A 57,671-nucleotide genomic window follows, 5' to 3' on the forward strand; every position below is an offset into this window, starting at 1 on the left:
GTGCACGGGGTGGGTGCAAAACATCAGAAGTGTGGTGAATCGACCATAGCTTTCGCGAGCAAGCCCGCTCCCACAGGGGATTTGTGATCAACACAGATCCCCTGTGGGAGCGGGCTTGCTCGCGAAGAGGCCCGCAAGAACGCTACAAGATTAAAGCCGACCGTATTCCTGCGCCGTACGATCAACCGCTCTCAGGGTTTTGCCAACCAGTTCATCAACCTCTTCCCGACTGGCAATCAACGCCGGCGCCATGATCATCCGCCCCAATGTCGAGCGAATAATCACCCCCTCTTCAAAGCCAATCGTGCGGCAACGCCAGGCAATGTCGTTCTCATTGGCAAAGCGCTTGCGACTGGTTTTATCCTCAGCCAATTGCAGCGCCGCCACCATGCCGACACCCTGAATATCGCCCACCAACGGGTGATTGCCGAATACCTCGCGCAAGCACTGTTGTAGGTACGGCCCGATGTCATCCTTGACCCGCGCCACCACCCCTTCATCACGCAATGCCGTGAGGTTGGCGATGGCCACTGCGGCCGCCACCGGGTGCCCGGAGTAGGTCAAGCCGTGGGCAAACACCCCGCCCTGCTCCACCAGCACCTGAGCCATTTTCTTCGACAGAATCAGACCGCCCATGGGGATGTAACCCGAGGTCAAACCCTTGGCGATCGACAGCGTGTCCGGTTCGAACCCGAAGTGCTCGTGGGCGAACCATTCGCCGGTGCGACCGAAGCCGCCGATCACTTCGTCAGCGCACAACAGCACGTCGTACTTGCGGCAGATCCGCTGAATTTCCGGCCAGTAACTCTCGGGTGGAAAGATCATCCCGCCAGCGCCCTGGAACGGTTCGGCGATAAACCCGGCGACCTTGTCCGCGCCTAGCTCGAGAATCTTCGCTTCCAATTGCTGCGCCGCCCGCAGGCCAAATTCGGCCGGGGTCAAGTTGCCCTCGTGGGCGAAAAAGTACGGCTCATCGATGTGTTCGATGTCGGGAATCATGCCGCCCATTTCGTGCATGAATTTCATGCCACCGAGCGCCGTCGCCGCCAGGGTCGAGCCGTGGTAACCGTTCCAGCGACCGATCATGATTTTCTTCTCGGGCTTGCCGAGAATCGTCCAGTAACGACGCACGGTGCGGATCAGCACCTCGTTGGCCTCGGAGCCGGAGTTGGTGTAGATCGCGTGGCTGTAGTGCCCCGGCAACAGGCTGAACAGCAGCTCCGAAAGCTCGATCACCTGCGGGTGGGTGGTGTGGAAAAACATGTTGTAGTACGGCAACTGCTCCAGTTGCCGGGTCGCGGCGGCGGCCAGATCCTTGCGGCCGTAACCGAGGTTGGTGCACCACAGCCCGGACATGCCGTCGAGGTAACGCCGACCATCGTTGTCCCACAGGTGCAGACGCTCGCCACGGACCATCACCCGGGGGCCTTCATCGTTGAGCGCTTTTTGATCGACGAATGCGTGGATGTGGTGCGCAGCGTCGGCGGCCTGGTAGTCGCGGGTTTCACGTGGTGTGGTCATCGCCAGTTCTCCGTTTTTTTATTAGCGGCTGTTATGAGCGCAGCTGAAACCAGGTGGTCTTCAACTGGGTGTATTTATCGAATGAATGCAGCGACAGGTCGCGGCCGAAACCGGATTGTTTGCCGCCCCCGAAAGGCACGGTCACGTCCAGCGCATCGACGCTGTTGACCGACACCGTGCCGGCTCGCAATTGCCGCGCCACGCGGTGGGCGCGATTGAGGTCGTCGGTCCACAGCGACGCGGCCAAACCGTAGACGCTGTCGTTGGCCAGTTGCAAGGCGTGAGCCTCATCATCGAACGCCGTGACCGCCAGTACCGGCCCGAATACCTCATCGCGAAACAGCGGCATGTCCGGGCTCACACCGGTAAAAATCGTCGGCTGAATGAAGTTGTCGGAGCCGTTGAAAATCGACTGTCGACCGCCACAAAGTTTCGTCGCTCCTTGGCGTTCGGCCTGCTGGATGAACTTCATGATGCGTGACGTCTGGCGGCTGTCGACAATCGCCCCGGCGCTACTCGACGGGTCCAATGGATCACCCGGCTGCCAACGTTCGGCCTGCACTTTGAGGCGCTCGACGAACTCATCATGGATCGAACGCTCCACCAGCAACCGCGAGTTGGCCGAGCACACTTCACCCTGATTGAAGAAGATCCCGAACGCCGCTTTCTCTGCAGCGAGGTCGAGGTCCTGACAATCAGCAAACACCAGATTGGCGCTCTTGCCGCCACACTCCAGCCACACCTGCTTCAGGTTCGATTGCGCCGAGTACTGCATGAAATATTTGCCGACTTCGGTGGAGCCGGTGAACACCAGACAATCGACATCCGGGTGCAGACCGAGGGCTTTTCCGGTCTGTTCACCGAGCCCCGGCAGCACGTTCAGCACGCCGGCTGGCAGGCCGGCTTCCAGCGCCAGCTCGGACAGACGCAGGGCAGAAAACGGTGATTGCTCGGCGGGTTTGAGGATCACCGAATTACCCGCCGCCAACGCGGGGGCGAGTTTCCATGCAGCCATGTCCAGCGGGAAATTCCAGGGCACCACGGCAGCGACCACGCCCAGTGCTTCGCGGGTGATGGTCGCCAGCACGTTCTGCGCGCTCGGGGCGATCTGGTCGTAGAGTTTATCGAGGCTTTCGGCGTACCAGCGAAACACCCCGGCGGCGCCTGGCACGTCGATGTTGTAGGCGTCCATCACCGGTTTGCCCATGTTCAGCGAATCGAGCAGCGCCAGTTCTTCGCGGTGGGTCATGATCAGATCGGCCAGGCGCAACAGCACCTGCTTGCGCTCACTCGGCGAACGCGCCGACCAGGTGCCGGCCTCGAACACCTGCCGCGCATTGCGCACCGCGGCGTCTACATCTTCTTCGCCGCACGCAACCACGTTGGCCAGGCACTGGCCGGTGGCGGGGTTGACCGCAGCGAAGGTCTGCCCCGACTGCGCCGCACGGGGTTTGCCGTCGATCACGGCTTGATCGGGAAACCGCAGCGCAGCAGCTTTTTTTTGCCAGTCTGTAAGCTCGAACACGTTCAGATGCTCCATGGGCTTTTCTTGTGAATTGGATGGTGGCCCAGGCCTGTGTCGAGGAAAAATAGTAAAAATGTCTTCGCAGACCATGAAAAAACTGGGCAGCCGATCTCCACGGTGGCGCGGTATGTGGTTATTGTTCAGGCACAACAACACCGTCGTCAGAACGGATGCAGTCGGCGCGAAAATTGCCTGGATGTCGACATCATCCACCCCGAGGTTTGCCGTGGCTGCCTACAACCTGCGTCAATTGAAGTACTTCATCACCACCGTCGAATGCGGCAGCGTCGCCGAGGCGTCGCGCAAGCTGTACATCGCCCAACCGGCGATTTCCACGGCGATCAAAGGCCTGGAGGACAGCTTCGGCGTGCAACTGCTGATCCGTCATCACGCCCAGGGCGTGTCCTTGACCCCCAGCGGCGCACGCTTCTACCGCAAGGCCCAGGAACTGCTGCGCATGGCCAAGGAGTTCGAACAGAACGCCCTCGCCGACAACGACGTGGTGGCCGGGCAAATCGATATCGGTTGCTTCGAAACGGTCGCTCCGCTGTATCTACCGCAATTGATTGCCGGGTTCTCGGCGCTGTATCCGGGGGTGAAAATCCGCATCCGCGACGGCGAGCAGCAAGAGCTGGTGCAAGGCCTGACCTCGGGCACCTTCGACCTGGCGATCTTGTATGAACACGACCTCGACGCCACCATCCAGACCGAACCACTGATGCCGGCGCAACGGCCTTATGCGTTGCTGCCGGCGGATCATCGTTTTGCTCAGCTCAAGCAAGTGTCGCTACGCGATTTGTGCCTGGAGCCGATGATTTTGCTGGACGTGCAACCGAGCCGGACCTACTTCGTCAGCCTGTTCGAAGAGTTGGGGCTGACGCCGAACATTGCCTTCAGCTCACCGTCGATCGAGATGGTCCGGGGCATGGTCGGGCAAGGCTTCGGCTTCTCGATTCTGGTCACCCGGCCGCATTCGGAATGCACCTATGACGGCCAGAAAGTGGTGTGCGTGGACATCGTCGAAGACGTCACCGGCTCAGGGCTGGTGGCGGCATGGTTGAAGCGCGGGCAGTTGACCAAACCGGCGCAGTTGTTTGCCGATTATTGCCGGGAGCAACTCACCGCGAAGGCCGGGACCAGAACATGAGCCTGGTGAACCCCTGTGGCGAGGGAGCTTGCTCCCGCTCGACTGCGCAGCAGTCGCAAAACAATTGCATGCGGTGTATCTGACACACCTAGGTGGCCGATTATGGGGCTGCTTCGCGCCCCAGCGGGAGCAAGCTCCCTCGCCACAGGTTTTGTGTTCGGTCATAGGGATTATTTACGGGGTTTGATTCGAGCGGTCGCCTCGGCGACCAGCGGGTCATCCGGCCAATAGTGCTTCGGGTAGCGACCTTTCAAATCCTTCTTCACCTCGGCATACGTGCTGCGCCAGAAGTTCGCCAAATCCTGGGTCACCTGCACCGGCCGTCGCGCCGGGGACAGCAAATGCAGTTTGACCACCTGCCGGCCACCGGCAATCCGCGGGGTCTCGGCCAGGCCGAACAACTCCTGCAACCGCACCGCCAGAATCGGCGGCTGTTCGCTGTAATCCAGACGAATCGACGAACCCGACGGCACGCTCAGATGGTGCGGCGCCAGCTCATCGAGCCGTTGCGGCAGCGGCCACGGCAACAGGTTATGGACGATGCTCGACAGGTCCAGATTGGCGAAATGACTGAGCCGCGAGACTTTGCCCAGATACGGCATCAGCCAATGTTCGAGGCTTTTGAGCAGGGCGGCGTCGCTGACATCCGGCCATTCACTCTGCTCTTTACTGCTGAGGTCCAGCTGCCGCAACAACGCCACTCGCGCCTGCCATTGACGCAGCTCCGGAGTCCACGGCAGCAGCTCCAGACCTTTGCGCCGCACCAGATTCACCAATGCCTGACTGCGAGCAGTTTCATCGAGCCCGGTCAGGGGTTCACGGCTGAGGATCAATTCACCGACCTTGCGCTGACGCTCGGCGCGCAACACGCCTTCGCGCTCATCCCAATCCAGTTGATCGACCACGCGCACTTGCTCGGCCAGCACCGAATCGAACAGCGCCGGATCGAAATCCGCCGCCAGATAAATCCGTTCTTCACGCTGGCCCTGACGACTGCCGAGATCGGCGATCACCAGCCACGGCTGCTTCATCAAACTGTCGGCTTCGGCGAACAACGCCGCACGGCCGTTGGCCAGACGATACTCCGCACCACCGGCACGACGCTGCTGGGCAACGCGGTCGGGATAGGCCAACGCCAACAGCGCGCCCAGCCAGCGCGGATGATCCGGATCGCTGACCGGTTCCGACGCTTTACCCCGCAGGTAACCGCGATACTGCCGCGCCAGTTGCCGGGCACGTTGCACGCCACCCTGAGCGCCGCGTGCGGCCCGTTCTTCGCCGGACAACAGCACCAATCGGCTGTGCAGATCCGCCCCGGCGCCACGCAAGATATCCCGCTCGCCGAGCAAGGCCGCGAGATCGCAGGCCATGTTGGCCAAGCCGAGCGCCTGACCGCGCAACAGCAAATGCGCAATACGTGGATGTGCCGGCAGTTCGGCCATGGCCTGACCGTGGCGGGTCAGCGCTTCGCCGTCCAATGCGCCCAGGCGCTCAAGCAAGTCCTGAGCCTGTGCATAAGCGGCGGCGGGCGGTACGTCGAGCCACACCAATTGCCCCGGTGTCACGCCCCAACGACCGAGCTGCAAGGCTAATCCGGCAAGGTCCGCCGAGAGGATTTCCGCACTGGCGTAGGCCGCCAGTTGCTCGTGCTGATCCTGCGACCACAAGCGATAACACACGCCCGGTTCCAACCGCCCGGCCCGGCCCGCGCGCTGAGTGGCGCTGGCTTTGGAAATACGCTGAGTATCGAGGCGGGCCATGCCGCTGCCCGGGTCGAAACGCGGTACCCGCGCCAACCCGGCATCGATTACCACGCGCACGCCGTTGATGGTCAGGCTGGTCTCGGCGATGTTGGTCGCCAGCACCACTTTGCGTTTGCCGGTGGGGGCAGGATCGATCGCGGCGCGTTGCGCGGCCAGATCCAGCTCACCGTGCAATGGGCAGAGCAAAACTTGCGTGCTCTCGCCCAGTGCATCGGCGAGTTGCTGATGCACCCGACGGATTTCCGCCTGCCCCGGCAGAAACACCAACACGCTGCCGGTTTCATCATTCAAGGCTTCGAGAATGGTTTGCACCAGACGCGGCTCGATGAATTCACCGGGCTGGAACGGCCGGCCCCAGCGCATCGCCACCGGGTACATGCGGCCTTCGCTGCGCAGGATCGGCGCGTCATCGAGCAACCCGGCCAGGCGTTCGCCTTCCAGGGTTGCCGACATCAACAGGATTTTCAGCGGCTGATCGTCACGAAACAGCTCGCGGCCATTCAGGCTCAAGGCCAGCGCCAGATCGGCGTCGAGGCTGCGCTCGTGGAATTCGTCGAAGATCAGCAGGCCCACGCCTTCGAGCGCCGGGTCGTCCTGCAAGCGTCGGGTCAGAATCCCTTCGGTGACCACTTCAATGCGGGTGTTGGGGCCGACTTTGCTGTCGAGACGAATGCGATAACCGACGGTTTCGCCGACCTTCTCGCCCAGCTCACTGGCCAGCCGCTCCGCTGCCGCGCGTGCGGCCAAGCGCCGCGGTTCGAGCATCAGAATGGTCTGCCCGGCCAACCAGGGTTCGTTGAGCAAGGCCAGCGGCACGCGGGTGGTTTTACCGGCGCCGGGCGGTGCTTCGAGCACGGCTTCGTGGCGTGTAGCCAAGGCTTCACGCAGGGCGGGTAAAACTTCATCAATCGGCAAAGAAATCATGCTGGCTCCAAAACAGAGGGCCGAGTATAACGGCGAACTGCCTGGCGTTCGTCGTGGTCCTAATTCATAACGGCTACGCTTCGTTTTCCAGATGACTCAGGAGATTTCATATGCGTGTTCCCTTTCGTTTGATTGGCGGTGTATTGGTCGCGACGTTGCTGACCCAGGTCACCGCTTGCGGGTCGATTTTCTACCCTGACCGTCGCGGTCAGATTGACGGCAAGATCGACCCGGCCATCGCCGCGCTGGATGCCGTGGGTCTGCTGTTCTACATCATCCCCGGGCTGATCGCGTTTGCGGTCGACTTCGCCACTGGCGCGATTTACTACGCGCCCGGCGAGACCGCACAGGTGGCCCCGGAAAAACTCAAGGAAGCCATCGGCGCCGACGGCAAGGTCGATAATCACAAGTTGCAGACTATTCTTGAAACTGAACTGGGCCGCAGCTTCCCGCTGGATGACCCACGCTTGATCCAGCACAAGGGCAGCGCCCAGCAACTGGCCATGTTCGGCCTGCAACCTGCGGCGTAACCCGTGCACATAAAGGAATAGCCGCACTTATGATTTCCAGCTCCGAACACGCCCGCCTGCTGCGGCTGGCGACCCGTGCCTCGGTGGCGGTGGCGTGCACGCTGATCGTCGCCAAAGCCATCGCCTGGTGGTTGAGTGGCTCAGTGAGCATGCTCGCCGGGTTGACTGATTCGACCCTCGACGGCGTCACCTCGCTGCTCAACCTGCTCGCGGTGCATTACGCCTTGCGCCCGGCCGACGATGATCACCGTTACGGCCATGGCAAGGCCGAGTCGCTGGCGGGCATGGCCCAGGCGTTGTTCATTGGCGGCAGTGCGGTGCTGATTGCCTTGCAGGCGATCGATCGACTGAAACACCCGGAACCGGTGGGGGCGCCCTGGATCAGTATCGGGGTGATTGTGTTTTCCCTGGTGCTGACCGTCGCCCTGCTGATGTTGCAACATCGGGTCGTCAAGGCGACCGGCTCCAACGCGGTGCGCGCCGACTCCCTGCATTACCGCTCGGACTTGCTGCTCAACGGCAGCATTCTGGTGGCGCTGGTGCTCGCCGAGTATGGCTGGCATCAGGTCGACCCGTGGTTCGGGCTAGGGATTGCCGCGTACATTCTCTGGAGCGCGATTCAGATCGCCCGGGAAAGTTTTACGGTGCTGATGGATGAAGCGCTGCCAACGGACGTCAGCCGGCACATGCTCGAACTGGCCTGCAGCGTACCGGGAGTATTGGGGGCGCACGACCTGCGTACGCGGGTTTCCGGCAACCAGTGGTTCGTGCAGTTGCACCTGGAGTTGCCGGGGGATTTGACCCTGTCAGTCGCTCACGGCATCAGCGATCAAGCCGCCGATGCGATTCACGCAGCTTATCCGCGAGCCGAAGTGCTGGTGCACGCCGACCCGCAGGAAGTGGCACTGGCAGGCAGGACTCAGAAAGAAACCTGATAGCCGCGACTGCTCAGGCAGTTGCCCTGGGCCTGACGGTAGGCTTGTACCACCGACGGGGCCGGCTGGTAGGTGGCCGTTCGCGGATCGAAGCCACTCTGCTGCACTGCGTATTGATAGCACTCGTAACCGTCCTGGTTGACCTGCTCTGGCGACTGACCGTTGGCCGGATACGCCACCACGTCATAACCATTGTTGACCGGTTGCGGCTGCGGTTGTACGGGGGGCTCGACCACGACGTAATCCTGAGTGCTTTCCTGATAGGCGTAATAAGCACCGGCCGCCAGGAACAACAGCGCCCCGCCGATCCACACTTCGCGCGCGTAATCGGGCAAGTAGCTGACGCGAATCCCGCGTGGCGGCTGCACCACCACGTAGCGCGGGCCTTGTGGGCGATACCAGTAGCCGCCGGAGTAGAAATAATCCTGACCACGGTACGGCACACGGTATTCACGGTCGGGGAAGCGATCGATCACATGACCGGGACGGTACTGCGGGCCAGGTCCCCAGCCATTGCCATGCCCGTCCGGGCGACCGGCCCAGCGATGGTCATCGGGACGCGGACCGTTGTTCTGCCAATGCTGATTGTTATCGTTGCGCCGCGGCACGTCCTGGTAGTAACCACGCTGTGGCTGCTGGGTCTGGCGCACGGTGTCGGGCCGGCCCTGGATCGGCAGGTCATTGGCCGGTGGCGGCGGTGGTCGAACCGGATTGTTGTAGTCGTGCGGCGCACGGTTTTGCCATTGACCGTCGTTCTGATTCTGGCCGTTGTGCTCGAACTGGCGACTGTTGTCGCCACGAATGATCTCGTTATTCTGCACACGTGGCTGGTTTTGCTGCGGATTGTTCTGCGGGCGCGGCTGGTAATTGCCGCCGTGGCCCTGATTGTTTCCCTGATGGCCATCCGAGCCGCGTTGCCCGCCATCGGGGCCACGGTCTTGCGGCTCATCGGCCAGCGACTGCGCAGTGACACTCACACACAGCAAACCAACACCGGCCAAACGCCAGATGCGCGACTTCATGCTTTTCCTCACTGCGGGTTAGGGCCTGTACGTAAGACTGGGAAAGCACAGGCCGGTTCTGCAACAGGTTATCAGTCGCGCAACTTATTTATTGAGGGCAGTCGGCAAATTCCGGGCAAAAGAAAAGGGAGACCCGTCGGCCTCCCTTTGAGAACTTCGTCCGTGCTCGACGCTTTTGACGTCGGCTCACCTCACGCCGTCTTCTGGACAGTGTGTAGCTCGGGGGTCGGCTCATCCCCGGTGGGGGGTGGCGACCGCAGCTGGCCTGATTGGGCGAGCCGCACTGACTGTTTGTCCGAGCAGTGATTCTGGTGATAAGAATAGGCTCGCGGCGCCGGCAGAGGATTGCGAAGATTGCTCAAATAAACATCACTTGCGCAATTTTTAACCCTGGATAGATAATCCACCGCAATAGTTATGACAAAGGCCTGATTGATGAGCAAACTCGACCGATACGACCTGAGCATTTTGGCGGAATTGCAGCGTGACGCGCGCATCTCCAACCAGGAGCTGGCCGAACGCATCGGCCTGTCCCCCTCGCCATGCTCGCGGCGGGTCAAGCAGCTGGAAGATGACGGCTACATCGCCCGCCAGGTGGCCCTGCTGGACCGCAAGATGCTCGGTCTGAGCCTGACGGCTTACGTGTTGATCGGCATGGACCGCCATACGCCAGAACGGTTCGAAAACTTCGAAGCGGCGATTCGTACGTTGCCGCAGGTGCTGGAATGCAGCTTGGTGACCGGGATGGATGCCGACTACCAGCTCAAGGTCGTCGTGCCGGACATGGACCATTATCAAAAATTGCTGCTGGGACACCTCACCCGGATTGAAGGGGTGACGAGTGTGCGGTCGAGTTTTGTGCTTAATCAGGTGCTCAACAGTACCGAGTTGCCGCTGACTCATCTGCGCAGCTGAGGGCGCCTTCGCGAGCAAGCCCGCTCCCACATTTGGAATGCATTCCCCCCGTGGGAGCGGGCTTGCTCGCGAAGACGCCGGCACAAGCGACGAATGACTGCGACACACCGACGCAGGTCAATACTCCGCCAATTCGCCGTGGCGTATACTTCAGCGCCTTTTAGCCCCGCCCGCGCTGGAGATGTTCGATGGATCCTGCAGTACTCGAAGAGTGGATGATGACCGGACTGGTCAGCATCCTGATCATTTTCATGGGTTTCATCGTCTGGGATCTGGCAAAGAAGTCCAAGGCCGGACGCTTTGGCTCGTTCATCCTGTTCTTCGTACTCGGCCTGGGCGTGGCCGCGTTCGTGATCAAAAGCGTGGTCATCGGCCTGATCGAATCCGGCACGTTATAAACGCGCCGGCACTTCCTTCCACTGGCCCTGATCGAGCCCTTCGATCGACCAGTCGCCGATTCTGACCCGCACCAGACGCAACGTCGGCAAGCCGACCGCCGCGGTCATGCGCCGTACCTGACGGTTGCGCCCTTCACGAATCACCAATTCCAGCCAGCTCGTTGGCACGCTTTTGCGAAAGCGTACGGGCGGGTTGCGTGGCCACAGTTCAGGTTCTTCCAGCTGCCGCGCTTCAGCCGGTAGCGTCATGCCATCGTTCAGCTCCACACCCTCACGCAAGCGCTGCAATTGCTCGGCACTCGGCTCACCTTCCACTTGCACCCAATAGGTCTTGGCCAATTTGTGTTTCGGGTCGGCAATCCGCGCCTGAAGCTGACCATCGTTGGTCAGCAGCAGCAAACCTTCACTGTCGCGGTCCAGCCGTCCTGCCGGGTAAATCCCGGGGATCTCGATGTAGTCCTTGAGCGTCGCCCGCCCTTCGCCGTCGCTGAATTGCGTCAGCACATCAAACGGTTTGTTGAACAGAATCAGCTTCGGCTCGGCCGGCGGCGCTTTGGCGACACGGCGCGGGGCTGAGGACGATGGCGCAGGCTTCACGCCAGGGCGGCGGGAAACGGGACGTTGAGGACGAGACATGGGAAAAGGAACATCTAACGGTCAGGGCTGCTAATGCTAGTGCCCTGACCGCTAAATAACCATGAGAACAATCAGCGGAACGGCGGCTCGTCGAAGCTGCGCAGTTTGCGCGAGTGCAGCGAGTTGAGTTCGGTGCGCAACAAATCCACCGCCTCGATGCCGATCTTCAAATGCTGGCTGACCGCGCGCTCATAGAAGGCGTTGGCCGAACCCGGCAGTTTGATTTCGCTGTGCAACGGTTTGTCCGACACACAGAGCAACGTGCCATACGGAACCCGCAAGCGATAACCTTGGGCCGCGATGGTGCCGCTCTCCATGTCCACCGCCACGGCGCGAGACAGGTTGATCAGCGGACGTTCCTGAGCCCAGCGCAATTCCCAGTTACGGTCGTCGTAGGTCAGCACGGTGCCGGTGCGCAGGCGTTTTTTCAGTTCGTCGCCCTTCTCTCCGGTGATATTGGCCGCCGCTTGCTGCAACGCCATTTGCACTTCGGCCAGGGCCGGAATCGGAATATTCGGCGGCACGACCCGGTCGAGAATCCCGTCGCGACGCATGTAAGCGTGCGCCAGCACGTAATCGCCAATCGTCTGCGACTGACGCAAGCCGCCGCAGTGGCCGATCATCAGCCAGCAATGCGGACGCAGCACCGCCAGGTGGTCGGTGATGTTCTTGGCGTTGGACGGGCCGACGCCGATGTTCACCAGGGTCACGCCGTGGCCGTCGCTGGCGATCAGGTGATAGGCCGGCATCTGATAGCGGTGCCAGACCACACCGGCGGCAATCGCCGAGGCTTCGCCGTGGTCCATGCTCTTTTCGATGATCACGTTGCCCGGCAAGACCATGCGCACGAAACGCGGATCGCTGCGCAACTGTTCCAGGCCATGGACGATGAACTGGTCAACGTAGCGGTGGTAGTTGGTCAGCAGAATCCATGGCTGCACATGACGCCAGTCGCTGCCGGTGTAATGCACCAGCCGGCGCAGGGAGAAATCCACCCGCGCAGCGTCGAACAAGGCCAGCGGCAGCGGGTCGGTGTTTTCCCAATCGTACAGACCGTCGGCGATGCCATCGGTCGCGGCAGACAAATCCGTACTCGGGAACACCCGCGCCAGCACGGCAGCGGTAACGCCGGAGCCGGCCAGTTCATCGCCCTGCTCGACCACGTACGGATAAGGAATGTTTTGCTGACTGATGCCGACTTCTACCGTCACGGTGAAGTCGTGCATCAGCGGTACCAGCTGTTCCAGCAGGTATTTACGGAAGGCGGCGGGATGAGTGACGGTGACGCTGTAAGTCCCCGGCAGTTGAACCTTGGCGTAGGCGCGAGTGGTCTGTGGGACTTCGCCCTGGCAAAGGTAGGTCAGACGCAGTTCGGGATAACGAAACATCGCACGCTGTTCGGCGTCCGGTTCGACTCGATCCTTGAGGTAACGCTTGAGCGCCTGATTCAGCGCGGTGGTTGCACGATTGTGCAAGAGCGCAAGCCGGTCCACGGCTTGCTCGGCGGTTTGAACGACAATAAAAGCTTCGGTCACGATCAGCATCCTGTGTTCTGACTTGCAGGCCTTCATCTTGCCTGCATCGTCGCTTCACGGGAACAGCGGTTGTTACACAAATGCCAAGTCCACCCTAGATCCAATGTGGGAGCGGGCTTGCTCGCGAAGGCGGACTGTCAGCCAACATAGCTGTTGAATGTTGAACCGCTTTCGCGAGCAAGCCCGCTCCCACATTGGTTCAGTACCGTTCACGCGAGCGAGGTCAAAATCCCTGAGGGGTCGACCGGGCGACAATCGCTTCCACCTCCACCCCTCGTGGCAACGCGCCATACACCCGACCGGCGGAACCGAGCCGGCTGGCAATGAAAGCGTCACTCACGGCCGCGTTACCCGCCTCCAGCAACAGCTTGGCCTGAAGGCCCAAGGCGATGTCTTCGGTGAGCTGCCGCGCACGATATTGAATGTCGCCGGTGTCCTTGAACGCTGCCTGCAATTGAGTGATGTGTGCTGCCAGGCGCTTGTCGCCATGACCATCGCCCAACTCGCTGAACAGTACGTCGAGCACACCCGGTTCCTTGGACAACGCTCGCAATACGTCGAGGCATTGCACGTTGCCGGAACCTTCCCACGTCGAATTGACCGGTGCCTCGCGGTACAACCGCGGCAGGATGCTGTCTTCGACATAACCGGCGCCGCCCATGCATTCGGCGGCTTCGTTGATCATCCCGGGTGCGCGTTTGCAGATCCAGTATTTGCCCACCGCCGTGACCAGCCGGGCGAACTTGGCTTCGTGCTCGTCATCCAGATGATCCAGCGCCCGGCCCATGCGCAGGCTCAAGGCCAGGGCGGCTTCGCTTTCCAGGGCCAGGTCGGCCAGTACGTTCTGCATCAAGGGTTGCTCGCTGAGCAATTTGCCGCCGACCTTGCGGTGAGCGCAGTGATGGCTGGCCTGGGTCAGGGCCTGGCGCATCAGCGAACTGGAGCCGACCATGCAATCGAAGCGGGTCATGGCGACCATTTCGATGATGGTCGGAACGCCCCGTCCCTCCTCGCCGACCATCCACGCCAGCGCACCACGGAACTCCACTTCGCTGGACGCGTTGGAGCAATTGCCGAGTTTGTTCTTCAGGCGCTGTATGTAGAACTGATTGCGCGTGTCGTCCGGGCGATGGCGCGGCAGCAGGAAACAGGTCAAGCCCTTGTCAGTCTGAGCCAGGGTGAGGAAGGCATCGCACATCGGCGCCGAACAGAACCACTTGTGGCCCACCAGTTCATACGCCTGGCCCGGACCACTGGCACCGACCGGAAAAGCCTTGGTGGTGTTGGCCCGCACGTCGGTGCCGCCCTGTTTCTCGGTCATCGCCATGCCGATGGTAACCCCGGCCTTGTGGGCCATGCCGACGTTGCGCGGGTCGTATTCGGTGGAGAGGATTTTCGGCAGCCATTGCTCCGCCAGATCCGCTTGCAGGCGCATCGCCGGGACGCTGGCGAAGGTCATGGTCAGCGGGCAACCACTACCGGCTTCGGCCTGGCTGTGCAGGTAGGTCATAGAGGCGCGGGCGACGTGGGCGCCGGACTGCGGATGTGCCCAGGGCAACGACGTCAAACCGTGCTCGATCGCCGTGCGCATCAACTCGTGATACGCCGGGTGAAATTCCACCAGGTCGATGCGATGGCCGTAACGGTCATGGCTGCTGAAAACCGGCTTGTTCTGATTGGCCAGGAACCCCGCTTCCATCAGCGGCCCGCCGGCCAGGGCGCCATAAGCGTCGATCCGCGACTCGGCCCAGCCGGCCCCGAAACGCCGCGACCACTCCTGCAACGGCAGGTCGATGCGATACAGGTTGGCGCCATCCAGCGACGGTGGCTGGTTGGTGACTTCGTGGGTTTCGGCGAACTGATGCAGGTTCATGACGGGGCTCCTTTGGTCAGCCAAGGAACTTCAGTTAAGCACCGCCCCCCGGCCGAACAAAGTGTCATATCTGCCTAACTGCCGGCGCTTTCACCCTGTCTTGGACACAGTACCCGGCGATAGAGCGCTGCCTGCAGGTCCTCGAATTTCACCGGCTTATTCAGATAATCGATCAAGGCACCGGTCGGGCAGCGCTCCCGATCAATGCTCAAGGCAATCACGAACACCGGCAGTTCGGCGCAGCCCGGCAACGCGCGGATCTGGCAACAGAGAGACGTACCGTCCAGCGGTGGAAGCTGGCAGTCGAGCAATACCGCATCGAAGGTTTCGCGCTGCAAGTGATCGATCGCGGCATCCCCGTTGTCGGCGGAGCGCACCCGGAACCCAAGTTTGAGCAACATGCCGCGCATCACCAACTGATTGATGCTGTTGTCATCAACCAGCAGTACGGTGCAGTCCTGAGGCAGTCGCAGGCGAGGAAACTCCCGGTTCATCAGGGGCACTGGCGGCCGCTCCACCACGGGTAGTTCGAACTCGACGTCGAGCTGGAAGCGGCTGCCACGACCAGGCTCGGAGCGGTGGGTCAGTTTTCCACCGAGCAGTTCGACCAGTTGCCGACAGATCGCCAGGCCGACGCCCAGACCGCCGTATTCACGGGTCATCGAGCCATCGAGCTGGAAGAACCGCTGATACAGTGTCGCCTCCCCCAGATCGGTGAAGCCGATGCCGGTATCGATCACCGCAAAGGACAGCGCCAGTCGGTCGGGCGCCACGGGTTTACCCGTCACCCGCAACGCCAGTCCGCCGATCCGCGTGAACTTGATCGCGTTATCCAGCAGGCATTCCAGGCATTGTGCCAACTTGGCGCTGTCGCCGTGCAAGCGATCCGGCAGTCCCGGCGTGACCTCGACTTTGAAGTCCAGCGACTTGCTGAGCGCGTTGCCCTCGAACTGCAGGCGCAAAGCCTCGACCACGCCGCGCAAACTGAAAACCGCCGGATAGGTCTTGAGCTTGCCAGCCTGCAACTCGGTCAGGGTGAGGATGCCGTTGACCATGCGCATCATGTCTCGCGCAGAACCGGCGGCCGTTTGCTGATATTGCTCCAGCTCCGGGTCCATCTCGACGGTCTGCATCAGCTCAAGCGAACCGATCACACCGTTCATGGGCGTGCGCAGTTCGTGGGTCAGGGTGGCGAGAAATTCGTCCTTGAGCTTGTTACTGCGAGCCAGTTGCTGGTTGAGCACTTCAAGCGTTTGACCGGCATCGAACAGCGTCTGCGCCTGTTGCTCGCGCATGGAATTAATGCGATCGGCCAGCGCCAGGGACAGCAGCGCCACTTCAATCGCCGAGCCGATCTGGCTGGAATACATGGTCAGGAACACGTTTGGCAGGTAACCCAGCACCATCAGGGTGTTGACAATGCCGCCGAGCAAAAACGCCGACCAGGCAATGATGAAATAACGCGCCACTCGCAGGCCACGCAGCCAGGCGAAAATCCCTGCGGCAAAAATCACGACGGTGAAGATCAGTGCCAGCGCCGTCGCCAGGCGCAGGGCCAGGGCGTAACTGGTCATCAACGACAACCCGACCACCACTGCGCTAAACGCGATCAACGCCAGCAATAAGCGGTCGAGCCAGCGACTGTAGGTCGCCGTCTGCAAGAAGCTGCGCGCGAACTGGCTGCCGAACAGGCCTGCGCAACCGATGAAAAACGGCGTCGCCGCGTTGGCCCACCAAGGATTGTTCGGCCAGAAATACTCCACGGCCGCGCCGTTCACGGACAGCTGATACAAGCCGAACGAGGCGATATAGAAGATGTAATAGAGGTAGCTGGTATCGCGCACGCTGAGATAGATGAACAGGTTGTACACCAGCATCCCCAGCAATACGCCGTAGATCAGCCCCAGCACATACAGTCGGATCGGTTGCTCTTCCAGGTAGGCCGTGCTCGACCATAGGGTGACCGGCGCCTGGATCGACCCTTCACTTTGCAGGCGCAGGTACAGGGTTTGTGCTTGATCAGCGGTGAAGTTCAGATCGAACAAATAGTTGTTCTGGCGGATCTCACGACTGTCGAACGGCAAGGCATCGCCGGTCTGACGTGCCAATTGATAGCCACCGGCCGCATCGGGCAAATAGAGATCAATGTGATCAAGGGGCGGATAGGCCAGTTCGAGCAACCAGGTGCGTTGCACCGCGGGGTTGTTGGGGTGGTAATGCAGGTCGATTTTCAGCCAGAACACTGAACGCGAGTAACCGGCGTTGAGGGTGGCTTTATCGTGGGGCTTGAAGTTTCCAGCCGCGGCCTGCGCACGGACATCGTCGATGGTCGCCTGACCGCCCGCGTCTTCGAACACTTGCAAGGTTCGGCCCAGGGAAAGGCTTTGAGTGAATTCGTCGAATTCGACTGCACTCGCCATGAGGGGCAAGCACAACAGCAACATCAGCAAATAGCGCATTTAAGCCCCAGCGTGGCCTGTCCGGTTATCTCAGGAAGCCCCTCATTCCTTTTGAGTAGACGTAAAACCGGTATTACCTGTTATTGGTTTGGATCCACTCTAGCATAGCCGTTGGTGGCCATTGAACACCATTGAAATTTTTCCTACAAAGGCTCTAGCACGGGCGTTCCAGCTCATTGCATTGGGCTAGAGCTGTTTCGCCGGTCAGATTGTGACAATGCCCACTCCGTGTAGCAGCCGGACGCAGACTTCGCCAGCTGCTACAAAGTCCGTGTCATGACTCGCTGGTCGACTGGTGGTAAGCTCGCGCACCATGAATATCTACAGCTCTCGCCCCGTTGTCCTCTGTCTCTCCGGCCACGACCCAAGTGGTGGCGCCGGCTTGCAGGCAGATATCGAAGCCCTGCTCGCTCAGGGTTGTCATGCGGCCCCGGCCGTCACCGCCCTGACCGTGCAAGACACGGTCAACGTCACTGACTTCCGCGTCCTCGACCGTGAGTGGGTGTTGGCCCAGGCCAATGCCGTGCTCAACGATTCGACGGTCGCGGCGGTGAAACTGGGCATGCTCGGTTCCCTGGAAATGGTCGACACCGTCGTCGAACTGTTATCAGCGCACCCGCATTTGCCGGTGGTCTGCGACCCGGTGCTGCGCGCCGGTGGCGGCGGACGCCTGGGCAAGGACGAAGTCGGCTACGCCATGCGCGAGCGCCTGCTGCCTCTGTCGATCATCGCCACCCCAAACCTTCCCGAAGCCCGCATCCTCGCCGAACTGCCCGAAGGCACCGCGGACGAGTGCGCTGAAAAACTCCTGCCATTCGTCAAACACCTGCTGATCACTGGCGGCCATGGCGATGAGCACGAAATCCACAATCGCCTGTACAGCCGCGACGGTCACCGCGAAACCTTCACCTGCCAGCGCTTGCCCGGCAGTTATCACGGTTCCGGATGCACACTGGCCAGTGCCCTCGCCGGTCGTCTGGCCCTCGGCGAAAATCTCGCCAGTGCCGTGCAGACCGCGCTTAACTACACGTGGCGCACCCTGCGTGATGCGGAGCAGTTGGGCAAAGGCCAGTTCGTACCGCGCCGCCTGCCGCTGGATTTCTGTTCGTAACTGTCCATGCGTAAAGCAAAAAGGATTGCCCGATGAAGCTACGTGGCCTGTACGCCATTACCGATAGCCAACTGCTGGCCGGTAAATTTCTTTCGTACGTGGAGGCGGCGCTGGAAGGCGGCGTCACCCTGCTGCAATACCGCGACAAGAGCAGCGACGAGGCCCGCCGCCTGCGCGAGGCCCAAGCCCTGCGCGATCTGTGCGAACGCTACAAGACCCAGCTGATCATCAATGACGATGCCGAACTCGCTGCACGCCTGAACGTCGGCGTGCACCTGGGCCAGACCGATGGCCCGCTGACCCCGGCCCGCGCATTGCTCGGTCGCCAGGCGATCATCGGTTCGACCTGCCATGCGCAACTCGAACTCGCCGAGCAAGCGGCCAAGGAAGGCGCCAGTTACGTCGCCTTCGGTCGCTTCTTCAACTCCAACACCAAACCCGGCGCACCGACCTGCAGCCTCGAACTGCTCGACCAGGCCCGCAGCAAACTGCACCTGCCGATCTGCGCGATTGGCGGCATCACCCTGGAAAATGCCGCCCCGCTGGTGGCCCACGGGGTCGATCTGCTGGCGGTGGTCCACGGCCTGTTTGGCGCCGAGAGCACGGCAGAAGTGACACGCCGCGCCCGCGCATTCAATGAATTACTAAAAATCTGATTTGAGAGCCCGATCATGTCTCGTTCCGAAACGCTGTTTGCCAATGCCCAGAAACACATTCCCGGTGGCGTGAACTCACCTGTTCGCGCATTCAAAAGCGTGGGCGGCACGCCGTTGTTCTTCAAACACGCGGAAGGCGCCTACGTCACCGACGAAGACAACAAGCGTTATGTGGATTACGTCGGTTCCTGGGGGCCGATGATTCTCGGCCACAGCCACCCGGACGTGCTGGACGCCGTGCGCAAACAGCTTGAGCACGGATTGTCCTACGGCGCGCCGACCGAGATGGAAACCCAGATGGCTGATCTGGTCTGCTCGATCGTGCCGTCGATGGAAATGGTGCGCATGGTCAGCTCCGGCACCGAAGCGACCATGAGTGCTATCCGTCTGGCCCGTGGTTTCACCGGCCGCGACAGCATCATCAAGTTCGAAGGCTGCTACCACGGTCACTCCGACAGTCTGCTGGTCAAGGCTGGCTCCGGCGCCCTGACCCAAGGCGTGCCGAGCTCGGCCGGTGTGCCAGCGGCCTTCGCCAAGCACACCCTGACCCTGCCGTTCAACGACATCGATGCGGTTGAAACCATGCTCGCCGAAGTCGGCCAGGAAGTGGCCTGCATCATCGTCGAGCCAGTGGCCGGCAACATGAACTGCGTACCGCCCGCGCCAGGTTTCCTCGAAGGCCTGCGCACCCTGTGCGACAAACATGGCGTGGTGCTGATTTTCGACGAAGTGATGACCGGTTTCCGCGTTGCCCTCGGCGGTGCACAAGCCCACTACGGCGTGACACCAGACCTGACCACCTTCGGCAAAATCATCGGTGGCGGCATGCCGGTTGGCTGCTTCGGCGGCAAGCGCGAAATCATGTCGCACATCGCACCATTGGGCCCGGTCTATCAGGCGGGCACCTTGTCGGGTAACCCGTTGGCCATGGCTGCCGGCCTGACGACCCTGCGCCTGATCAGCCGACCGGGCTTCCACGCAGAGTTGACTGACTACACCAGTCGCCTGCTCGACGGCCTGCAACAACGCGCGGATGCCGCGGGCATTCCATTCGTGACCACCCAGGCCGGCGGCATGTTCGGTCTGTACTTCAGCGGCGCCGACGACATCGTGACCTTCGATGACGTGATGGCCAGCGACGCCGCCCTGTTCGGGCGCTTCTTCCACCTGATGCTCGAAGGCGGCGTGTACCTGGCGCCGAGCGCCTTCGAAGCCGGCTTCACTTCGATCGCCCACGGCGAAACCGAGCTGAAACTGACGCTGGATGCCGCCGAGCGCGCATTTGCTGCATTGAAATAACGCTGTGTCGCTGACGTTGGCGGTTGCCAGCGTCAGCTTTCACCTGCATTCGCGCCCTTATTCCTTCGCTTCTGCTCAAATACCCAGCAAAGTGGCCGATATATTCCCCGCGCAGCAGAAAAACGAGTAAAGACTTTGTAAGGTTGGCCCTGCTTATTTCATAATGCGCGCTTATTGGATCCCTCGATGGGTCCGCGCGCCCCTCAGAGGTAAGTCGATTCCCATGAACCGCACCGGCCGCGCCCTTGCACTGGGCTGCCTGTTGCTCCTTCAGCCCCTGCTCGCGCTCGCACAAGCAGGCGGCAACTCGTTGTTAATCCCAGCGATGGGTCGTTGCACCCTCAATACTCAGCCGCAAGACCTGGCACAGGCGCTCGCCGCCTGCCAGAAAGCGTCGGATGAAGGGGATGCGCAAGCGCAATACGAGTTGGGTGAGTTCTACTATGACGGCAAAAATACGCCGCGCGACCTCAAAAAAGCCCTGAGCTACTTCGAAAAGGCCTCGCTGCAAGGCCATGCTCAGGCGCAATTCAAACTCGGCACCATGTTCTTCCACGGCGAAGGCGTACCGGCCAATAACGTTCAGGCGTATATCGTGCTGAAAATGGCGGCGGTCAATGGCGCTGAAGAAGCCTTGGACACCGCCGACGAAGTCGCCGAGAAAATGCCCCGCGAAGAACTGGAAGTCGCTACCCAGGTGCTAGGGCAAATCTTCCGCAAGTACTTGATGGAATTGCAGAGCGCCGATGGGCGTACGCCGTTCTCGCCACTGCCCTGAGTTCTGCATAGTTCTGACTGACCCCTTCGCGAGCAAGCCCGCTCCCACATTTAACCGCGTTCTACCTAAGGACACGGTCTACTGTGGGAGCGGGCTTGCTCGCGAATGGGGCGACTCGGTCTTGAGGCCTACTTCTCAGGCATCGGCATCGGAAACGGCATGACATTGCCGACCGCGCCGCGGGCTTCGCTGATTTTCGGTGTGCCGAGGCGCTCGACCTCGTCGATCCGCACGATCGAATGCATCGGCACAAAGCTGCGCACAACGCCTTCGAATTGAGCCTTGAGCTTCTCTTCGCTCGGATCGACGACCACTTGCGTACGCTCGCCAAAGACGAACTCTTCCACTTCCAGGAAGCCCCACAGATCACTTTGATAGATCTGCTTGGCATACATTTCGTACACCTGGCCCTGGTTGAGGAAAATCACCTTGTAGATTGGAGCTTCACGTTTGGTCATGGTGGGCGAGCAACACATCGGGGATAAAAATGAGGGCGCGAACTATAGCATAGCCGCCGGACGCGCAACGGTAGGAACCTTGGAACATGTTCCCTATAATGCGCGGTTCTTTGAATCACGTGAGACTGGGGTCCATGGCCAAGAAGCTTTACATCGAAACCCACGGTTGCCAGATGAACGAGTACGACAGCTCGCGCATGGTCGATCTGCTGGGCGAACATCAGGCCCTGGAAGTCACCGCTCGCGCTGAAGATGCCGACGTGATCCTGCTCAACACCTGCTCGATCCGTGAACGCGCCCAGGACCGGGTGTATTCCCAGCTCGGCCGCTGGCGCGAATTGAAACTGGCCAACCCGGACATGGTGATTGCCGTTGGCGGCTGTGTGGCCAGCCAGGAAGGCGCAGCCATTCGCGATCGCGCCCCTTACGTGGACGTGGTCTTCGGTCCGCAGACCCTGCACCGCCTGCCGGAAATGATCGACGCCGCCCGCGCTACCAAGCTGCCGCAAGTCGACGTCTCGTTTCCGGAAATCGAAAAATTCGACCACTTGCCCGAGCCGCGCGTCGATGGCCCAAGCGCTTATGTGTCGGTCATGGAAGGCTGCAGCAAGTACTGCACCTTCTGCGTGGTGCCTTACACCCGTGGCGAAGAAGTCAGCCGGCCGTTCGATGACGTGATCGCCGAGATCATCCACCTGGCCGAAAACGGCGTGCGCGAAGTGACCCTGCTGGGGCAGAACGTCAATGGCTATCGCGGGACCACTCATGACGGCCGTTTGGCTGACCTGGCCGAACTGATCCGCGTCGTCGCTGCCGTCGATGGCATCGACCGCATCCGCTACACCACCTCACACCCGCTGGAGTTCTCCGACAGCCTGATCCAGGCCCACGCCGACGTGCCGGAACTGGTCAAACACCTGCACTTGCCGGTGCAATCGGGCTCGGACCGAATCCTGGCAGCAATGAAGCGCAACCACACCGCGCTGGAATACAAATCCAAACTGCGCAAGCTGCGCGCTGCCGTGCCGGGGATTTGCATCAGCTCTGACTTCATCGTTGGTTTCCCGGGCGAGACCGAAAAAGACTTCGAACAGACCATGAAGCTGATCGAAGACGTCGGTTTCGACTTCTCCTACTCGTTCGTCTATAGCCAGCGCCCGGGCACTCCGGCTGCCGATCTGGCCGACGACACGCCGGAAGCGCTGAAAAAAGAACGCCTGAACGCCCTGCAACATCGCCTGAACCAACAAGGCTTCGAGATCAGCCGACAAATGGTGGGCTCCATTCAGCGGATTCTGGTGACCGATTATTCGAAAAAAGACCCCGGCGAACTGCAAGGCCGGACCGAGAATAACCGCATCGTCAATTTCCGCTGCGACAATCCGACGTTGATTGGGCAGTTCGCCGATGTGCATATCGACGCCGCACAACCGCACTCGCTGCGGGGCTCGCTGATCCAATAACACCGCCGATCCGTGTGGGAGCGGGCTTGCTCGCGAAGGCGGTGTGTCAGCTACATTAATGTCGTCTGACACTCCCTCTTCGCGAGCAAGCCCGCTCCCACAGGGACCGTGCCAGACGCCCGATTCAGATTGGTCTGTATAAGACCTTTCGCACCCAGGCCTCTGGCGTTATCCTTGATTTCATCTTAATTGCCCCAGGGCGGCTAAATACGACCTTGAACGCACCCATAGAACCACATCGTTTTATCCTCGAGCCTTTTGAAGCTCGCCGCTTCGCCAATCTGTGCGGGCAATTCGACGAGCATCTGCGCTTGATCGAACAGCGCCTGAATATCGAGATCCGCAACCGCGGAGACCAGTTCGAACTGATCGGCGAACCCAAGCACACCACCTCCGCGGAAAACCTCCTGCGCCGCCTGTACCGGGAAACCAAGGGTACCGAGCTGTCGCCGGACATGGTTCACCTGTTCCTGCAGGAATCGGCCGTCGAAGAGCTGGACAACGTCTCCCCCTCCGAACCTTCCGTCGCCTTGCGCACCAAAAAAGGCATGATTCGCCCTCGCGGCTTGAATCAGTTGCGCTACGTGAAGGAAATCCTCGGTAACGACATCAACTTCGGCATCGGCCCGGCCGGTACCGGCAAGACCTATCTGGCCGTTGCCTGCGCGGTAGATGCACTGGAACGCGAGCAGATTCGCCGCATCCTGCTGGTGCGTCCGGCGGTTGAAGCGGGCGAAAAGCTTGGCTTCCTGCCCGGCGACCTGTCGCAGAAGATCGACCCGTACCTGCGCCCGCTCTACGACGCACTCTACGAAATGCTCGGCTTCGAATACGTCGCCAAGCTGATCGAGCGTCAGGTGATCGAAGTTGCGCCGCTGGCCTACATGCGCGGTCGCACCTTGAACAACAGTTTCATCATCCTCGACGAAAGCCAGAACACCACCGTCGAACAGATGAAGATGTTCCTGACCCGGATCGGCTTCGGCTCTACCGCCGTCATCACCGGTGACATCACCCAGGTCGACCTGCCGAAAGGCACCAAGTCCGGGCTGCACCATGTGATCGAAGTGCTCAAGGACGTACCGGGTATCAGCTTCACCCATTTCATGCCCAAAGACGTCGTGCGCCATCCACTGGTGCAGCGCATTGTCGAAGCTTACGAGCGCTTCGAGAATCGCGTGGCCGACGAACCGGCGAAGATCTCGTCCAAGGACAATCGCCACGATGCTTGAGCTTGATCTGCAACTGGCTACCGAAGCGCCAGCCCCAAGCGAAGCCGAGTTCCGCCAATGGTGCGAACTGGCGCTGCGCCAGCGCACCGCCGACTCCGAAATGACCATCCGTTTGGTCGATGAAGCGGAAGGTCGCGAGCTGAACCACACCTGGCGGCAAAAGGATTACGCCACTAACGTCTTGTCGTTTCCTGCCGATGTGCCCGACGAGTTTCTCGATATCCCGCTGCTGGGCGATCTGGTGATCTGCGTGGCGGTGGTCGAGCGCGAAGCCGCCGAACAAGACAAGGCACTCAAGGCCCATTGGGCTCATCTGGTCATTCACGGCTGCTTGCATCTATTGGGTTACGACCATATAGATGACGAGGAAGCCGAAGAAATGGAAGCACTGGAACGAACGTTGCTTGCAGAGTTGGGCTACCCCGACCCGTATGCGGACGACGAAACAGACACATCCCCTATCGTTACAACAAAGGATTCAGAGTAATCGCTATGAGCGAAGATCGATCGAGCAACGGGCAAAAGTCATGGCTGGGTAAGCTCACCCAGGCTTTTGCCCACGAGCCGAAGAACCGCCAGGAGCTGCTGGAGCTGCTGCGCGACGCACACCAAAACAAATTGCTGGACAGCGAAGCGCTGGCCATCGTCGAAGGCGCCATCCAGGTTGCTGACCTGCAAGTACGGGACATCATGGTCCCGCGCTCGCAGATGATCAGCATCAAGGCGACCCAGACACCCCGCGAGTTCCTGCCTGCCGTGGTCGACTCGGCCCACTCCCGCTACCCGGTGATCGGCGAAAGCCACGATGACGTGATGGGCGTGTTGCTGGCCAAGGACTTGCTGCCGTTGATCCTCAAGGAGAACGGCGACAGCTTCAACATCAAGGACTTGCTGCGCCCGGCCACTTTCGTGCCCGAGTCCAAGCGCCTGAATGTGCTGCTGCGCGAGTTTCGCGCCAACCACAATCACATGGCCATCGTCATCGACGAATACGGCGGTGTGGCGGGCCTGGTGACCATCGAAGACGTGCTGGAGCAGATCGTCGGCGACATCGAAGACGAGCATGACGTCGAAGAAGACAGCTACATCAAACCGCTGCCCAGCGGTGACTTCCTGATCAAGGCCCTGACGCCGATCGAGAACTTCAACGAGTTTTTCGACAGCCAATTCTCCGATGACGAATTCGACACTGTCGGCGGCTTGGTGATGAGCGCGTTCGGGCACCTGCCAAAACGCAACGAAATCACTGAAATCGGCCCTTATCGCTTCCGCATCCTGAACGCCGACAGCCGTCGGATTCACTTGCTTCGCCTGACGCCTATTGCTCGGTAAAAACTAAGGATAGAAATGCGCTGGATAACCCGCCCCGGCTGGCCCGGTAACCTGCTGGCCGTGGCGGCCGGTGCACTCACCACCCTGGCCCTGGCGCCGTTCGATATCTGGCCGTTGGCATTGCTGGCGGTCGGTTTCTTCTATGCCGGCTTACGCGAGCTGAACCCACGCCAGGCCTTGGGCCGTGGCTGGTGTTTCGGTTTTGGCCTGTTTGGCGCGGGCACCAGTTGGATCTACTACTGCATTCACCACTTCGGCGGCGCTTCGGTGCTGCTGGCCGGTTTCCTGATGCTGATCTTCACGGCGGCGATTGCCTGGTTCTTCGCCCTGCCCGCCTGGATCTGGGCGCGCTGGCTGCGCCGTAACGAAGCACCGCTGGCCGACGCCCTGGCGTTTGCAGCGTTGTGGGTCGGTCAGGAAGCCTTTCGCGGCTGGTTCCTGACGGGTTTTCCCTGGCTTTATTCCGGTTACAGTCAGCTCGACGGCCCGTTGGCCGGGCTTGCACCGCTCGGCGGGATGTGGCTGATTTCCTTCACCCTGGCCCTGACGGCAGCGCTGATCTATAACGCGTTGCGTCTGGTGCGCACCGGCCGCAAAGGTTTCATCGCCGCGGGTGTGTTGCTGCTGGTCGGCCCTTGGGTGGCCGGCATGGCGCTCAAGGAACACGCCTGGACAACCCCGGCGGGCGCTCCGCTGAGTGTCGCGGCGATTCAGGGCAACATCGAACAGAGCATGAAGTGGGACCCGGCGCAGCTCAACGCGCAGTTGGCGCTGTACCGCGACATGAGTTTCAGTTCGAAACGGGTCGACTTGCTGATCTGGCCGGAAACGGCCATCCCGGTGCTCAAGGAGTCCGCCGAGGGCTACCTGAACATGATGGGAAGCTTCGCAGCAGAGCGTAAGTCCGCACTGATTACCGGTGTGCCGATTCGCGAGGAAGTCCATCACCAGAAGCATTTCTACAACGGCATCACCGTCGTGGGCGAAGGCGATGGCACCTACCTCAAACAGAAGCTGGTGCCGTTTGGCGAGTATGTTCCGTTGCAGGAAGTGCTGCGCGGGCTGATCGCCTTCTTCGACCTGCCGATGTCGGACTTTGCCCGCGGTCCCGCCGATCAGCCGATGCTGCAAGCCAAGGGCTATCAGATTGCGCCGTTCATCTGCTACGAAGTGGTTTACCCGGAATTCGCCGCCAGCCTTGCGGCGCGTAGCGAACTGCTGCTGACCATCAGTAATGACACCTGGTTCGGCACGTCCATCGGCCCGCTGCAACATTTACAGATGGCGCAGATGCGCGCACTGGAGGCTGGTCGCTGGATGATCCGCGCCACCAACAACGGCGTGACCGGTTTGATCAACCCGTTCGGTCAGATCACCGCGCAGATCCCTCAGTTCGAGCGTGGCATTTTGTACGGTGAAGTGGTGCCCATGCACAACCTGACGCCTTATCTGGAATGGCGTTCGTGGCCGCTGATCATTGTTTGCGTGCTGTTGTTTGGCTGGGCGCTGGTGGCGAGCCGGATGGCAAAAACCGTCTAAGTCAGCTTTTGTGGCGAGGGGATTTATCGAATCGTCGCACCGCCCCGTTGGACTGCGCAGCAGGCCCATTTTCAGGGCTGCTCCGCAGCCCAACGGGGATAAATCCCCTCGCCACAGGTCATCAGTAAAACATTGAGTAACCGATCTGCCCCACCGCCTCATTCAACAGCTGCCCGCTCTGCCAGATCGACTTGAATTCCGGCATCCAGCCACCCAGTGGCCGGGCGTTGTCCACGCCTAAAAACCCCATCGGCGCTGGCACCACTTCAAAACCTGCTTTTTTGAAACTCCAGACGGCTCGCGGCATGTGCCAGGCCTGAGTCACGATCACCACACGCTTGATCCCTTGCGGCAACAACACCTCGGCGCTGAACTGCGCGTTCTCCCAGGTCGTGCGGCTGCGCCCTTCCTGCCAACGCACGGGGACGCCGAAATCATCTTGCAACGAGTCGGCCATCAACCGGGCTTCAGTCGGTGGCGTGTCGTAATGCAGGCCGCCACTGGTCAGGACCGGCAAGCCCGACGCCTTGGCCAGCCGCGCCGTATACCGCTCGCGCTGCAGCGCCACACCCGTTGGCTGGTCGTCGCCCCAGGCCAGATCGCCACGTTCACGCCCCGCGCCCAGCACTACAATCGCGTCGGCGTGCTGCGCCAATGTTGCCCATTCATCGCGAGCCAGCGGCGCTTCACGCTCCAGCGCCTTGGCGCCCCACTGCACCACCACCGGCAAGCTCATCAGCCAGAAGCCGCCCACGCCCAGCGCAAAGCACAACCCGGCAAGGCGCGGTCTTGAGCGTCGCAACCACCAGGCAAGCACCAACAGCAGCAAAAGAATGCCGGGCGGTAACAGGAGTTGTTTAACGAAATATCGAAAAGGCATCGAGCATCTCCAAAAAGATGCCCGAAGCCTAAGTGGGTTGACGCAAGGCGACAACAAATACGGAAGGAATATGCTTCACAAATACATCAGACATTGCTTCCAGTGTCCTTACTTGAATTGCAAAGACCGGACCTTTACCGCGTCCCTGCCGGGAACCTTGTCCTTGAGCCAGATGATCTTGGCCGAACGTGGTGCGTCGAGTTGCTTCACTGCTTCTGACAAGCATCCGTGTGTCTCACGTTCACTGCGATCGAGATACGCCTTGACCAGTGCAAACTCTGCGGGGCTCAAGCCACGCAATTCCAGTTCCACCGGACGCTCATCGCGTAACCGGTCAGCGGTTTTTGCCGCGTCCAGGGCGATTCCCAGACGATCGATCAGTCTCTCGTACAGCTCCGGTTTTGTAACTTTTTGCCGTGACTCAACCATCCATCACCTCATTGAAGATAAGACTCACTCCCCATTTAGAGCTTAGCTTCCATCAACAAACCGGCTGAGTGCTGCGACCAACGGCCCTCGCAGCTGTTTTTGGGCGACCCGCAGCAGTAATCAGGGTTTCCCTCGGTAGAGTGCGGTCATGTATGCTACGGCGCTTCCTGTAACTCCACTTCCAGCTCGTCTGGGCACCGAAACGCCGATTTGGCGTGATCACCGTCCAGCGTTGCATTGAAGAGGATTAGGCCACCCCTATTCAGTTCAAAAGTAGCCATGCACGAACAATATCAGCCCCGTGAAATCGAAGCCGCCGCCCAGTCGTTCTGGGACGAGCAAAAGTCCTTTGAAGTCAGTGAACAGCCAGGCAAGGAGACTTTCTACTGCCTGTCGATGTTCCCTTACCCCAGCGGCAAGCTACACATGGGGCACGTGCGCAACTACACCATCGGCGACGTGATCTCCCGCTACCAGCGCATGCAAGGCAAGAACGTCCTGCAACCCATGGGTTGGGACGCCTTCGGCATGCCGGCGGAAAACGCCGCGATGAAGAACAACGTGGCGCCCGCCAAGTGGACCTACGAAAACATCGCCTACATGAAAACCCAGCTGCGCAGCCTGGGCCTCGCGGTGGACTGGTCCCGCGAAGTCACCACCTGCAAGCCTGATTACTACCGCTGGGAACAATGGCTGTTCACTCGCCTGTTCGAAAAAGGCGTGATCTACAAAAAAAGCGGCACCGTGAACTGGGACCCGGTCGATCAGACCGTTCTGGCCAACGAACAGGTGATCGACGGTCGCGGCTGGCGTTCCGGCGCGCTGATCGAAAAGCGCGAAATTCCGATGTACTACTTCAAGATCACCGCCTACGCGGATGAGTTGCTGTCGAGCCTCGACGATCTGCCGGGCTGGCCTGAACAGGTCAAGACCATGCAGCGCAACTGGATCGGCAAATCCCGCGGCATGGAAGTGCAGTTCCCGTATGACGTATCCTCAATCGGTGAAACCGGCGCGCTGAAAGTATTCACTACCCGTCCGGACACCCTGATGGGCGCAACCTACGTTGCGGTGGCCGCCGAACACCATTTGGCTACCCTGGCTGCGCAGAACAACCCTGAGCTGCAAGCGTTCATCGCTGAATGCAAGGGCGGCAGCGTTGCCGAAGCCGACGTCGCCACTCAAGAGAAAAAAGGCCTGCGCACTTCGCTGTTCGTCGAGCATCCACTGACCGGTGAGAAGCTCCCGGTGTGGGTCGCCAACTATGTGCTGATGCACTACGGCGATGGCGCGGTCATGGCTGTACCGGCTCACGACGAACGCGATTTTGAGTTCGCCACCAAGTACAACCTGCCGATCAAGTCAGTGGTGCGCACCAGTTCCGGTGACACCAACCCGGCTCCGTGGCAAGACGCTTACGGCGAGCACGGCACATTGATCAATTCCGGCGAGTTTGACGGCCTCGACTTCGCGGGCGCTTTTGACGCCATCGAAGTCGCGCTGATCAAGAAGAACCTCGGCGCCTCGCGTACCCAGTTCCGCCTGCGTGACTGGGGCATCAGCCGTCAGCGCTACTGGGGTTGCCCGATCCCGATCATCCACTGCACCACCTGCGGTGATGTGCCGGTCCCGGAAGATCAGTTGCCAGTCGTGCTGCCGGAAGACGTCGTGCCGGACGGCGCCGGTTCGCCATTGGCGCGCATGCCCGAGTTCTACGAATGCAGCTGCCCGAAATGCGGCGCACCGGCCAAGCGTGAAACCGACACCATGGACACCTTCGTCGAGTCCTCGTGGTACTACGCCCGTTACGCCTCCCCGCACTATGAAGGCGGTCTGGTGGAAAAATCGGCCGCCGACCATTGGTTGCCGGTTGATCAGTACATCGGCGGTATCGAACACGCCATTCTCCACCTGCTCTACGCGCGCTTCTTCCACAAGCTGATGCGCGACGAAGGCCTGGTGAGTTCCAATGAGCCGTTCAAGAACCTGCTGACCCAGGGCATGGTGATCGCCGAGACTTACTATCGTCGTGAAGCCAACGGTGCTTACACCTGGTTCAACCCGGCGGACGTCGAACTCGAACGCGACAGCAAAGCCAAAGTCATTAGCGCCAAGCTGATCGCGGACGGCCTGCCGGTGGAAATCGGTGGCACCGAGAAGATGGCCAAGTCGAAGAACAACGGCGTCGACCCACAGTCGATGATCGACCAGTTCGGCGCAGACACCTGCCGGCTGTTCATGATGTTCGCCTCACCACCCGACATGAGCGCGGAATGGTCCGACTCCGGAGTCGAAGGTTCGCACCGCTTCCTCAAGCGTGTCTGGCGCCTGGCTCAAGCCCACGTCACTCAGGGCCTGCCGGGCAAACTGGACGTCGCCAGCCTGAATGACGAGCAGAAAGCCATTCGTCGCTCGATCCACCAGGCGATCAAGCAGGCCAGCCACGACGTCGGCCAGAACCACAAATTCAACACCGCCATCGCTCAGGTGATGACGCTGATGAACGTGCTGGAAAAAGCCCCGCAAGGCACCGAACAGGATCGCGCGCTGGTTCACGAAGGTCTGGAAGCCGTCACTCTGCTCCTGGCCCCGATCACCCCGCACATCAGCCACGAGCTGTGGCATCGCCTGGGCCACGCTGACCCGGTGATCGACGCCGCTTGGCCGGTGCTGGACGAAAGCGCATTGGTGCAGGACAGCCTGCAACTGGTCATCCAGGTCAACGGCAAGCTGCGCGGCCACATCGAAATGCCCGCCAGCGCCAGCCGCGAAGAAGTCGAAGCCGCCGCACGGGCCAACGAGAACGTGCTGCGCTTTGTTGACGGTCTGACCATTCGTAAAGTGATCGTAGTGCCCGGGAAACTGGTCAATATCGTCGCCAGCTAATTGGATCAGGCGCCAGGTCATGCCTGGCGCCGAATAAAACCTTTCGGGCCGCAAGATCGGCCCACATGGTTTCAAGGGGAGCAACAAGATGATCAAACGCAATTTGCTGGTGATGGGCCTTGCGGTCCTGTTGAGCGCCTGCGGTTTCCAGCTGCGCGGCACCGGCACCACTGAACTGGCGATCAAGGAACTCGACCTGAGTGCCCGTAACGCCTACGGCGAAACGGTGACGCAACTGCGTCAGGTGCTGGAAAGCAGCGGCGTCAAGGTCTACAGCGGCGCACCTTACAAGCTGGTGCTGACCGATGAGCAGGAAAGCCAGCGCATCCTCAGCTACGCAGGTGCCGGTCGTACTGGCGAGTATCAGGTGACTACAGTGCTGAACTACGATATCCGTGGTGGGCGCGACCTGTCGCTGCTGAGTGACAAGCTCGAAGTGCAGAAAGTCTTCATGCACGACGGCAACAACCTGGTGGGTTCCGACCAGGAAGGCAACGACGCCCGCAAGGACACCCGTCGTGAACTGGTTCAACGGATGATGCTGCGCCTGCAACAGCTCACGCCGACCCAGCTGGATCAGCTGCAACAGACCGCCGAAGCCAGAGCCAAGGCTGAAGCCGATGCACTGGAAGCGGCGCAGAAGGCTGAAGCGAACACTCCGCGTCAGTCGCCAATCCAACTGCCGCAGCAGTAAGACTTACGGGGCGCCCAGGCGCCCCGTTCGCCCTCTCCTATGAAACTCGCCCCCGCCCAACTCGCCAAACACCTGCAAGGTGCCCTCGCGCCGGTCTATATCATCAGTGGCGATGACCCACTGCTGTGTCAGGAAGCCGCCGACGCCATTCGTGCCGCCGCCCGCCAACAGGGATTCGACGAGCGCCAGGTCTTCGCCGCCGACGCCAGTTTTGACTGGGGAACGTTGCTGCAAGCCGGCGCGAGCATGTCGCTGTTCGCTGAAAAGCGCCTGCTGGAACTGCGTCTGCCGTCCGGCAAACCCGGTGACAAAGGCGCTGCCGCGTTTATCGAGTACTGCTCACGGCCCGCCGAAGACACGGTGTTGCTGATCAGCCTACCGAAACTTGACGGCAGTGCGCAGAAAACCAAGTGGGGCAAGGCACTGGTCGAAGGCCAGCAGACGCAGTTCGTGCAAATCTGGCCGATAGAGGCCAACCAGTTGCCGAGCTGGATCCGTCAACGGTTGTCCCAGGCCGGGCTTTCCGCCAGCCAGGACGCCGTCGAACTGATCGCCGCACGGGTCGAGGGCAACCTGCTCGCGGCTGCCCAGGAAATCGAAAAGCTCAAGCTGATGGCCGAAGGCGGTCAGATCACCGTCGAAACCGTGCAAGCGGCCGTCGCTGACAGTGCGCGCTTCGATGTCTTTGGACTGACCGACGCGATTCTCAACGGCGAAGCGGCTCATGCCCTGCGCATGCTCGAAGGGCTGCGCGGTGAAGGCGTCGAACCACCGGTGATTCTCTGGGCGCTGGCCCGGGAGCTGCGTCTGCTGGCCAACCTGTCGCTGCAGTACAGCCAGGGCGTGCCACTGGACAAAGCCTTCAGCTCTGCCCGACCGCCAGTCTGGGACAAACGCAAACCATTGATGAGCAAAGCCTTGCAACGCTACTCGGCGCAACGCTGGGCGCAGCTATTGCTGGAAGCTCAGCGCATCGACGCGCAGATCAAAGGCCAGGCGGCCGGTTCGCCGTGGATGAGTTTGAGTCGGTTGTCGTTGTTGATGGCCGGCCAGCGGCTGAACTTGCCTGCCGAGTAAACACAACCTCTGTAGCTGCTACAGAGGTTTCCTACACTACTCACATCCATTTGCCCTATAGACAGAATCTCAACTTCGGCAGATTATTTCCCCCGCAAAACCCACTCAATCGAGAGATCCGCTCATGAGCAAAAAGCCATCCAAAAATGGCCCCAACAAGGCCAAATCCATTATCGCCCAGCCACTGTTCCGCAGCCGTCAGGAACCAGCCGGCAAGGGCAAAGGCAGCTACCGCCGCGAAGCCTTCCAGCCTAATAGCTGGGAGGCTTCTTACTTTCTGGCGGCCTGAAAGGCAAGCGCTCGCTCAACATGTTAAGGTCTGCACCTGATTCGTACTCCCTGGACCCGTGCATGCCCCTTTGTATTTCCCGTCGTTGGCCCCTGCGCCAACTGATCGCTGCCTCCAGCCTCGTTTTGCTAGTCGCCTGCGCGGAAAAACCGACCGCCGCCGACGCCCAACCGCTTCAGACCCTCCCCGTTGCGACAGCCCCTGCGGTCATTCCGCCCGTGGTTCCGACCGGTGAAGACCTCGACATCCAGCCCACCCAGACCTTCGCCGAATGGCAGGCGGGGTTCCGCAAGGACGCTCTGGCCGCCGGTATCCGCGCCGACCTGTTCGACCGCGCCTTTGCCAATGTCAGCCTCGACACCAGCGTGATCCGCGCCGACCGCAGCCAGCCGGAATTTGCCCGTCCGGTGTGGGAATACCTCGACGGCGCCCTTTCGCCGCTGCGGGTACGCAAAGGCCAGGCGCTGGTCAGCCAGTACGCCGACATCCTGCAAAGCATCGAACAGCGCTACGGCGTCGATCGTCAGGCACTGGTCTCGGTGTGGGGCATGGAAAGTAACTTCGGGCAGTTCCAGGGCAACAAGTCGGTGATTAATTCCCTGGCGACTTTGGCCTATGAAGGTCGGCGTCCCGGGTTTGCCCACGCGCAACTGATCGCCGCCCTGCAGATCCTGCAACAGGGTGATATCGAGCCTGAGAAAATGCTTGGTTCCTGGGCCGGCGCCATGGGCCAGACCCAGTTCATCCCAACCACCTACAACACCCACGCCGTGGACTTCGATGGCGATGGTCGCCGCGACATCTGGGGCAGCCCGGCCGACGCGCTGGCCTCGACGGCGCATTACCTGCAAAGCTCAGGCTGGCAGAAAGGCCAGCCATGGGGCTTCGAGGTGCAGCTACCGGGCAGTTTCAACTACGTCCTGGCCGATGGCACGATTCGCAAGAGCGTCGCTGAATGGCTGCAACTGGGTGTCACCCTGCCCAATGGCGGTCGGGTTCCGCCAGGCTCCGAACAGCTGTCAGCCGCCCTGCTGCTGCCGGCCGGTTACCGTGGCCCGGCGTTCCTGGTCCTCGACAACTTCCGCGCGATCCTCAAGTACAACAACTCGTCGTCTTATGCCCTGGCCGTTAGCCTGTTATCCGAGCGTTTCAATGGCGCCGGCCTGATCAACGGCACATGGCCGAAAGATGATTTGCCGCTGAGCCGTACCGAGCGGATCGAACTGCAAAGCCTGTTGAGCGCTCAGAACTACGACGCGGGCACCGCCGACGGCATCATCGGCGCCAACACCCGCAAGGCGATCCGCAGCGCCCAGCAGTCGTTTGGCTGGCCGGCGGATGGGTATCCGACGCACAAGTTGCTCGAAGGCCTTCGTAACCGATAGTTAGCCGTATGGCGGATGCTGCCTTCGCGAGCAAGCCCGCTCCCACATTCGACCGTATTCCTATGAGAGAACTCGGTCACCTGTGGGAGCGGGCTTGCTCGCGAAGGCGGACTGTCAGGCGATGACCATCTAAGCCTTGATCACCACATCCTGCTCCAACACCAATTCCTTGCTCCCCGCATCCAATCTGACCAGCGCGCCCATTGGCAGCGTCAAATTCGGATCACAATGCCCGCTGCGCCACCCTGCCAACACCGGTATCCGCAAAGGCGCAAAGGTCTGCTTGAGCAAGCGCTCCAACGCAACCGTATCAACCCCCGCCACATCCCCCACCAAAACCCCGCGCAGCTTGTGCAGCGTGCCGGCCAGGCGCAGATGGGTCAGCAGCCGGTCGATGCGATACAGCGGCTCGTTAATGTCCTCGATGAACAGGATGACGCCCTCGGCATCCAACTCATACGGCGTACCCATGGTCGCCGCAATCAGCGACAGATTGCCCCCCAGCAAGCGTCCGTGAGCGATACCAGGCTCAATCGTCGTCAACGGGTAGGCGACCGGGTGCGCCAGCACGCTGCCCGCCTTCACCTGCCCTCTGAGCATGTTGAAGAATGAAGACTCGGTAGGTTTTTGCTTGTCACCCAGCAGGTCGGCGTTGAGCATCGGGCCATGAAAGGTCACGAAACCCGCATAACGGCTGATCGCCAAGTGCAGCGCGGTGATGTCGCTATAGCCGATGAACGGCTTGGCATTGTTGCGCAGCAGTTCAAAGTCGATACGATCGAGTAACCGCGGCGTACCGTACCCCCCACGCAAGCAAATGATCGCGTCGACCTCACTGTCGGCGAACGCGGCGTGCAGGTCATTGAGCCGTACATCATCACTGCCGGCTAAATAATCATCTTTCTCGTACACGCCAGGGAAAACCCGCAGTGAGTATCCGCGAGCGCGCATCCAGGCGATGGCATTGTCGGTGTCCAGCGCTGCGGGACCGGCAGGCGCAATAACGCCGATCAGCCCTTGCGACGGCAAGGCCGGAACGGGTGCGTGAGGACAAAGGGTGTGAGTCGGTCGAACGGTCATCCATGAATCTCCCTGCGTGAATGCGTCAAACACACAGTAGTCAGGAACGGGGACAAACAGAAGAGGGTCAGTCGCGCCGAAAGTTGCAGGAAAAGTCTGCCATTGCCGTGGGCAGGCAAAAAAACGCCCGCGAGGCTGAATGCCTGCGGGCGTTTTTCATGTCTGGCAGCCGATCAGGACGACATCAGCTCGGCTTTAACCAGTTTCGCCTGCTCGTCGGCGTGGTACGAGGAACGCACCAGTGGGCCGGAAGCGACGTTCTTGAAGCCCATCTTGTAACCTTCCTCGGCGAACCAGGCGAACACGTCCGGGTGCACGAAACGCTGGACCGGCAAGTGGCTGCGGGACGGCTGCAGGTACTGGCCCAGAGTCAGCATGTCGATGTCGTGTTCGCGCATGCGCTTCATGACTTCGATCACTTCTTCGTCGGTCTCGCCCAGACCCAGCATCAGGCCGGACTTGGTCGGAATGTGCGGCATCATCTGCTTGAAGCGTTGCAGCAGGGTCAGCGACCACTGGTAATCCGAACCCGGACGCGCAGCCTTGTACAGGCGCGGTACGGTTTCCAGGTTGTGGTTGAACACATCCGGCGGCTCGGCAGCGGTGATTTCCAGCGCAACGTCCATGCGGCCACGGTAATCCGGGACCAGGGTTTCGAGCTGCACGTTCGGCGACAGCTTGCGGATCTCGCGGATGCAATCGGCAAAGTGCTGTGCACCGCCGTCGCGCAGGTCGTCGCGGTCGACCGAGGTGATCACCACGTACTTGAGTTTCAGGTCAGCGATGGCGATGGCCAGGCTTTCCGGCTCATTGGTGTCCAGTGGCTTCGGACGACCGTGGCCAACGTCGCAGAACGGGCAGCGACGGGTGCAGATGTCGCCCATGATCATGAAAGTCGCGGTGCCGCCGGAGAAGCATTCGCCCAGGTTCGGGCAGGACGCCTCTTCGCAGACACTGTGCAGCTTGTGTTTGCGCAGCAGGGCCTTGATGCGGTCGACTTCCGGGGAAACCGGGATACGCACGCGAATCCAGTCAGGTTTCTTCGGCAGTTCGGTGGTCGGAATGATCTTCACCGGGATACGTGCAACCTTCTCGGCGCCGCGCAGCTTCACGCCGGCTTCAACCTTGGCACGCGGGGCCGGACGCTCGGTGACATCCAGCGTCGGGATCATGGTTTGCACTGCATCAGTAGTCATATCAGTCGATTCCGCCCGTTAGGGTCGTCTGCTCAGCATAGTCGAGGTGTTTGACGAGCTGCGCGCGCAGCCGGGCACTTACCTCGGCAAATTCAATCGATCCTGCGTGATCGCTCAGCTGGGTCATCGCCAGCCCGGCGTAGCCGCAGGGATTAATCCGTCGAAACGGTTCCAGGTTCATGTCCACATTCAGGGCCAGGCCATGAAAGGAGCAACCGTGGCGGATCCGCAGACCCAGAGAAGCGATTTTCGCCCCATTGACGTAAACACCCGGAGCATCCGGCTTGGCCACGGCGGTCACGCCATAGCTGGCCAGCAACTCGATCAGGCATTGTTCCATGCGGCTGACCAGGTCACGCACGCCGAAACCCAGCTTGCGTACGTCGAGCAACAGGTAGGCCACCAATTGGCCGGGACCGTGATAAGTCACTTGACCACCGCGATCAACCTTTACCACCGGAATATCTCCCGGGAGTAACAAATGCTCAGCCTTGCCGGCCTGCCCCTGGGTGAACACCGGTGGGTGCTCGACCAGCCAGATCTCGTCCGCGGCATCGCTGCCGCGTTCGTTGGTGAAGCGCTGCATGGCGTGCCAGACCGGCTCGTAAGCCATCTGGCCTAGCTCGCGAAAGCCCACCGCGGCAGACATCACAGCACCATGTGCACGAAACCGGTAGCCCGCAACTCGCTGTTGATGTCGTACAGCTGTTCCTGACCGGTGGCGATGATGTGCAACTGGATGGTCGTGTACTTGCCGTTGGTACTCTGGCGCTCGGCCAGGGTCTGGTGGTCAACGGTCGCGTGTTTCTCAAGGATCGCGATGATCTTGTCCTTGAAACCCACGCCGGTGTCGCCGATCACCTTGATCGGGTAATCCGCGCAGGGGAATTCGATTTTTGGCGCCTTTACTTCGGTGTCTGTCATGGCGTAACGGCCTCGTAAGCCGTGGCAACGGACATGGCCCCGTTCCGGATTGGAACAGGGCCATGCAGGTCCACACTAATTCAGTTGAACAAGCCGTAGAAGAATAGACGGATGCTATCCCACATGCGGCGGAAGATACCACCCTCGTCGACCGCGTCCAGAGCGATCAGGTCAGCGCTATGCACGACTTTGTCGTCCAGCTTCACTTCGACTTTACCGATCACGTCGCCCTTGGCGATTGGCGCAACCAGTTGCGGGTTCATGGTCATGCTCGCGGCGAGCTTCTTCAGCTGGCCTTTTGGCAGGGTCATGGTCAGGTCTTCAGCCAGGCCGGCCTTGACTTGATTGGTGGTGCCTTTCCAGACAGGAGCCTGAGCCAGCTCGGCGCCTTTCTGATAGAACGTCTGGGTTTCGAAGAAGCGGAAACCGTAGGTCAACAGCTTCTGGGTTTCGGAGGCGCGAGCCACTTCACTGTTGGTGCCGAACACCACAGCGATCAGGCGCATGCCATCACGCACTGCCGAAGACACCATGCAGTAGCCGGCTTCGTCGGTGTGACCGGTTTTCAGGCCGTCGACCGTCTTGTCGCGCCACAGCAGCAGGTTACGGTTAGGTTGCTTGATGCCGTTCCAGAAAAACTCTTTCTGCGAGTAGATCGCGTAGTGAGCCGGGTCTTCGTGGATGATCGCGCGAGCCAGCACCGCCATGTCGTGCGCCGACGAGTAGTGCTCAGGGTTCGGCAGACCGGTCGGGTTCATGAAGTGGCTGTTGGTCATGCCCAGATCGGCCACGGTTTTGTTCATCATGTCAGCGAAGGCGTCTTCGCTGCCCGCGATGTGCTCGGAGAGCGCAACGCTGGCGTCGTTACCCGACTGAATGATGATGCCGTGCAGCAGGTCGCTGACCGTGACTTGCGAGCCGACCTTGATGAACATCCGCGAACCGCCGGTGCGCCAGGCGTTTTCGCTGACGGTTACCGGGTCGTTTTCGCCGATCTGGCCACGACGGATTTCCAGGGTCGCGATATACGCGGTCATCAGCTTGGTCAGGCTGGCCGGAGGCAGACGCTGGTCACCGTTGTTCTCCACCAGCACGTTGCCGCTGCTGGCGTCCATGAGTACATAGGCTTTGGCGGCCAGTTGCGGTGGCGACGGCATCATCTCGACCGCGAAAGCGGCAGGCGAGAGGAGCAGCGGTACTAGCAGGCACAGTCGTTTGGCAAAGGTGGTGATGTTCATCCGTCTCTCGAAATCGCTAATGGAAACTGCCCTAAGGGGCAAAACTAATCAGACAGCTTTCTAACGAGCTGTCGCGTGTTCAGTTGTTCACTCAGAACCCTTGCCGGGCTTTTGTTCTTTAACGAGCCAACAACCAGGTCCACCCCCCAAACCGCAAGCGAACCGTCAATCAAGTACTACGTATTACTCGGCAGTGACCAGGCTCGGCGAACCGAGATTGGCCAGGCGCACACTGTTCTGCACTTGCTGGATTTCACCCGGAGAGCCGATCGGCCCCAGGCGCACCCGATGCAGCGTCTGTTGATTGCGCACGATCGAACTGATGAACACCGGAGCGCTCACCATCCCGCTGAGCTTCGATCTCAGGAGTTCTGCAGCGTCCGGGTTGGCGAACGCGCCCACCTGCAGATACTGGCCAGAGGCTGGTACAGAAGCGTTTTTTTTTGCACTGATCGGCACAGGCACGGTGTCCGAAGCGTGTTGCTGCGGCGGTGGCGTCCATTGCTCGACCGTCCCCGCCGAAGCCGTAATCGTCGGCGCGGCATTTTGCGCTACTTGAGGCTCATTGAGCATCAAAGGCGCCGGACGGCCTTTCGCGGCCCACCACTGTTGTGGATCGATACCTTCAACCTTGACCCGCGCGGTGCCGATTTCGGCGTAGCCCAGTTTCTTGGCCGCTGCGTAGGACAAGTCGATGATGCGGTCCGAGTAGAACGGCCCACGGTCGTTGACTCGCAAAACCACGCTCTTGTTGTTGTCCAGGTTGGTCACCCGAACGTAACTTGGCAGTGGCAAGGTCTTGTGAGCAGCACTCATGCCGTACAGGTCGTAAACCTCGCCATTGGCGGTGTTCTGACCATGGAACTTGGTGCCATACCAGGACGCAGTGCCCGAGGCCACGTAGGTCTTGGATTCCTGCAATGGGAAATAGGTCTTGCCCAGCACGGTGTACGGGTTGGCTTTATAAGGACCGCTGTGCAGGGTCGGCGTGGCATCCGGGATGCGCGATACATCGACGTCCCACCACGGCGCGCCATCTTTGTGCGCGCGGTTGATGTCCAGGCCTGGCGCTGCGCGCACGGCGGTGGAAGACTTTTGGGTCGGCGAACGGCTGGTCGAACAACTGGCGATCAGCACCGCCAACGCGGCGAATGCCATCAGCTTCAGGGGTTTATTCATAGGCAATGCCCGCATTACTTGACGCCCCGTGCTTGGACCAGCTGTTCAGACAGTTGATGTACGGCCATGGCGTACATCACGCTGCGGTTATAACGCGTGATTGCGTAAAAATTCGTCAGACCCATCCAGTATTCGGGGCCATTGTCACCTTCCAGGCGGAAAGCCGTGACCGGCATATCATCGCGCAGCGCATCATGACTTGACCACCCCAGCGCCCGCAACTCCCCGACGGTTTTAGTCGGTTCGATGCCCGTGGTCAAACCTTCGTCCACCTGATCGCCACGTACATCGGCGCGGCTGACCACCGGTTCGCCGGCGACCCAGCCGTGACGCTTGAAATAACTGGCGACGCTGCCAATGGCATCGTCCGGATTGGTCCAGATATTAATGTGGCCGTCACCGTCGAAGTCCACCGCATAGGCACGAAAGCTGCTCGGCATGAACTGCGGTAACCCCATGGCGCCGGCGTAGGAACCTTTGAGAGTCAGCGGATCGACCTGCTCTTCCCGGGCCAGCAACAGGAACTCACGCAATTCCTTGCGGAAAAATTCGGCACGGGGAGGATAGTCGAAACCCAGGGTCGACAAGGCGTCGATTACCCGGAAATTTCCGGTATTGCGGCCGAAAAAGGTCTCGACCCCGATGATGGAGACGATTACCTGGGCCGGTACGCCATATTCCTGCTCGGCACGGGCCAGTACCGCCTCGTGCTGACGCCAGAAGTCCACACCACGGGCGATGCGCGCGTCGGTGATGAACATCGGGCGGTACTCGCTCCACTGCTTGACCCGCTCGGCCGGTTTCGAGATCGCGTCCAGAATCGACTGCTTGCGCTCGGCTTCGCGGAACACCCCCATCAGCTGTTCACCGGCAAAACCGTAGTCGCGGGTCATTTCACCGACGAATTCGGCCACTTGGGGTGAGCCTTCGTAATCGCCGGCCAACGCGTCCTGCGCTGTGCCAAGGATGCTTACCAGGCCGACCCATGGCGCATATCGAGTCGCCCAGCCACGCATTACTTGCATTGAAATCTTCACCTTATTCAAACCTGAGCGATCCACTTGCGATGGGTATGGATCGACATCAAAACCCCAAACGCTGACAGCAGCGTCACCAGCGAAGTTCCTCCGTAGCTAATGAACGGCAACGGCACCCCCACAACCGGCAACAGGCCACTGACCATACCGATGTTGACGAAAACGTAAACAAAAAACGTCATGGTCAGGCTGCCTGCGAGCAATTTGCCGAACAATGTCTGGGCCTGAGCGGTAATCACCAGCCCGCGGCCGATCAACAGCAGGTAAATCAGCAGCAGTGCGCAGATGCCCACCAGGCCGAATTCTTCGCCCATGACCGCAATAATGAAGTCGGTGTGGCTTTCCGGCAGGAAGTCCAGGTGCGACTGAGTGCCAAGCAACCAGCCTTTGCCGAACACGCCGCCGGAACCGATGGCGGCTTTCGACTGAATGATGTTCCAGCCAGTGCCCAGCGGATCGCTCTCGGGGTCGAGGAAGGTCAGGATTCGCTGTTTCTGGTAGTCGTGCATGATGAAGAACCACATCGCCACGGCCACCGGCACGGCGGCGGCGATCACGCTGATGATCCAGCGCCACTTCAAGCCACCCATAAACAGCACAAACGCACCGCCGGCCAGAATCAGCAGCGAAGTGCCGAGGTCGGGCTGACGCACGATCAGAATGAAGGGCAACCCAATCAGAAACAGACTGACACCCACATGCTTGAGCTGCGGCGGCAAGGTGCGCTTGGACAAGTACCAGGCGATGGTCGCCGGCATCAGAATCTTCATGAATTCCGAGGGCTGGAAGCGGATTACCCCGGGAATGTTGATCCAGCGCGTAGCACCCATGGCGTTGTGGCCCATGACATCCACCACCACCAGCAACAGCACACCGACCACATAACCGACTGGCACCCAACGGGCCATGAAACGCGGTTCGAATTGGGCGATGACGATCATCGATACCAGACCGATGCCGAACGAAGTGGCTTGCTTGGCCAGCAGATCCCAGCTTTTACCGCTGGCCGAATACAGCACGAACAGGCTGCCGGCGGCGAGCGTCAACAGCAGGATCAGCAACGGGCCGTCAATGTGCAGGCGTTGCAACAGCGTCGCACGGCGACGCATCACATCCTCACTGGAGAGGATGCGATCGAAATTACTCTTCACGGGCCGTAGCCTCCGCACTGATAGGGCTGGCGTATTCGGCTTTCAGTCGGCCGTCCTGGTCCAGGAGCCAGGCGTCCATGACTTGACGCACCACGGGCGCGGCGACGCCGGAACCGGATTCACCGTTCTCGACCATCACCGACACCACGATTTGCGGGTTGTCGGCCGGAGCGAAGCCGACGAACAACGCGTGGTCGCGGTGACGCTCCTGAACCTTGGAACGGTCGTACTTCTCACCCTGCTTGATCGCGACCACCTGGGCCGTACCACTCTTGCCGGCAATCCGGTATTGCGAACCGATCGCCGCTTTGCGCGCAGTGCCACGGGCACCGTGCATCACTTGCTGCATGCCGTGGTTGACTTTGGTCCAGTCGGACGGGTCACGCAGGATGATGTCCGGCATCGGGTTTTCATCCTTCGGCCGCTCGCCTTCGACGGTCTTGGCCAGGTGCGGACGGTTCCAGACACCCTTGTTCGCGACCAGCGCCGTGGCCTGGGCCAGTTGCAAGGGCGTTGATTGCATGTAGCCCTGACCGATCCCCAGAATCAGCGTCTCGCCCGGGAACCAGGCCTGACGACGGGTTGCCCGCTTCCATTCCCGTGTCGGCATCAGCCCCGGCGACTCTTCAAACATGTCCAGCGAGACCTTCTGGCCAATGCCGAACTTGCCCAGGTAGGCCGACAGCCGATCGATCCCCAGCTTGTGGGCCAGGTCGTAAAAGTAGGTGTCGTTGGAGCGCATGATCGCCGTGTCCAGATCGACGTAGCCGTCGCCGGTACGGTTCCAGTTGCGGTACTTGTGATCGTAATTGGGCAGCTGGTAATAGCCGGGGTCATACACCCGACTCGACGCGTTCACAACGCCAGAATCCAGGCCGGCAATTGCCACGGCCGGTTTGATGGTCGAACCCGGCGGGTACAGGCCGCGCAGCACGCGGTTGAACAGTGGCCGGTCGATGGAGTCGCGCAGCTCGGAATAGGCCTTGAAGCTGATGCCGGTGACAAACAGGTTCGGGTCAAAACTCGGCTGACTGACCATCGCCAGGACTTCGCCGGTTTTCGGGTCCAGCGCCACCACTGCGCCACGGCGACCGCCGAGTGCAGCTTCGGCGGCCTCCTGCAATTTGATGTCCAGGCTCAGGACGATGTCCTTGCCGGAAATCGGTTCGGTACGTTTGAGTACCCGCAGCACGCGGCCACGGGCGTTGGTCTCGACTTCTTCGTAACCGACCTGACCGTGCAATTCGGGCTCGTAGAAGCGCTCGATGCCCGTTTTGCCAATTTGATGGGTGCCGCTGTAACTCACCGGGTCCAGAGACTTGAGCTCTTTCTCGTTGATCCGCCCCATGTAACCCACCGAGTGCGCAAAGTGCGCGCCCTGCGGATAGTGACGCACCAGCTGCGCGACCACTTCCACGCCCGGCAGACGGAACTGATTCACCGCGATGCGGGCGATCTGTTCTTCGGTCAGCTCGAACAGGATCGGCACCGGCTCGAATGGCCGGCGCCCCTGACGCATGCGCTTCTCGAAGATCACCCGGTCCTCGGGCGTCAGCTCCAGCACTTCGACAATGACGTCGAGCACTTGCTGCCAGTCGCCGGAGCGCTCGCGGGTCATGCTCAGGCTGAAGCTGGGCCGATTATCGGCCACCACCACGCCATTGCGGTCGAAAATCAGCCCGCGGGTCGGCGGAATCGGCTGCACATGGACGCGGTTGTTTTCCGACAGGGTCGAGTGGTACTCGTACTGGATCACCTGAAGGAAATACAGCCGCGCGATCAGCACACAGATCAGCGACACCACCGCAATTGCCCCGAACACGACGCGGCCACGCACCAGACGGGCGTCTTTTTCGTGGTCCTTGATGCGGATCGGCTGGGGCATGAGGGCAGAACTACTTGTGGTAAGGGTGGCCGGACAGGACTGTCCAGGCACGATACAGCTGTTCGCCGATCAGGATTCGCACCAGCGGGTGCGGCAACGTCAGCGGCGAGAGCGACCAGCGCTGATCGGCCCGGGCACAGACTTCCGGCGCCAGCCCTTCGGGGCCGCCGACCATGAAATTCACCGTGCGCGAGTCCAGCCGCCAGCGATCGAGCTCGACCGCCAGCTGCTCGGTGCTCCAGGGCTTGCCGTGGACTTCGAGGGTCACAACACGCTCGTTCGGCCCGACCTTGGCCAGCATGGCTTCGCCTTCCTGACGGATGAAGCGCGCCACGTCGGCGTTCTTGCCACGGGTGTTGAGCGGTATTTCCACCAGTTCCAGCGCCAGCTCGGACGGAAGACGCTTGGCATATTCATGCCAGCCTTCTTCCACCCACTTGGGCATGCGAGAACCGACGGCGATCAGTCGCAGTCGCACAGCGGTCCCTTATTGCTGGTCTTTGTTGAGCTTGACGAAGTGCTCATGGGTGTTTTCCGGGCTGTGGTGAGCCGCGTTCAGAGCACGGCTCTGTTCTGCACCGGACCACAGACGCTCCAGGTCGTAAAACTGACGAGCCGAAGCGGTCATCATGTGCACGATGACATCATCCATATCCAGCAGGACCCAGTCGCTGTCGCCCTTGCCTTCTTCACCCAGCGGCTTGACGCCCTGGGCTTTGACCGCTTCGCGGACCTTATCCAGCATCGCGCCGATCTGGCGGTTGGACGTACCGGTGGCGATGATCATGAAGTCAGTGATGCTCTGCTTTTCACGAACGTCGATCACCTGGATGTCCTGGCCCTTGACGTCTTCCAGGGCCGCTACGGCAACCTTGACCAGCTCTTCGCCGCGCAGCTCAGGGCCGGTTGGAACTTCTACTGGCAGCGGGGCGCTCTTGAACGTGCCTTTGCGCTTTACTTTAGTTACGTCTTTGTCAGTCATATAAAACTCGTTTTGCTCGTATGTTCGGGCGCTTCGGTACACGCGTTCACGTGTTTTGAAGCGCTCCCTTTTTCAGTTCGACGCACGGTAGAGACCGTGCGCATCGATGTAGGCCAGGACCGCGTCGGGCACCAGGAAACGTACCGACTTACCGCTGGCCAGCAGTTGACGGATCTGGGTGGCGGATACCGCGAGCGGTGTCTGCCAGACGAATGCAATCTGTCCGCTCGGCCCTTTGAGGGCCAGCGGGTCGCTCACCGAGCGTGCCGCCAACAGATTGCGCAAGGCATCCGGCGGTTCGCTGTCGGCATCCGGGCGTTGCAGCACCAGGATGTGGCAATGCTGGAGCAACTCTTCCCAGCGGTGCCAAGTGGGCAGGCCGCAAAATGCGTCCCAGCCCAAAAGTAGAAAAACCTGGTCTTCAGCGGCCAGTTCTGCGCGCATCAGTTCCAGGGTGTCGATGGTGTAGGACGGTTTGTCCCGCTGCAATTCGCGGGCGTCCACCACCAGCGGCGCCACACCGGCCACCGCGCACTCGACCATCGCCAGACGGTCTTTCGCCGATACCTGCGGCGTACCGCGATGAGGTGGTCTGGCACTGGGTGTCAGACGCAGTTCATCGAGCGCCAGCGATTCGGCGACTTCCAGCGCACTGCGCAAATGGCCGATGTGCACCGGGTCGAAGGTTCCGCCCAGCATGCCAATGCGTCGAGGCGCAGGCTCGCTGGCGGTTACCGGGGCTGACTGGTCGAGGTCGCCCAAGTCAGTCCGACGCCTGGCCGCGCAACTGGCCATCACCGACCACGATGTACTTCTCGCAGGTCAGACCTTCGAGGCCCACCGGGCCGCGGGCGTGCAGCTTATCAGTAGAAATGCCAATCTCGGCACCCAATCCGTATTCGAAGCCATCGGCGAAGCATGTCGGGGTGTTGATCATGACCGACGACGAATCGACTTCCGCGACGAAACGCCGGGTGTCGGCCAGGTTTTCGCTGACGATCGAATCGGTGTGATGGGAGCCGTACTTATTAATGTGCTCGATGGCCTGTTCCAGCCCGTCGACCACACGGATCGAAAGAATCGGCGCCAGGTACTCGGTGTTCCAGTCTTCTTCGCTCGCTGCAATAGCCTCGATAATCGCCCGGGTGCGTTCGCAGCCGCGCAGCTCGACGCCTTTTTCGCGGAACTGTGCAGCCATCGACGGCAGGAAATCCTTGGCGACCGATTGGTCCACCAGCAGGGTTTCCATCGCACCGCAGATGCCATAGCGGTAAGTCTTGGCGTTGAACGCGATGCGCTGGGCTTTCGGCAGGTCGGCATGAGCACTGACGTAAACGTGACAGATGCCGTCCAGGTGCTTGATAACCGGCACGCGAGCGTCACGGCTGACGCGCTCGATCAGGCCACGGCCACCACGGGGCACGATAACGTCGACGTATTCCGGCATGGTGATCAGCGCGCCAACGGCGGCACGGTCCGTGGTTTCGACCACTTGCACCACGGCGGCAGGCAAATCGGCTTCGGCCAGACCGCGCTGGATGCAGGCGGCAATGGCACGGTTGGAATGAATCGCCTCGGAGCCGCCACGCAGGATGGTCGCGTTGCCGGACTTCAGGCACAGGCTGGCGGCATCGATGGTCACGTTCGGCCGGGATTCGTAGATGATCCCGATCACGCCCAACGGCACGCGCATCTTGCCGACCTGAATGCCCGACGGCCGAAAGCTCATGTCGCGGATCGCGCCGACCGGGTCCGGCAGCGCCGCCACCTGACGCAAACCGACGATCATGCCGTCGATGCGTTCCGGGGTCAGCGCCAGACGCTCAAGCAATGCAGGCTCAAGACCATTGGCGCGGCCAGCGGCCAAATCCAGTTCATTGGCAGCCGTCAGCTCGGCGCGTGCGGCGTCCAACGCATTGGCAGCAGCCTGCAAGGCGCGGTTTTTCTGCGCGGTGCTGGCACGGCCGATGACGCGAGAAGCTTCGCGGGCAGCGCGACCCAATCGGGTCATGTAGTCAAGAACGGACTCAGTCATGGTCTGGAGTGGTCTTTGCTAAGGTCTTGGTAAAGAGTAAAGCGGCAGATTATAGCTGTCGCGTCCCGGGACTAACAGCGGTGACGGGCGGATGGTCGAAATGGAGGGCAATTTGCCGACGTTCAGCCGTGATTAAGCTGCAAATTGTTATCATCGCGGCTCAATCAGCCCTGATAAACACCGTTCATCATGACTAACCTGACTGTTCGCACGCCCGCGACAAGCCTGCCCAAGGGGCTCGCGGATGCATTTTTCGACAGAGATGCCCAAACGCTGGCTCGGGATTTACTCGGCAAAGTCATTCGTCACCGGGTCGGCGACCTGTGGCTCAGCGCCCGGATCATCGAGACCGAAGCCTATTACTTCGAAGAAAAAGGCAGCCACGCCTCCCTCGGCTACACAGAAAAACGTAAGGCTTTGTTTCTGGATGGCGGCCACATCTATATGTACTACGCCCGTGGCGGCGATTCCCTGAACTTCAGCGCCCAGGGGCCGGGCAATGCTGTGCTGATCAAATCCGCCTATCCGTGGGTCGATGACTTGAGCGGGCCGGCGAGCCTGGCGCAGATGCTGTTGAACAATCCCGACGCTCAGGGTCGCCCTCGCCCCTCGCAAAAACTTTGTGCCGGACAGACGTTGCTCTGCAAAGCGTTGGGCCTGAAGGTTCCGGTCTGGGACGCAAAGCGCTTCGACCATGAAGTGCTGCTGGTGGAAGATGTCGGCCCGGCGCCCGCTCACATCATACAAACCACGCGCCTGGGCATTCCCCACGGCCGCGATGAGCATTTGATGTACCGTTTCGTCGACGCGGCTTACGCGCCGTATTGCACGCGCAACCCGTTGCGACGGGGGCAGGTCGAAGGTCGCGATTATTTTTTGCTGACCTGAACAATGAAAATCCAGTGTGGGAGCGGGCTTGCTCGCGAAGGGGCCCTTTCAGTCGATATTAGTGCCGACTGACACTCCGCCTTCGCGAGCAAGCCCGCTCCCACAGGGGATTTATAGCGTTTTGAAGATCGCGTTTGTCCCTTGGGGCCAATTGAATAATCGATGGAGTTGTTTTTATGGGCCCATGGCTCGATAGCGTGACCGGTTGGTTGACGGTCAACCCGCAATGGCTGGCCGCGGCGGTGTTCATAGTGGCCTTTGTGGAATGCCTGGCGATTGCCGGGTTGATCGTACCTGGCACGGTGCTGCTGTTTGCCGTGGCGGTCCTGGCCGGCAGTGGCGCGCTGTCACTGGGTGAAACGCTGCTGCTGGGCTTTCTCGCCGGGGTGCTGGGGGACATCGTTTCGTACTTCATCGGGCGACATTTCCATCAGAACATCCGGCGCCTGCCAGGGTTGCGCCATCATCCGGAATGGATCGCCGGCGCCGAAGCGTATTTCCAGCGCTACGGCATCGCCAGCCTGCTGGTCGGGCGCTTCATCGGTCCGCTGCGGCCGATGCTGCCGATGGTCGCGGGGATGTTCGACATGCCCTTCCCGCGCTTCGCCGCCGTCAGCTTGCTGGCCGCCGCTGGCTGGAGCGTCGCTTACCTGCTACCCGGTTGGGCCACGGGCGCGGCGATTCGCTTGCCGTTGCCGGAAGGTTTCTGGCCACAGGTCGGGCTGGTGGTCGGCAGCATCGCGGCGCTGGTAGGCCTGAGCGTCAACAGCAGCGTGCGCGCTCATCGCCTGGTGACCGTATACATCGCCGGCCTCAGCCTGGTGATCCTCGGTGGGTTGTTTATTGGCTTTGCGCATCTGAACGCCTTCGATCAGGGCTTGATGACGCTGGTACAGGAGCACCGCAGCCCGCTGCTGGATGAAGTAGCGGTGATGCTCACCCAGCTCGGCGAGTTCAAAAACATGTTCGTGATCAGTGCGGTGCTGACGATCCTGCTGTTGGTTACCCGACAATGGCGACACATGCTCTTCGCCGGCAGCACGCTGCTGATCACCGCGCTGGCGAACACCGGAACCAAAAACCTGTTTGCCCGGATGCGCCCGGAAGTACTGGCCGATCCACTGAGCAGCTACAGCATGCCCAGTGGTCATTCGTCTGGTTCGTTTGCGCTGTTCCTGACCCTGGCGGTACTGGCTGGCCGAGGCCAGCCAACGCGCATGCGCCTGACCTGGCTACTGCTCGGCTGCTTGCCGGCTGTGTCCATCGCCATGTCTCGGGTTTATCTGGGCGCGCACTGGCCAACCGATGTCCTGGCCGGAGCGGTACTGGCAGCTTGTGTTTGTGCGGCCAGCCTGGCCGTGACCCAGCGCCAGACAGTCCTGAATCCGATGCCGACCAAAGTCTGGTGGTTGGTCTTGCCGGTGTTGATGGCATTGTTCGGCTTCTTCGCGCTGTGGAATTTGCCTCACGCTTTGTTGCGTTACTCGTACTGATAGCGAAAGGCTCGCAGATACCAAGCTGAAAGCAGCTTCTCCTTTCGAAGAGAAGCTGTGAACTACCTGGACTGACCGCTATTACCGTCAGAAGATCGCAGTAGTTGATGAAACAGCGCCCCCTATTTATGGCGTTACTTAATTCAACCTCAACTTACAACATCATTGCATCCCCCAAAAAAAGCGCCCACGAGAGCATATAAAATAACCAAAGCTATAAATATGTACCGCACCTGCAACATCCACCTCAACAATACTGTTCAACGCCAATATGAGGCCCAAGAACCGAATGACATCTATATGAAAAAAGAGATACGCGAACATGTCCACGCCATCCATATCCACCGGGCAAAATCCAACACTGCCGAGAAACATCCGTATTACCGAAACGCCCCCTTCTCTCTCGGCACGGATGCCCTCATCCACGCCCCAAGATGAACAACGCCGGAACAGACTCTTACTCCAGGATCAATTGAACGGCCCGGTTCGCATTGGCGAATTAACCATCAGTCGCCAGGACTTGTATGACATGGGGGCAAGACTCAATGGCCAGGTGATCAACGCAAATCATCCGATTCAGCTTGAGCCCGACCAGACGTTCATAAACGCCCTGCAATTTGATCCGGCCAAGATCGAGGGCAGGCTGCAATCCCCTCAACATAGCGACAGCTGCGCGGGGTTGTTGTTTGAACTCGGCGTTCTGCGTTCGGCCAGCGCCCAATCTTTGCTTTCAGCATCATCCTCCGACTTGTCAGCGTCCATGCAAAGCCTTGGCAAACTGCTGGACTCCGCCCAGCAATTGTCATTGAGTACCCCATCGCTGCCTGAAAACCTGCCGAGCTGGGCCGACAAGGTCAAAAGCCGCAGCATGACCAGCATGGGCGTCGGGCTCCAGGGTTACGGCATCTACAGCGGCATCATGGGCACCGCAGAAGCACTGAAGAAAGGCGACCTGGTTGAAGCCGGCATCAACGTAGGCGGGATCACTGCCGAGGTGGGGTCTTTGTTCCTCGAGCGAGGTCTGGAAAACATCGGCAGAAACATGATGCTCAGTGGCGGCAAGGTGTTTACAGGGTTCAGCAAAACCAGTGCCGGCAAGTACCTGGCACGCGGCGCCGGCCTGCTTGCCAGCGTCCTGACTCTTCCCTTCGATATCTACACCGCCATCAAAGCGTTCAACGACGCCGCCACCGCCACCGGCAAACAAGCTCAGGATCACTACTTCAATGCAGCGCTTAGCCTGACCAGCGCCGGGCTGAGCATTGTTCTGGGTATAGCGGCACTTGCCGGTTTCAGTGCAGCCGGCCCGATCGGGATTGCGGCGGGTGCCGTGCTCATCCTGGGTGCAAGAATTTACGGTGCCGCCCGCCAGGTCGATGACATCGACGATTACATTACATTGAGCACCCACGAGCGCTTGCGCTCGGGTTGGTTTGCGTTCACCGGGCAAACCATGGATCGAGACATTCTCGACCGCTACCTCGTCGCCAAAACCGACAGCAACTACAGCGAGCTACTGAGAAAGACGGCCCGAGGTTGGCTGGACAACGAATTGAAAGACACTGTCGAAGCGGTAGTGTTAGGCAGCTATCAAGTCGAATTGCAGACCGTCAAGCACTGGAAATACCAGTGGGACGATGCAGGCGGCGAAAGTCCTTACATCGAGGAAAAGGAAGCCGTCATCAAGGAAACCGACGACACGTTCGATGCCAGCCAAGGCATCAGCCACATTCCGGGCGCAATCATCGGCAGCGCGGGCGAGCACAAGGCCATCCTCTGGCAACTGGGAGGCGGCGACGACACCGTTGTGGGGGTCAGGGACAAACCCAACCAGTTCAGCTACGGCGCGGGAAAAAAGACCCTCACTGGTGGCGACAAGGATGATATTTTCAGCTTTCGGATCGCCGCCGACACTCTCCAGCCCACTGATCTGTCAGGCAGTCAGCTGCGAGGTGGTGCCGGCAATGACACGCTGCAACTGGAAGGCAAGGTCTCGCGCGACAAGCCGCATCAGGGCGTGCGCATTGACCTGCAAACAGGGCAACTGAACCTGCGCGCCAGCCCCGACACCCCGCCGCTGCGCTTTGAGTCTGTGGAAACTGTCGAAACGCTGGCGGACGCCGCGAATAGCATCACCGGCAGTTCGCAGGCGGACCGAATCGTCCTGCGCGGAAACGCGGACATTGCCGACACCGGCGCAGGTGCCGACACGATTGTGATCAAAGGGCCAAACAGCCAGGCCAACGGCGGTCCCGGCGAAGATCACTACATCATCGCCGACAAAACCGACGCCACCACACTGATCGAAGATGGCCAGGACCCCAGTCTCATCGACCTCGACTGGACGCTCGAGCGCATTCAAGGCTGGCGGGTCGAAGGAACTTCGCTGGTGCTGTCCGCACTTCACGGGATAGATGGAGAACTGCCGCAGATCACCGTCACGATCAAAGGGATTTATCGCCAGGAAGCCAACAAACGCCAGCTGCACAACGACAAACTGATAGTGCGCACCAAGGATCTCTACTCACTCAAACCTGACTTGCCGCAACAGCTCGATGGCCGCGACAGCGTCGGCGTCAACGCAATCATCCTGGCGCGGGGCAAACCTGCAACCCCGCCGCAACTGTTGAAGGGAGGAGACCATGTCACCTCCAGCGCACCGCACTCAAGCTACTTCGTCTATCGACATTTGGCCTCGACCGTACTGGCTGTCCGGCACGTGAGCGAAACGACGCTCAGCACGCTATTCCTGGATTACGACAGTCATGAAATAGAAGCCGTAGAGGCGGAGTACACGGTCAGGTCAACGCGCAACATCAACTCCAACTACCTGCGCTACCAGGACGTCAACTTGACCTTGCGCTTCATGGATCAAAAGCGCCTGACGCTGAAAGACATGGCCCGCAATCGCCCGGGGGTCGGTAGCAATGTCATGGGCAACCTGATCGCGTCGGGGCTGATGCCCACACACAACTTTGTGCTCATCATGCGCGACGGAATCTCCTATCGGGTAGGACTGCCGCACCATTTCTATCTTGAAGACCAACTCCAGCAGGGTCACAGGACTGTATTGACGCCCCGCTCGCTGGTTGAGCGCAGCGGTCACTACCTGATGCAGCAACCCGCTGCCCACCCGCCCACCGTGCTTAAACCGCAGGACTTGCGGGTGGACATCCAGGCCGCGCCCCAGGCCGGCATTCTCGTGCTGGAGGGACAGGCCGCGACCTACGACATTCATCCGGCGGCCGACACCATCCTCAGGCTGTCGACTTCGGTCGCGATTGCCACTGCCATCGGTACTTCAACCTGGAATATTCATACACAGCACCTGAGTGAGACGATCGGCCGCGAGCACATCCGCCTGAACGGCGCGCAGCTATGGGTCGGCCACATCCTTATTCTGCTGCCCAATGACGAGACCGGTGACGCGCTGATGGAAACGGTGCGCGTATTCACCTCATCCGGTCACCGGTATGACATCGAACAGGAATTTGCCGTGGTGCTTCTGGCAGAAATCAATGCCCAGGCCTATTCCAGCATCGACGCGATCCAGGCAGGGATCAGTCTGCATCGCCAAGGCAACGAACCGATGACCGACCTGGTGCTCATCCGCAATCTGCAATTGCGTGACGATGACAGCAAAGCCATTTACTACGACAGCGTCGCCGAAGACTGGACGCTCGAAGGTGACTGGTCGCGCAAGCTGCAACATGAGGACATGCACATCGTGCGCGCGCCCGTGAACGAAACCCCAATGGATCAATGATCGAATTGCGCCACACCTGATTTCATTCAAACAACGAAGCGGCTACCGCTTCAACACTGGAAAGGATTCCAACATGGCCCCCAAACCACCGATATCTTCGATACCCAAAATCAACCTGCCTGAGCTGCCGACGACGACCCCGCCGCGACTGCAAGCGGATGCGTCGCTCCCGGGCACTCGCATGAACACAGGGCTGGAGTCGATGCAACCTGCTGCGGGATGGCCTGATGGCACGCCCCATGCGCCTGGGCTGACACCCGGTCTGTTGCCCGACGTCCCGCAGCCGATACAAACACAGGCACTCGCTGGGTCCACGGTGCCGACACGTCCTCTCGGCAATGATCCATTGAATGGGTTTCGAGTGTCGGTCTACTCGGCAAACACGTTGCCCCCGCCAAACGACGCCGGCTTGCGAATCCATGCCCAACGCATGTACGCCGACATCCCGGGCAACGGTACAGTCCAAGTCAGCTATGACGCAGGCACGAACACATACCGGGCACAACGTCGCTTCGAAGTGACGCCCAGCGGGCCGGTTTTGCACCTGAACAACGATGGAAAAAGCTGGAGCCTCGATCCCCCCGCCCCGCCACCAGTAAACATGTCAACGACTGCTATCGCCCCACGCATCTACCTTGATAGCACACACTATGTCTGGAACCCGGACGCAACAAACCTTCAGGGATACGTCGTTCTGCATAGAAAAAGAGGCCTGGACGCACACGTAGGACCCGAAACCCATATGGCCTTTCAGGATGACAACGGTTCGTTCGTCAAAGTCGAACCGGGCTCGACCCCGATCGACCAGCCGGCGGCCAAGCTAGCGGCGTGGACCGATCGTGACCTGTGGGATATGTACGATCTTTCCGGCAGTGATATCACCCGTTTCCGCGACGAAGTCACGGTCACCGGGATGAAGCCGCAATGGGCCTCCATTCGACAGGAGCGGCTTCAGAAATCGTATCTTCTCGATGAACTTCGCCGCTGGTTGGCGCCACATATGAGCCGGGATGAATTTAACCGGAGAATGGAGCCTCTGAACTATTCGGTCGAGCAATGGGCGGCGCAACTCGACAGGGTCAGTCTCGATTCGGTCGCCAGGCGCCAACGTGAAGTACACAAACGCAAGCTGGCCAACCCGCAAGCGCAAACCGGAGCCGAGGCAAAGCGCCCACGCCTGGCGGACGAACAATCCCCCACAGCGGATAGTCCCGCAGTGCCCGACTACATTACGAAGTCCGTTGAGTACGGAGCACTGAGAGACCAACTGATCGAACAACTTCGATCCCTGACAAGCACGGGACCCGCCGCGAAATCGCGGGAGGAGATCACCCGCCAGATTCAACCCTACAACCTGTCGACGCGACAGCTCTCGCGACTGGTCAGTGACGTGCAGGCCCAAGGGCGCATTCCCCAGTGGGCTGAGGACCTCAGACATTCTTCCATGGACGAAACCAACCCTCATCGGTTCGATGAAGTCTACGAAGAACTGTTGCCCGAGATACTGCACCTCAGAAACCAGTCAACCGGCAACATCGCCTTCTCCGACAACTTCACCCGTCCATATCTCAATGCCCTGCTCACAAAGGCCGGGTACCAGCGCAACAAATACAACTGCTTATACAGAACCGATATTCCGGCCATGTTCAGGGGGGACGACCGCAACCCCTTCGAGTTTTTCGAGGATCACATGCGCCCACGCCAGAAACACGGTGTCGGATCAACCACACAAAAAGCCGTGAGCGCAACGTTCAGTCTATCGGAGGCATATGTACATGCTCGCAGCGCTCCAGAGGTGGAAGCGTTGCTGTATGACACTCAGCATCACAAATACCCAGGGGAATTAATCGACTACAGCGGAACCCGCAGATACGAAGAAAGAGGCAAAAGTTCATCAAGCAGTGACGATAGTTCATCTAGCAGTGACGATAGTTCATTAAGCAGTGACGATAGTTCATCCAGCAGTGATGAGGACAGCTCAGGTAACCCGCTCTTACGCTTCCATGACAAACACTACATCGCAAAAAGGCAAAATCAGCGCATCGGGTTTACCTATTTGCTCGACACCCGCAATATTGAAGTTGTGCCTGGCGAAGAAAACCTGGCTTTCAATGCCTATGCGCGAACCGAAAAAAAGCCCGGTGAAAAGATCTGGTTTCCCGACGATTCATATGAAGGCCACATTTCAATGTCTGCGCGCGGCTTAAGTGCTGACAGGATCTGGCTGATCAACTCGAACGGGACACGTGCAGCGAAGATCAATGACATCTGCGCCCTTTACCTACGTCAGCCCGAGTCCGCCAGGCACAGACCCCGTGCGGGCAGACCCATTGAAGAAAGAACATGGAGCGGTGACCACAACGAGTGGGAATATGACGACTTGATCGATCAGGCCGCAAACTTGGGCAAACCTGTCATCAAACTTCCTGACGGGGAAATATACTCTAACGACATTGTGTTTCCATAAGGTCAGCTCTGCTCATCGTTGAATAAGACCGGCCCTCGACTTCCGGGAGCCGGTCCCTTTCAGGCCACTATTGGAAAGGATTCCAACATGCCAAAACCACCAGTATCTTCAATACCGAAAATAAACATACCTGAACCACCCGCATTGAATCTGCCGCCACTGCAGGGGACAGGGCGCTCTGCAATCGTTCGCCCAAATCTGCAGGCAGGCATGTCATCGGACACTACGCCGCCAGCCCCCTTGTTACCCATCTCTGGCCCCTCCCTGACTCAGCCTTCTCTGCTGCCATTGCCCGCCTTGAATGTCCAGGACACCCCCACTGCCGGAGCACCAACCGCCGCTTCCGGCTCCGACCCACTGCACCTGTTCCGTCTGTCCACATCCTCTTCAAACCTCTTGCCTGCACCCGACGCTGACGGGTTTAGAGTCCAGGCACAACGCCGGTACGTCGATATTCAGTCCGGTGGAACGGTGCTTGTCGAGTTCGACGCCGCTGTCGGAATGTATCGGGCAAAACGGCGTAATGAACTGACGGCCTCGGGACCTACATTGCGGCTCAACCCAGATAGCAGAACCTGGCGCCTGGATGCCGAGTCGCTGCCCGGCGAGTCCTCGATCAAACCATCGCCTGCGCCACAACCGGCGTCTGCACAACAACTCCCCGCACAAAGCTACGTCGACATTGCCCACTACACCTGGGACCCACAGGCAACCAATCTTCATGGGTATGTGGTGATGCATAAAAAACAGGACGCGGACCCGCTCGTCGGTCCGACGACCCAATATGCTTTTGTCGATATCAACGGACATTTTGTCAAAGTCGATCCGCCAGACACCCCGATGAATCAGCCGGCGCAGCAAATTCCCGCCTGGACGGACTACGACATCTGGGACTTTTACGGATTGCACGGAGCACAGATCAGCCGATTTCGCGCCGAGGTCGCCAGTACCGGCAACAAGCCACAATGGGCGCAACCGCGTACAAACCGACGCCGCAAACCCCATCTGATCAACGAATTGCGACGTTGGATGGCACCTGACAAGCAGCAGGACGAATTTGCCGAGTTAATGGAGCCACACTCGTACGGGCAATTGAAGGCGATGTTCGACAATGTGCAGCTCAACCAGCGCCATCCTCAACCAACTCCCCAAAAGCGGCCCCTGATCGACGAGCAACCAGGGCCTTCTAAAAAACGCCCCTTGATCGAGGATCTATCGGGGCCCGGTTTGCCGGCGACACCACCGCGCCTGCCGGATACGCAGCCGACCACAGAGACGGGAAACACCCCTGATTACGTCGAGATGGCGCGTATAACCGCAGAAGAAAGAGGCAAGCTTCTTGAACGGCTTCAAGTCCGGATGAACTTGCGCGGCCCGCACAAAACCCTGGATGAGGTGGCGGCGACGATGAAGCCTTACAACCTGTCGAACCGGCAACTCACACAGATGCTCGCCGAGATACAAGCCAACGGCACCGCCCCGCAGTGGGCCGAGAACCATAAACAAACGTCCATCGATGAGACAAACGTCAACCGGTTCGACGACGCCTACGAGGAGTTGCTGCCTGAAATCTTCAGCCTGCGAAACCGCGGGCGGGGCTTTACGGATTTCAATGCCAATTACACCCGCACCTATCTCGATGGCTTACTGGCGTACGCC

Annotated in this window: 48 protein-coding genes (1 of these 48 running past the window's edge); 24 read left to right on the top strand and 24 right to left on the bottom strand. The window is 60.2% G+C overall.

All coding sequences use genetic code 11. From position 1 onward, the window contains the following. Positions 1 to 150: 150 nt before the first annotated feature. The gene (locus KGB03_RS15050; protein ID WP_223527427.1) at positions 151 to 1,521 is read right to left on the bottom strand and encodes an aspartate aminotransferase family protein; all 1,371 of its coding nucleotides are present in this window, start codon (positions 1,519 to 1,521) and stop codon (positions 151 to 153) included. A gap of 31 nt (positions 1,522 to 1,552) precedes the next feature. Beyond that, positions 1,553 to 3,046, bottom strand: a complete 1,494-nt coding sequence (locus KGB03_RS15055; RefSeq protein ID WP_223527462.1) for an aldehyde dehydrogenase — start codon at positions 3,044 to 3,046, stop codon at positions 1,553 to 1,555. 226 nt (positions 3,047 to 3,272) lie between these two features. Between KGB03_RS15055 and KGB03_RS15060 the strand changes: the two genes are divergently transcribed. Continuing rightward, a complete protein-coding gene (locus KGB03_RS15060; RefSeq protein WP_123367840.1) occupies positions 3,273 to 4,193 on the top strand; it encodes a LysR substrate-binding domain-containing protein in 921 nt (306 codons plus the stop codon). A 170-nt stretch (positions 4,194 to 4,363) separates the two neighbouring features. Here KGB03_RS15060 and hrpB read toward each other — a convergent pair whose 3' ends face one another. Further along, positions 4,364 to 6,880: an ATP-dependent helicase HrpB gene (gene hrpB / locus KGB03_RS15065; RefSeq protein WP_218537547.1), complete on the bottom strand. Its 2,517-nt coding sequence runs from the start codon at positions 6,878 to 6,880 to the stop codon at positions 4,364 to 4,366. 110 nt (positions 6,881 to 6,990) lie between these two features. Between hrpB and KGB03_RS15070 the strand changes: the two genes are divergently transcribed. Both KGB03_RS15070 and KGB03_RS15075 read left to right on the top strand, forming a co-directional pair. Next, on the top strand, positions 6,991 to 7,410 hold the full coding sequence (locus KGB03_RS15070) for a hypothetical protein (protein ID WP_008152885.1): 420 nt from the start codon (positions 6,991 to 6,993) through the stop codon (positions 7,408 to 7,410). Between the two features lie 29 nt (positions 7,411 to 7,439). Next, positions 7,440 to 8,345 (top strand): cation diffusion facilitator family transporter, encoded by a 906-nt coding sequence (locus KGB03_RS15075; RefSeq protein ID WP_218537548.1) that lies wholly within the window; start codon positions 7,440 to 7,442, stop codon positions 8,343 to 8,345. Here the strand turns inward: KGB03_RS15075 and KGB03_RS15080 are convergent. Then, positions 8,330 to 9,367 (bottom strand): DUF6515 family protein, encoded by a 1,038-nt coding sequence (locus tag KGB03_RS15080; RefSeq protein ID WP_218537549.1) that lies wholly within the window; start codon positions 9,365 to 9,367, stop codon positions 8,330 to 8,332. The two genes, KGB03_RS15075 and KGB03_RS15080, sit on opposite strands and share 16 nt — an antisense overlap. A 435-nt stretch (positions 9,368 to 9,802) precedes the next feature. On the opposite strand from KGB03_RS15080, the gene KGB03_RS15085 reads away from it, so the two are divergent. Together KGB03_RS15085 and KGB03_RS15090 are read left to right on the top strand one after the other, a co-directional pair. Beyond that, positions 9,803 to 10,282, top strand: a complete 480-nt coding sequence (locus KGB03_RS15085; RefSeq protein ID WP_094470495.1) for an Lrp/AsnC family transcriptional regulator — start codon at positions 9,803 to 9,805, stop codon at positions 10,280 to 10,282. Positions 10,283 to 10,470: 188 nt separating this feature from the next. Further along, a complete protein-coding gene (locus tag KGB03_RS15090) occupies positions 10,471 to 10,680 on the top strand; it encodes a DUF2788 domain-containing protein (protein WP_007894445.1) in 210 nt (69 codons plus the stop codon). Here the strand turns inward: KGB03_RS15090 and KGB03_RS15095 are convergent. The 4 genes from KGB03_RS15095 to KGB03_RS15110 form a co-directional block, all read right to left on the bottom strand. Next, positions 10,675 to 11,316 (bottom strand): pseudouridine synthase, encoded by a 642-nt coding sequence (locus KGB03_RS15095; protein ID WP_223527429.1) that lies wholly within the window; start codon positions 11,314 to 11,316, stop codon positions 10,675 to 10,677. The genes KGB03_RS15090 and KGB03_RS15095 overlap by 6 nt on opposite strands. Before the next feature lie 71 nt (positions 11,317 to 11,387). After that, complete coding sequence (gene amn / locus KGB03_RS15100; RefSeq protein WP_178082220.1) at positions 11,388 to 12,887, bottom strand: AMP nucleosidase; 1,500 nt, start codon at positions 12,885 to 12,887, stop codon at positions 11,388 to 11,390. A gap of 187 nt (positions 12,888 to 13,074) precedes the next feature. Beyond that, on the bottom strand, positions 13,075 to 14,724 hold the full coding sequence (locus KGB03_RS15105) for an acyl-CoA dehydrogenase family protein (RefSeq protein WP_223527431.1): 1,650 nt from the start codon (positions 14,722 to 14,724) through the stop codon (positions 13,075 to 13,077). A 74-nt stretch (positions 14,725 to 14,798) separates the two neighbouring features. Continuing rightward, positions 14,799 to 17,183, bottom strand: a complete 2,385-nt coding sequence (locus KGB03_RS15110) for a hybrid sensor histidine kinase/response regulator (RefSeq protein ID WP_223527434.1) — start codon at positions 17,181 to 17,183, stop codon at positions 14,799 to 14,801. A gap of 313 nt (positions 17,184 to 17,496) precedes the next feature. Here KGB03_RS15110 and KGB03_RS15115 point away from each other — a divergent pair, with 313 nt between their 5' ends. The 4 genes from KGB03_RS15115 (at position 17,497) to KGB03_RS15130 (ending at position 21,027) form a co-directional block, all read left to right on the top strand. Further along, on the top strand, positions 17,497 to 18,294 hold the full coding sequence (locus KGB03_RS15115) for a hydroxymethylpyrimidine/phosphomethylpyrimidine kinase (RefSeq protein ID WP_008152868.1): 798 nt from the start codon (positions 17,497 to 17,499) through the stop codon (positions 18,292 to 18,294). A gap of 32 nt (positions 18,295 to 18,326) precedes the next feature. Then, complete coding sequence (gene thiE / locus KGB03_RS15120) at positions 18,327 to 18,950, top strand: thiamine phosphate synthase (protein ID WP_008152866.1); 624 nt, start codon at positions 18,327 to 18,329, stop codon at positions 18,948 to 18,950. 15 nt (positions 18,951 to 18,965) lie between these two features. After that, complete coding sequence (gene hemL / locus KGB03_RS15125) at positions 18,966 to 20,249, top strand: glutamate-1-semialdehyde 2,1-aminomutase (protein WP_008152864.1); 1,284 nt, start codon at positions 18,966 to 18,968, stop codon at positions 20,247 to 20,249. A gap of 223 nt (positions 20,250 to 20,472) precedes the next feature. Then, the gene (locus tag KGB03_RS15130; protein ID WP_111451157.1) at positions 20,473 to 21,027 is read left to right on the top strand and encodes a tetratricopeptide repeat protein; all 555 of its coding nucleotides are present in this window, start codon (positions 20,473 to 20,475) and stop codon (positions 21,025 to 21,027) included. Between the two features lie 128 nt (positions 21,028 to 21,155). Here KGB03_RS15130 and KGB03_RS15135 read toward each other — a convergent pair whose 3' ends face one another. After that, entirely contained in the window at positions 21,156 to 21,485 is a 330-nt protein-coding gene (locus tag KGB03_RS15135; protein WP_007894425.1) for a DUF1820 family protein, read from the bottom strand. Positions 21,486 to 21,619: 134 nt separating this feature from the next. Between KGB03_RS15135 and miaB the strand changes: the two genes are divergently transcribed. From miaB to lnt, 5 genes are all read left to right on the top strand, one after another. Continuing rightward, on the top strand, positions 21,620 to 22,948 hold the full coding sequence (gene miaB, locus KGB03_RS15140; protein ID WP_218537552.1) for a tRNA (N6-isopentenyl adenosine(37)-C2)-methylthiotransferase MiaB: 1,329 nt from the start codon (positions 21,620 to 21,622) through the stop codon (positions 22,946 to 22,948). Positions 22,949 to 23,163: 215 nt separating this feature from the next. Next, positions 23,164 to 24,180, top strand: a complete 1,017-nt coding sequence (locus KGB03_RS15145; RefSeq protein ID WP_111451241.1) for a PhoH family protein — start codon at positions 23,164 to 23,166, stop codon at positions 24,178 to 24,180. Continuing rightward, a complete protein-coding gene (gene ybeY / locus KGB03_RS15150) occupies positions 24,173 to 24,667 on the top strand; it encodes an rRNA maturation RNase YbeY (protein WP_223527438.1) in 495 nt (164 codons plus the stop codon). Before KGB03_RS15145 ends, ybeY begins: the two co-directional genes overlap by 8 nt. 5 nt (positions 24,668 to 24,672) lie before the next feature. Further along, on the top strand, positions 24,673 to 25,512 hold the full coding sequence (locus KGB03_RS15155; RefSeq protein WP_008152854.1) for an HlyC/CorC family transporter: 840 nt from the start codon (positions 24,673 to 24,675) through the stop codon (positions 25,510 to 25,512). Between the two features lie 15 nt (positions 25,513 to 25,527). Beyond that, positions 25,528 to 27,051, top strand: a complete 1,524-nt coding sequence (gene lnt, locus KGB03_RS15160) for an apolipoprotein N-acyltransferase (protein WP_223527441.1) — start codon at positions 25,528 to 25,530, stop codon at positions 27,049 to 27,051. A gap of 121 nt (positions 27,052 to 27,172) precedes the next feature. On the opposite strand, the gene KGB03_RS15165 is transcribed toward lnt, so the two are convergent. Together KGB03_RS15165 and KGB03_RS15170 are read right to left on the bottom strand one after the other, a co-directional pair. Then, positions 27,173 to 27,931, bottom strand: coding sequence for a YdcF family protein (locus KGB03_RS15165; RefSeq protein WP_218537554.1), 759 nt, complete (start codon positions 27,929 to 27,931; stop codon positions 27,173 to 27,175). Positions 27,932 to 28,039: 108 nt separating this feature from the next. Next, entirely contained in the window at positions 28,040 to 28,360 is a 321-nt protein-coding gene (locus KGB03_RS15170) for a hypothetical protein (protein ID WP_111451162.1), read from the bottom strand. Between the two features lie 279 nt (positions 28,361 to 28,639). Here KGB03_RS15170 and leuS point away from each other — a divergent pair, with 279 nt between their 5' ends. The 5 genes from leuS to KGB03_RS15195 all read left to right on the top strand — a co-directional run bounded on the left by leuS (position 28,640) and on the right by KGB03_RS15195 (position 34,691). After that, positions 28,640 to 31,246 carry a leucine--tRNA ligase gene (gene leuS, locus KGB03_RS15175; protein ID WP_223527443.1) on the top strand — a complete coding sequence of 869 codons (2,607 nt, stop codon included), beginning with the start codon at positions 28,640 to 28,642 and terminating at the stop codon, positions 31,244 to 31,246. An 88-nt stretch (positions 31,247 to 31,334) separates the two neighbouring features. Beyond that, entirely contained in the window at positions 31,335 to 31,940 is a 606-nt protein-coding gene (gene lptE, locus KGB03_RS15180) for an LPS assembly lipoprotein LptE (protein ID WP_111451164.1), read from the top strand. Between the two features lie 39 nt (positions 31,941 to 31,979). After that, complete coding sequence (gene holA, locus KGB03_RS15185) at positions 31,980 to 33,017, top strand: DNA polymerase III subunit delta (RefSeq protein ID WP_111451165.1); 1,038 nt, start codon at positions 31,980 to 31,982, stop codon at positions 33,015 to 33,017. 124 nt (positions 33,018 to 33,141) lie between these two features. Beyond that, positions 33,142 to 33,306: an alternative ribosome rescue factor ArfA gene (gene arfA, locus KGB03_RS15190; RefSeq protein ID WP_218537557.1), complete on the top strand. Its 165-nt coding sequence runs from the start codon at positions 33,142 to 33,144 to the stop codon at positions 33,304 to 33,306. 62 nt (positions 33,307 to 33,368) lie between these two features. Continuing rightward, positions 33,369 to 34,691, top strand: a complete 1,323-nt coding sequence (locus KGB03_RS15195) for a lytic murein transglycosylase (protein WP_111451166.1) — start codon at positions 33,369 to 33,371, stop codon at positions 34,689 to 34,691. Between the two features lie 129 nt (positions 34,692 to 34,820). Here KGB03_RS15195 and KGB03_RS15200 read toward each other — a convergent pair whose 3' ends face one another. The 13 genes from KGB03_RS15200 to KGB03_RS15260 all read right to left on the bottom strand — a co-directional run bounded on the left by KGB03_RS15200 (position 34,821) and on the right by KGB03_RS15260 (position 47,398). After that, positions 34,821 to 35,771 carry an LD-carboxypeptidase gene (locus tag KGB03_RS15200; RefSeq protein WP_218537558.1) on the bottom strand — a complete coding sequence of 317 codons (951 nt, stop codon included), beginning with the start codon at positions 35,769 to 35,771 and terminating at the stop codon, positions 34,821 to 34,823. 173 nt (positions 35,772 to 35,944) lie between these two features. Next, positions 35,945 to 36,967: a lipoyl synthase gene (lipA, locus tag KGB03_RS15205; protein ID WP_008152832.1), complete on the bottom strand. Its 1,023-nt coding sequence runs from the start codon at positions 36,965 to 36,967 to the stop codon at positions 35,945 to 35,947. Position 36,968: 1 nt separating this feature from the next. Next, positions 36,969 to 37,616, bottom strand: a complete 648-nt coding sequence (gene lipB, locus KGB03_RS15210; RefSeq protein WP_056744566.1) for a lipoyl(octanoyl) transferase LipB — start codon at positions 37,614 to 37,616, stop codon at positions 36,969 to 36,971. Beyond that, positions 37,616 to 37,891 carry a DUF493 domain-containing protein gene (locus tag KGB03_RS15215; protein WP_150641215.1) on the bottom strand — a complete coding sequence of 92 codons (276 nt, stop codon included), beginning with the start codon at positions 37,889 to 37,891 and terminating at the stop codon, positions 37,616 to 37,618. Before KGB03_RS15215 ends, lipB begins: the two co-directional genes overlap by 1 nt. An 80-nt stretch (positions 37,892 to 37,971) precedes the next feature. Beyond that, positions 37,972 to 39,129, bottom strand: coding sequence for a D-alanyl-D-alanine carboxypeptidase family protein (locus KGB03_RS15220; protein WP_033054153.1), 1,158 nt, complete (start codon positions 39,127 to 39,129; stop codon positions 37,972 to 37,974). 183 nt (positions 39,130 to 39,312) lie between these two features. Beyond that, on the bottom strand, positions 39,313 to 40,323 hold the full coding sequence (locus tag KGB03_RS15225) for a septal ring lytic transglycosylase RlpA family protein (protein ID WP_192410816.1): 1,011 nt from the start codon (positions 40,321 to 40,323) through the stop codon (positions 39,313 to 39,315). Next, positions 40,323 to 41,333 carry a lytic murein transglycosylase B gene (mltB, locus tag KGB03_RS15230; protein ID WP_192410815.1) on the bottom strand — a complete coding sequence of 337 codons (1,011 nt, stop codon included), beginning with the start codon at positions 41,331 to 41,333 and terminating at the stop codon, positions 40,323 to 40,325. Before mltB ends, KGB03_RS15225 begins: the two co-directional genes overlap by 1 nt. 17 nt (positions 41,334 to 41,350) lie before the next feature. Then, positions 41,351 to 42,454 carry a rod shape-determining protein RodA gene (rodA, locus tag KGB03_RS15235; protein WP_192410905.1) on the bottom strand — a complete coding sequence of 368 codons (1,104 nt, stop codon included), beginning with the start codon at positions 42,452 to 42,454 and terminating at the stop codon, positions 41,351 to 41,353. 31 nt (positions 42,455 to 42,485) lie between these two features. Beyond that, on the bottom strand, positions 42,486 to 44,381 hold the full coding sequence (gene mrdA / locus KGB03_RS15240) for a penicillin-binding protein 2 (RefSeq protein WP_111451171.1): 1,896 nt from the start codon (positions 44,379 to 44,381) through the stop codon (positions 42,486 to 42,488). Positions 44,382 to 44,391: 10 nt separating this feature from the next. Continuing rightward, entirely contained in the window at positions 44,392 to 44,859 is a 468-nt protein-coding gene (rlmH, locus tag KGB03_RS15245; RefSeq protein ID WP_007937439.1) for a 23S rRNA (pseudouridine(1915)-N(3))-methyltransferase RlmH, read from the bottom strand. Positions 44,860 to 44,868: 9 nt separating this feature from the next. Further along, positions 44,869 to 45,363, bottom strand: a complete 495-nt coding sequence (rsfS, locus tag KGB03_RS15250) for a ribosome silencing factor (protein WP_008152812.1) — start codon at positions 45,361 to 45,363, stop codon at positions 44,869 to 44,871. A 72-nt stretch (positions 45,364 to 45,435) separates the two neighbouring features. Beyond that, on the bottom strand, positions 45,436 to 46,125 hold the full coding sequence (nadD, locus tag KGB03_RS15255) for a nicotinate-nucleotide adenylyltransferase (protein WP_256596893.1): 690 nt from the start codon (positions 46,123 to 46,125) through the stop codon (positions 45,436 to 45,438). A 1-nt stretch (position 46,126) separates the two neighbouring features. Then, positions 46,127 to 47,398: a glutamate-5-semialdehyde dehydrogenase gene (locus tag KGB03_RS15260; RefSeq protein ID WP_223527446.1), complete on the bottom strand. Its 1,272-nt coding sequence runs from the start codon at positions 47,396 to 47,398 to the stop codon at positions 46,127 to 46,129. Between the two features lie 189 nt (positions 47,399 to 47,587). Here KGB03_RS15260 and KGB03_RS15265 point away from each other — a divergent pair, with 189 nt between their 5' ends. The 5 genes from KGB03_RS15265 to KGB03_RS15285 form a co-directional block, all read left to right on the top strand. Further along, a complete protein-coding gene (locus KGB03_RS15265; RefSeq protein WP_192410814.1) occupies positions 47,588 to 48,286 on the top strand; it encodes a DNA-3-methyladenine glycosylase in 699 nt (232 codons plus the stop codon). A gap of 176 nt (positions 48,287 to 48,462) precedes the next feature. Then, complete coding sequence (locus tag KGB03_RS15270; protein WP_223527448.1) at positions 48,463 to 49,779, top strand: bifunctional DedA family/phosphatase PAP2 family protein; 1,317 nt, start codon at positions 48,463 to 48,465, stop codon at positions 49,777 to 49,779. A gap of 529 nt (positions 49,780 to 50,308) precedes the next feature. Continuing rightward, positions 50,309 to 53,545 carry a calcium-binding protein gene (locus KGB03_RS15275; protein ID WP_223527450.1) on the top strand — a complete coding sequence of 1,079 codons (3,237 nt, stop codon included), beginning with the start codon at positions 50,309 to 50,311 and terminating at the stop codon, positions 53,543 to 53,545. A 73-nt stretch (positions 53,546 to 53,618) separates the two neighbouring features. Continuing rightward, positions 53,619 to 56,012 carry a hypothetical protein gene (locus KGB03_RS15280; protein ID WP_223527452.1) on the top strand — a complete coding sequence of 798 codons (2,394 nt, stop codon included), beginning with the start codon at positions 53,619 to 53,621 and terminating at the stop codon, positions 56,010 to 56,012. Between the two features lie 87 nt (positions 56,013 to 56,099). Further along, a protein-coding gene (locus KGB03_RS15285) for a hypothetical protein (protein ID WP_223527454.1) crosses the window boundary here: on the top strand, positions 56,100 to 57,671 show its 5' portion. Its footprint extends 849 nt past the window's final position; only the first 1,572 of its 2,421 coding nucleotides appear in the window; its start codon is at positions 56,100 to 56,102; the stop codon falls past the right edge of the window.

The organism is Pseudomonas sp. BF-B-26 (genome assembly GCF_019956495.1).
GTDB lineage: Bacteria > Pseudomonadota > Gammaproteobacteria > Pseudomonadales > Pseudomonadaceae > Aquipseudomonas.

Coding starts and splice junctions, on each gene's coding strand:
- KGB03_RS15070 (WP_008152885.1), top strand. CDS start 6,991: ATGCGTGTTCCCTTTCGTTTGATTGGCGGTGTATTGGTCGCGACGTTG.
- thiE (WP_008152866.1), top strand. CDS start 18,327: ATGAAGCTACGTGGCCTGTACGCCATTACCGATAGCCAACTGCTGGCC.
- KGB03_RS15105 (WP_223527431.1), bottom strand. CDS start 14,724: ATGAACCTGCATCAGTTCGCCGAAACCCACGAAGTCACCAACCAGCCA.
- KGB03_RS15155 (WP_008152854.1), top strand. CDS start 24,673: ATGAGCGAAGATCGATCGAGCAACGGGCAAAAGTCATGGCTGGGTAAG.
- KGB03_RS15200 (WP_218537558.1), bottom strand. CDS start 35,771: ATGACCGTTCGACCGACTCACACCCTTTGTCCTCACGCACCCGTTCCG.
- KGB03_RS15280 (WP_223527452.1), top strand. CDS start 53,619: ATGGCCCCCAAACCACCGATATCTTCGATACCCAAAATCAACCTGCCT.
- KGB03_RS15165 (WP_218537554.1), bottom strand. CDS start 27,931: ATGCCTTTTCGATATTTCGTTAAACAACTCCTGTTACCGCCCGGCATT.
- KGB03_RS15260 (WP_223527446.1), bottom strand. CDS start 47,398: ATGACTGAGTCCGTTCTTGACTACATGACCCGATTGGGTCGCGCTGCC.
- lnt (WP_223527441.1), top strand. CDS start 25,528: ATGCGCTGGATAACCCGCCCCGGCTGGCCCGGTAACCTGCTGGCCGTG.
- KGB03_RS15225 (WP_192410816.1), bottom strand. CDS start 40,323: ATGCGGGCATTGCCTATGAATAAACCCCTGAAGCTGATGGCATTCGCC.
- amn (WP_178082220.1), bottom strand. CDS start 12,887: ATGAAGGCCTGCAAGTCAGAACACAGGATGCTGATCGTGACCGAAGCT.
- KGB03_RS15080 (WP_218537549.1), bottom strand. CDS start 9,367: ATGAAGTCGCGCATCTGGCGTTTGGCCGGTGTTGGTTTGCTGTGTGTG.
- hrpB (WP_218537547.1), bottom strand. CDS start 6,880: ATGATTTCTTTGCCGATTGATGAAGTTTTACCCGCCCTGCGTGAAGCC.
- KGB03_RS15275 (WP_223527450.1), top strand. CDS start 50,309: ATGGGGGCAAGACTCAATGGCCAGGTGATCAACGCAAATCATCCGATT.
- KGB03_RS15085 (WP_094470495.1), top strand. CDS start 9,803: ATGAGCAAACTCGACCGATACGACCTGAGCATTTTGGCGGAATTGCAG.
- mrdA (WP_111451171.1), bottom strand. CDS start 44,381: ATGCCCCAGCCGATCCGCATCAAGGACCACGAAAAAGACGCCCGTCTG.
- KGB03_RS15050 (WP_223527427.1), bottom strand. CDS start 1,521: ATGACCACACCACGTGAAACCCGCGACTACCAGGCCGCCGACGCTGCG.
- KGB03_RS15220 (WP_033054153.1), bottom strand. CDS start 39,129: ATGAACATCACCACCTTTGCCAAACGACTGTGCCTGCTAGTACCGCTG.
- leuS (WP_223527443.1), top strand. CDS start 28,640: ATGCACGAACAATATCAGCCCCGTGAAATCGAAGCCGCCGCCCAGTCG.
- lipA (WP_008152832.1), bottom strand. CDS start 36,967: ATGACTACTGATGCAGTGCAAACCATGATCCCGACGCTGGATGTCACC.
- hemL (WP_008152864.1), top strand. CDS start 18,966: ATGTCTCGTTCCGAAACGCTGTTTGCCAATGCCCAGAAACACATTCCC.
- KGB03_RS15215 (WP_150641215.1), bottom strand. CDS start 37,891: ATGACAGACACCGAAGTAAAGGCGCCAAAAATCGAATTCCCCTGCGCG.
- KGB03_RS15075 (WP_218537548.1), top strand. CDS start 7,440: ATGATTTCCAGCTCCGAACACGCCCGCCTGCTGCGGCTGGCGACCCGT.
- KGB03_RS15115 (WP_008152868.1), top strand. CDS start 17,497: ATGAATATCTACAGCTCTCGCCCCGTTGTCCTCTGTCTCTCCGGCCAC.
- lptE (WP_111451164.1), top strand. CDS start 31,335: ATGATCAAACGCAATTTGCTGGTGATGGGCCTTGCGGTCCTGTTGAGC.
- rodA (WP_192410905.1), bottom strand. CDS start 42,454: ATGCGTCGCCGTGCGACGCTGTTGCAACGCCTGCACATTGACGGCCCG.
- miaB (WP_218537552.1), top strand. CDS start 21,620: ATGGCCAAGAAGCTTTACATCGAAACCCACGGTTGCCAGATGAACGAG.
- ybeY (WP_223527438.1), top strand. CDS start 24,173: ATGCTTGAGCTTGATCTGCAACTGGCTACCGAAGCGCCAGCCCCAAGC.
- holA (WP_111451165.1), top strand. CDS start 31,980: ATGAAACTCGCCCCCGCCCAACTCGCCAAACACCTGCAAGGTGCCCTC.
- KGB03_RS15170 (WP_111451162.1), bottom strand. CDS start 28,360: ATGGTTGAGTCACGGCAAAAAGTTACAAAACCGGAGCTGTACGAGAGA.
- lipB (WP_056744566.1), bottom strand. CDS start 37,616: ATGTCTGCCGCGGTGGGCTTTCGCGAGCTAGGCCAGATGGCTTACGAG.
- arfA (WP_218537557.1), top strand. CDS start 33,142: ATGAGCAAAAAGCCATCCAAAAATGGCCCCAACAAGGCCAAATCCATT.
- KGB03_RS15135 (WP_007894425.1), bottom strand. CDS start 21,485: ATGACCAAACGTGAAGCTCCAATCTACAAGGTGATTTTCCTCAACCAG.
- KGB03_RS15270 (WP_223527448.1), top strand. CDS start 48,463: ATGGGCCCATGGCTCGATAGCGTGACCGGTTGGTTGACGGTCAACCCG.
- KGB03_RS15090 (WP_007894445.1), top strand. CDS start 10,471: ATGGATCCTGCAGTACTCGAAGAGTGGATGATGACCGGACTGGTCAGC.
- rsfS (WP_008152812.1), bottom strand. CDS start 45,363: ATGACTGACAAAGACGTAACTAAAGTAAAGCGCAAAGGCACGTTCAAG.
- KGB03_RS15110 (WP_223527434.1), bottom strand. CDS start 17,183: ATGCGCTATTTGCTGATGTTGCTGTTGTGCTTGCCCCTCATGGCGAGT.
- KGB03_RS15130 (WP_111451157.1), top strand. CDS start 20,473: ATGAACCGCACCGGCCGCGCCCTTGCACTGGGCTGCCTGTTGCTCCTT.
- mltB (WP_192410815.1), bottom strand. CDS start 41,333: ATGCAAGTAATGCGTGGCTGGGCGACTCGATATGCGCCATGGGTCGGC.
- KGB03_RS15265 (WP_192410814.1), top strand. CDS start 47,588: ATGACTAACCTGACTGTTCGCACGCCCGCGACAAGCCTGCCCAAGGGG.
- KGB03_RS15095 (WP_223527429.1), bottom strand. CDS start 11,316: ATGTCTCGTCCTCAACGTCCCGTTTCCCGCCGCCCTGGCGTGAAGCCT.
- KGB03_RS15195 (WP_111451166.1), top strand. CDS start 33,369: ATGCCCCTTTGTATTTCCCGTCGTTGGCCCCTGCGCCAACTGATCGCT.